This window comes from Methanoregula boonei 6A8 (assembly GCF_000017625.1).
Classification (GTDB): Archaea; Halobacteriota; Methanomicrobia; order Methanomicrobiales; family Methanospirillaceae; genus Methanoregula; species Methanoregula boonei.
Genome location: NC_009712.1, coordinates 110271 through 167941, shown reverse-complemented (window position 1 = coordinate 167941; position 57671 = coordinate 110271). Strand labels below are relative to the sequence as shown.

General features: G+C 55.6%; 51 protein-coding genes and 1 tRNA gene (2 of these 52 cut by a window edge). 27 read left to right on the top strand and 25 right to left on the bottom strand.

Translation table 11 applies throughout. From position 1 onward, the window contains the following. Positions 1-1216, bottom strand: partial view of a phenylacetate--CoA ligase family protein gene (locus MBOO_RS00865; protein ID WP_011991180.1) — the 5' portion only. Its footprint begins 86 nt before the window's first position; 1216 of the gene's 1302 nt are visible here — the first part of the coding sequence; the start codon lies at positions 1214-1216; the stop codon falls past the left edge of the window. Between the two features lie 18 nt (positions 1217-1234). Beyond that, positions 1235-2437, bottom strand: a complete 1203-nt coding sequence (locus MBOO_RS00860; RefSeq protein ID WP_011991179.1) for a pyridoxal phosphate-dependent aminotransferase — start codon at positions 2435-2437, stop codon at positions 1235-1237. 331 nt (positions 2438-2768) lie between these two features. On the opposite strand from MBOO_RS00860, the gene MBOO_RS00855 reads away from it, so the two are divergent. From MBOO_RS00855 to MBOO_RS00835, 5 genes are all read left to right on the top strand, one after another. Beyond that, positions 2769-3872, top strand: a complete 1104-nt coding sequence (locus tag MBOO_RS00855; RefSeq protein ID WP_052291879.1) for an ABC transporter substrate-binding protein — start codon at positions 2769-2771, stop codon at positions 3870-3872. 152 nt (positions 3873-4024) lie between these two features. Further along, positions 4025-5212 carry an ABC transporter permease gene (locus tag MBOO_RS00850; protein ID WP_011991177.1) on the top strand — a complete coding sequence of 396 codons (1188 nt, stop codon included), beginning with the start codon at positions 4025-4027 and terminating at the stop codon, positions 5210-5212. Continuing rightward, positions 5209-5874: an ABC transporter ATP-binding protein gene (locus tag MBOO_RS00845; protein ID WP_011991176.1), complete on the top strand. Its 666-nt coding sequence runs from the start codon at positions 5209-5211 to the stop codon at positions 5872-5874. Before MBOO_RS00850 ends, MBOO_RS00845 begins: the two co-directional genes overlap by 4 nt. A gap of 441 nt (positions 5875-6315) precedes the next feature. Beyond that, positions 6316-7143: an ABC transporter ATP-binding protein gene (locus MBOO_RS00840; RefSeq protein WP_011991175.1), complete on the top strand. Its 828-nt coding sequence runs from the start codon at positions 6316-6318 to the stop codon at positions 7141-7143. Beyond that, positions 7140-8072, top strand: coding sequence for an ABC transporter permease (locus MBOO_RS00835; RefSeq protein ID WP_011991174.1), 933 nt, complete (start codon positions 7140-7142; stop codon positions 8070-8072). Before MBOO_RS00840 ends, MBOO_RS00835 begins: the two co-directional genes overlap by 4 nt. A 25-nt stretch (positions 8073-8097) precedes the next feature. Here the strand turns inward: MBOO_RS00835 and MBOO_RS00830 are convergent, their stop codons facing one another. The 4 genes from MBOO_RS00830 to MBOO_RS00815 form a co-directional block, all read right to left on the bottom strand. Beyond that, positions 8098-9297 carry a M24 family metallopeptidase gene (locus MBOO_RS00830; RefSeq protein ID WP_011991173.1) on the bottom strand — a complete coding sequence of 400 codons (1200 nt, stop codon included), beginning with the start codon at positions 9295-9297 and terminating at the stop codon, positions 8098-8100. A 79-nt stretch (positions 9298-9376) separates the two neighbouring features. Further along, positions 9377-12496 carry a response regulator gene (locus MBOO_RS12870; RefSeq protein ID WP_011991172.1) on the bottom strand — a complete coding sequence of 1040 codons (3120 nt, stop codon included), beginning with the start codon at positions 12494-12496 and terminating at the stop codon, positions 9377-9379. A gap of 161 nt (positions 12497-12657) precedes the next feature. Then, on the bottom strand, positions 12658-13335 hold the full coding sequence (gene ribB / locus MBOO_RS00820; protein ID WP_011991171.1) for a 3,4-dihydroxy-2-butanone-4-phosphate synthase: 678 nt from the start codon (positions 13333-13335) through the stop codon (positions 12658-12660). After that, on the bottom strand, positions 13328-13996 hold the full coding sequence (locus MBOO_RS00815; protein WP_011991170.1) for a DUF120 domain-containing protein: 669 nt from the start codon (positions 13994-13996) through the stop codon (positions 13328-13330). The genes ribB and MBOO_RS00815 overlap by 8 nt, the downstream gene beginning before the upstream one ends. 135 nt (positions 13997-14131) lie before the next feature. On the opposite strand from MBOO_RS00815, the gene MBOO_RS00810 reads away from it, so the two are divergent. From MBOO_RS00810 to MBOO_RS00795, 4 genes are read left to right on the top strand one after another with little or no spacing between them, the layout of a single operon-like run. Then, complete coding sequence (locus MBOO_RS00810; protein WP_011991169.1) at positions 14132-14842, top strand: helix-turn-helix domain-containing protein; 711 nt, start codon at positions 14132-14134, stop codon at positions 14840-14842. Next, entirely contained in the window at positions 14836-15888 is a 1053-nt protein-coding gene (locus MBOO_RS00805; RefSeq protein WP_011991168.1) for a hydroxymethylglutaryl-CoA synthase, read from the top strand. Before MBOO_RS00810 ends, MBOO_RS00805 begins: the two co-directional genes overlap by 7 nt. After that, the gene (locus MBOO_RS00800) at positions 15885-17051 is read left to right on the top strand and encodes a thiolase domain-containing protein (protein ID WP_011991167.1); all 1167 of its coding nucleotides are present in this window, start codon (positions 15885-15887) and stop codon (positions 17049-17051) included. Before MBOO_RS00805 ends, MBOO_RS00800 begins: the two co-directional genes overlap by 4 nt. A 2-nt stretch (positions 17052-17053) precedes the next feature. Next, on the top strand, positions 17054-17446 hold the full coding sequence (locus MBOO_RS00795) for a Zn-ribbon domain-containing OB-fold protein (RefSeq protein ID WP_011991166.1): 393 nt from the start codon (positions 17054-17056) through the stop codon (positions 17444-17446). 40 nt (positions 17447-17486) lie between these two features. Here the strand turns inward: MBOO_RS00795 and MBOO_RS12865 are convergent, their stop codons facing one another. Then, positions 17487-18671, bottom strand: a complete 1185-nt coding sequence (locus MBOO_RS12865) for a restriction endonuclease (protein ID WP_052291878.1) — start codon at positions 18669-18671, stop codon at positions 17487-17489. Positions 18672-19109: 438 nt separating this feature from the next. Here MBOO_RS12865 and MBOO_RS00785 point away from each other — a divergent pair, with 438 nt between their 5' ends. From MBOO_RS00785 to MBOO_RS00770, 4 genes are all read left to right on the top strand, one after another. Then, the gene (locus MBOO_RS00785; protein WP_011991164.1) at positions 19110-19322 is read left to right on the top strand and encodes a type II toxin-antitoxin system HicB family antitoxin; all 213 of its coding nucleotides are present in this window, start codon (positions 19110-19112) and stop codon (positions 19320-19322) included. Continuing rightward, the gene (locus tag MBOO_RS00780) at positions 19309-19539 is read left to right on the top strand and encodes a type II toxin-antitoxin system HicA family toxin (RefSeq protein WP_048068183.1); all 231 of its coding nucleotides are present in this window, start codon (positions 19309-19311) and stop codon (positions 19537-19539) included. The genes MBOO_RS00785 and MBOO_RS00780 overlap by 14 nt, the downstream gene beginning before the upstream one ends. 851 nt (positions 19540-20390) lie before the next feature. Next, on the top strand, positions 20391-22796 hold the full coding sequence (locus tag MBOO_RS00775; protein WP_048068182.1) for a hypothetical protein: 2406 nt from the start codon (positions 20391-20393) through the stop codon (positions 22794-22796). A gap of 298 nt (positions 22797-23094) precedes the next feature. Then, entirely contained in the window at positions 23095-23655 is a 561-nt protein-coding gene (locus MBOO_RS00770; RefSeq protein ID WP_011991161.1) for a hypothetical protein, read from the top strand. 56 nt (positions 23656-23711) lie between these two features. Here the strand turns inward: MBOO_RS00770 and MBOO_RS00765 are convergent, their stop codons facing one another. Then, entirely contained in the window at positions 23712-24512 is an 801-nt protein-coding gene (locus MBOO_RS00765) for an alpha/beta fold hydrolase (protein WP_011991160.1), read from the bottom strand. Between the two features lie 98 nt (positions 24513-24610). Between MBOO_RS00765 and MBOO_RS00760 the strand changes: the two genes are divergently transcribed. After that, positions 24611-25261: a YczE/YyaS/YitT family protein gene (locus tag MBOO_RS00760; RefSeq protein ID WP_011991159.1), complete on the top strand. Its 651-nt coding sequence runs from the start codon at positions 24611-24613 to the stop codon at positions 25259-25261. A gap of 43 nt (positions 25262-25304) precedes the next feature. Here MBOO_RS00760 and MBOO_RS00755 read toward each other — a convergent pair whose 3' ends face one another. The 6 genes from MBOO_RS00755 to MBOO_RS00735 all read right to left on the bottom strand — a co-directional run bounded on the left by MBOO_RS00755 (position 25305) and on the right by MBOO_RS00735 (position 32853). Then, positions 25305-25766, bottom strand: a complete 462-nt coding sequence (locus MBOO_RS00755) for a hypothetical protein (RefSeq protein WP_011991158.1) — start codon at positions 25764-25766, stop codon at positions 25305-25307. Positions 25767-25806: 40 nt separating this feature from the next. Continuing rightward, entirely contained in the window at positions 25807-27231 is a 1425-nt protein-coding gene (locus MBOO_RS00750; RefSeq protein ID WP_011991157.1) for an amino acid permease, read from the bottom strand. Beyond that, the gene (locus MBOO_RS00745; protein WP_011991156.1) at positions 27228-29537 is read right to left on the bottom strand and encodes an Orn/Lys/Arg family decarboxylase; all 2310 of its coding nucleotides are present in this window, start codon (positions 29535-29537) and stop codon (positions 27228-27230) included. Before MBOO_RS00745 ends, MBOO_RS00750 begins: the two co-directional genes overlap by 4 nt. A gap of 215 nt (positions 29538-29752) precedes the next feature. After that, positions 29753-29920 carry a hypothetical protein gene (locus MBOO_RS13700; protein WP_157677547.1) on the bottom strand — a complete coding sequence of 56 codons (168 nt, stop codon included), beginning with the start codon at positions 29918-29920 and terminating at the stop codon, positions 29753-29755. A gap of 74 nt (positions 29921-29994) precedes the next feature. After that, entirely contained in the window at positions 29995-32379 is a 2385-nt protein-coding gene (lon, locus tag MBOO_RS00740; RefSeq protein WP_011991155.1) for an endopeptidase La, read from the bottom strand. A 54-nt stretch (positions 32380-32433) separates the two neighbouring features. Next, positions 32434-32853 carry a MarR family winged helix-turn-helix transcriptional regulator gene (locus tag MBOO_RS00735; RefSeq protein WP_011991154.1) on the bottom strand — a complete coding sequence of 140 codons (420 nt, stop codon included), beginning with the start codon at positions 32851-32853 and terminating at the stop codon, positions 32434-32436. 135 nt (positions 32854-32988) lie between these two features. Between MBOO_RS00735 and MBOO_RS00730 the strand changes: the two genes are divergently transcribed. Continuing rightward, positions 32989-33441, top strand: a complete 453-nt coding sequence (locus MBOO_RS00730) for a phosphate-starvation-inducible PsiE family protein (protein ID WP_048068181.1) — start codon at positions 32989-32991, stop codon at positions 33439-33441. A gap of 285 nt (positions 33442-33726) precedes the next feature. Here MBOO_RS00730 and eif1A read toward each other — a convergent pair whose 3' ends face one another. Further along, positions 33727-34068, bottom strand: coding sequence for a translation initiation factor eIF-1A (gene eif1A, locus MBOO_RS00725; protein ID WP_011991152.1), 342 nt, complete (start codon positions 34066-34068; stop codon positions 33727-33729). Positions 34069-34476: 408 nt separating this feature from the next. Here eif1A and MBOO_RS13695 point away from each other — a divergent pair, with 408 nt between their 5' ends. Together MBOO_RS13695 and MBOO_RS00715 are read left to right on the top strand one after the other, a co-directional pair. After that, on the top strand, positions 34477-34704 hold the full coding sequence (locus MBOO_RS13695) for a hypothetical protein (protein ID WP_157677546.1): 228 nt from the start codon (positions 34477-34479) through the stop codon (positions 34702-34704). Then, positions 34701-34994 (top strand): hypothetical protein, encoded by a 294-nt coding sequence (locus MBOO_RS00715; RefSeq protein ID WP_011991151.1) that lies wholly within the window; start codon positions 34701-34703, stop codon positions 34992-34994. Before MBOO_RS13695 ends, MBOO_RS00715 begins: the two co-directional genes overlap by 4 nt. A 406-nt stretch (positions 34995-35400) precedes the next feature. On the opposite strand, the gene MBOO_RS00710 is transcribed toward MBOO_RS00715, so the two are convergent. Then, a complete protein-coding gene (locus MBOO_RS00710; protein ID WP_011991150.1) occupies positions 35401-36312 on the bottom strand; it encodes a class I SAM-dependent methyltransferase in 912 nt (303 codons plus the stop codon). Between the two features lie 48 nt (positions 36313-36360). Between MBOO_RS00710 and hmgA the strand changes: the two genes are divergently transcribed. Continuing rightward, the gene (gene hmgA, locus MBOO_RS00705) at positions 36361-37641 is read left to right on the top strand and encodes a hydroxymethylglutaryl-CoA reductase (NADPH) (protein WP_011991149.1); all 1281 of its coding nucleotides are present in this window, start codon (positions 36361-36363) and stop codon (positions 37639-37641) included. Between the two features lie 12 nt (positions 37642-37653). Here hmgA and rimI read toward each other — a convergent pair whose 3' ends face one another. Further along, on the bottom strand, positions 37654-38172 hold the full coding sequence (gene rimI, locus MBOO_RS00700; protein ID WP_011991148.1) for a ribosomal protein S18-alanine N-acetyltransferase: 519 nt from the start codon (positions 38170-38172) through the stop codon (positions 37654-37656). Between the two features lie 135 nt (positions 38173-38307). Here rimI and MBOO_RS00695 point away from each other — a divergent pair, with 135 nt between their 5' ends. The 9 genes from MBOO_RS00695 (at position 38308) to MBOO_RS00655 (ending at position 48033) form a co-directional block, all read left to right on the top strand. Next, positions 38308-39573 (top strand): DUF1015 domain-containing protein, encoded by a 1266-nt coding sequence (locus tag MBOO_RS00695; protein WP_048068178.1) that lies wholly within the window; start codon positions 38308-38310, stop codon positions 39571-39573. A 69-nt stretch (positions 39574-39642) separates the two neighbouring features. Further along, positions 39643-40515: an ATP phosphoribosyltransferase gene (hisG, locus tag MBOO_RS00690; protein WP_011991146.1), complete on the top strand. Its 873-nt coding sequence runs from the start codon at positions 39643-39645 to the stop codon at positions 40513-40515. Between the two features lie 105 nt (positions 40516-40620). After that, positions 40621-41205: a hypothetical protein gene (locus MBOO_RS00685; protein WP_157677545.1), complete on the top strand. Its 585-nt coding sequence runs from the start codon at positions 40621-40623 to the stop codon at positions 41203-41205. Further along, positions 41198-42367 carry a hypothetical protein gene (locus tag MBOO_RS00680; RefSeq protein WP_011991144.1) on the top strand — a complete coding sequence of 390 codons (1170 nt, stop codon included), beginning with the start codon at positions 41198-41200 and terminating at the stop codon, positions 42365-42367. Before MBOO_RS00685 ends, MBOO_RS00680 begins: the two co-directional genes overlap by 8 nt. Beyond that, positions 42361-42861 (top strand): DUF7288 family protein, encoded by a 501-nt coding sequence (locus MBOO_RS00675; RefSeq protein ID WP_011991143.1) that lies wholly within the window; start codon positions 42361-42363, stop codon positions 42859-42861. Before MBOO_RS00680 ends, MBOO_RS00675 begins: the two co-directional genes overlap by 7 nt. After that, on the top strand, positions 42849-43238 hold the full coding sequence (locus MBOO_RS00670) for a hypothetical protein (protein WP_011991142.1): 390 nt from the start codon (positions 42849-42851) through the stop codon (positions 43236-43238). Before MBOO_RS00675 ends, MBOO_RS00670 begins: the two co-directional genes overlap by 13 nt. Further along, positions 43216-43671 carry a DUF7266 family protein gene (locus MBOO_RS00665; protein WP_011991141.1) on the top strand — a complete coding sequence of 152 codons (456 nt, stop codon included), beginning with the start codon at positions 43216-43218 and terminating at the stop codon, positions 43669-43671. The genes MBOO_RS00670 and MBOO_RS00665 overlap by 23 nt, the downstream gene beginning before the upstream one ends. Positions 43672-43675: 4 nt before the next feature. After that, positions 43676-44530: a DUF7289 family protein gene (locus MBOO_RS00660; RefSeq protein WP_011991140.1), complete on the top strand. Its 855-nt coding sequence runs from the start codon at positions 43676-43678 to the stop codon at positions 44528-44530. Positions 44531-44787: 257 nt separating this feature from the next. Continuing rightward, entirely contained in the window at positions 44788-48033 is a 3246-nt protein-coding gene (locus MBOO_RS00655; protein ID WP_011991139.1) for a VWA domain-containing protein, read from the top strand. 211 nt (positions 48034-48244) lie between these two features. Here MBOO_RS00655 and MBOO_RS00650 read toward each other — a convergent pair. From MBOO_RS00650 to MBOO_RS00615, 8 genes are all read right to left on the bottom strand, one after another. After that, a tRNA-Leu gene (locus MBOO_RS00650) sits at positions 48245-48327 on the bottom strand. A 242-nt stretch (positions 48328-48569) separates the two neighbouring features. Continuing rightward, positions 48570-52493 (bottom strand): DNA-directed DNA polymerase II large subunit, encoded by a 3924-nt coding sequence (locus tag MBOO_RS00645; RefSeq protein ID WP_011991138.1) that lies wholly within the window; start codon positions 52491-52493, stop codon positions 48570-48572. An 82-nt stretch (positions 52494-52575) separates the two neighbouring features. After that, complete coding sequence (locus MBOO_RS00640) at positions 52576-53112, bottom strand: HEAT repeat domain-containing protein (protein ID WP_011991137.1); 537 nt, start codon at positions 53110-53112, stop codon at positions 52576-52578. A gap of 84 nt (positions 53113-53196) precedes the next feature. Next, a complete protein-coding gene (locus MBOO_RS00635; protein ID WP_011991136.1) occupies positions 53197-54315 on the bottom strand; it encodes a DUF1646 family protein in 1119 nt (372 codons plus the stop codon). A 50-nt stretch (positions 54316-54365) separates the two neighbouring features. Next, positions 54366-55532: an aconitase X gene (locus MBOO_RS00630; protein WP_048068503.1), complete on the bottom strand. Its 1167-nt coding sequence runs from the start codon at positions 55530-55532 to the stop codon at positions 54366-54368. 5 nt (positions 55533-55537) lie between these two features. Beyond that, complete coding sequence (locus MBOO_RS00625) at positions 55538-56779, bottom strand: UbiD family decarboxylase (protein ID WP_011991134.1); 1242 nt, start codon at positions 56777-56779, stop codon at positions 55538-55540. Continuing rightward, entirely contained in the window at positions 56772-57326 is a 555-nt protein-coding gene (locus MBOO_RS00620) for a UbiX family flavin prenyltransferase (protein ID WP_011991133.1), read from the bottom strand. Before MBOO_RS00620 ends, MBOO_RS00625 begins: the two co-directional genes overlap by 8 nt. 101 nt (positions 57327-57427) lie before the next feature. Beyond that, positions 57428-57671: the 3' portion of a hypothetical protein gene (locus MBOO_RS00615; RefSeq protein WP_011991132.1), read on the bottom strand. 209 nt of this gene lie beyond the right edge of the window; the window shows 244 of its 453 coding nt (coding positions 210-453); its start codon lies beyond the right edge, outside the window — the gene reads right to left on this strand; its stop codon occupies positions 57428-57430.

Below are 57671 nucleotides of genomic sequence, written 5' to 3'. Positions count from 1 at the left end.
TATCAGCCTTCACACCGAGCCGGGCCTTAATTGCGGTAGCAAGGATATCCTGGACCTCGGGGATCGTCTTTTTCGTGTTCTCGACTTCGATGGCGAGAGTATCGAGGTGTTTCTCACGGTCAACGATCAGGCGGTACTCGCCGGTCAAAAAGTCCAGGCTCCGGACCACTGCCTCGACGTCGCTGGGGAAGACATTCACACCTTTGATGATGAGCATGTCATCGGTCCTCCCGTGGACACCGGACAGGCGCTTGTGGGTCCGGCCGCAGTTGCATTTCTCGTCAGTGTACGTGACGATATCCCCGGTCCGGAACCGGATGAGCGGGCGGGCGCGCTTCTTTAAGGTGGTGAGCACCATCTCGCCACGCTCCCCTTCCCCGACCGGCTCCCCGGTCTTGAGGTCAAGGACCTCGACTATCATGTGATCCTCTTCGATATGGATCCCGGACTTCTCCGTGCACGACCCGGCGCAGGCCCCAAAGATATCCGAGAGGCCATAATATTCGTACAGGTTTGCGCCCCAGAGCGCCTCGATGTTCTCCCGGGTCTCCTTGATCCCGCCGCCGGGCTCGCCCGAGCAGATGAAATTGCGCAGGCTCAAGTCCTTTGCCGGGTTGAGGTCGGCATTTTTTGCGGTCTCACCCAGGTACCACGCATAGGACGGCGTAGTCCAGGTCCAGTTGGGCTTGAACTGCCTGACAAAGTTGAGCAGGCGTTCCGAGGGGATCGAGCCCGCGTGGATGGCAAGTGCCCCCAGTCTCTGTGCGCCAAGCACGCACGGCCCGCCAATGAAAAGCGAGAAGTTCAGGGCATGGATGTACCGGTCCTTCGGGCGCATCCCGCTTCTCCAGAAGAGCCGGGCCTGGCAGTCGATGAAGTCATCGAAGTCCTGTGCGGTAAACGGCGAAGCGGTCGGGACACCGGTCGAGCCGCTCGATGCAGAGATGTACACGATCTCTTCTTCCGGGACCGCAACCATGTCACCAAAGGGCTCTTTTGCCTGCTGGCGCTCCCGGATGATCTGCTTGGTCACAAACGGGAGTTTTTGGATATCGTCGATCGATTTGAGGGTGATATCCGGGAGGTATTTCTTGTAAAATGCCGATCCCTTGCGGGCAAAGGCAATTTCATTCTTGAGCAGCCTGAGCTGGTATTTCTCCAGCTTGTCACGGGGCATGGTCTCTATTTCCTTGTCCCAGTATTTTTTTTCAGTCATGAGAGCACCATGTTGTTGTTATGCGATCGTTTCGAGGCGCCTGCAGGCCTCCTGCAGGGTCTCGTCTTTTTTCGAGAACGTAAACCGGAGTTTTGTTTCTCCACCGGTGTGGTAGAACGAGCTTCCCGGGACTGCGGCAACCCCGGCAGTCTGCACAAGGTGACGGGCAAACTCCACATCGGTCTTCCCGAATTCGGAGATGTCAGTGAAGATGTAGTACGCCCCCTCAGGGAGCGTGCAGGAGAACCCGGCTTTTTTGAGGCCCGCAAAGAGGATCCGGCGTTTTCTGTCGTAACTTTCGGCAAGCTCCCGGTAATAGGATTCGGGCAGGCGCAGTGCAGCGGCACAGGCCTGCTGGAGCGGTGCCGGGGCGCCCACGGTCAAGAAATCGTGGATCTTGCGGATCCGCCCGGTAAGTTCGGGGTGGGCAAGCGCGTACCCGACCCGCCAGCCGGTCACACTGTAGGTCTTGGAGAAGCTCCCGAGGGTGATCGTCCGGTCCTGCATTTCGGGGAGAGAGCCGATTGAAACGTGTTTTTTCCTGTCGTACAGGATATGCTCGTAGATCTCATCGGTGATCGCGATCGCGTTGTTCTCAACACAGAGGTCGGCAATAAACGAGAGTTCCTTTTTCGAGAAGACTTTCCCCGTCGGGTTGTTGGGCGTGTTGATCACGACTGCGCGGGTCTTTTTGCTGAATGCCTCCTTCCATGCCTCCTCGTCGATCGAGAAATCGTCGCCAAGGGAGACATACCGGGGCACGGCGCCGGAGAGGATCGTGTCGGGGCCGTAGTTCTCGTAGAACGGTTCGGGCACCACCACTTCCTCGCCGGGCCGGATCACCGCCATGAGCGAGGCAAGCATTGCCTCGGTCGAGCCGCAGGTGACCGTGACACCGGTTGCCGGATCAAACTCCATACCGTTGTAGGCTTTCACCCGGCGGGAGAGTTCCTCGCGGAGCTCGGGTGCCCCCCAGGTGATTGCGTACTGGTTGATGTCAGCGTTGATGGCCTGGCACGCAGCGGCTTTGAGTTCATCCGGGCAGGGAAAGTCCGGGAATCCTTGTGCAAGGTTAACCGCACCGTACTGCAGGGAGAGCCGGGTCATCTCGCGGATGACGGACTCAGTAAATCTGTCAGCACGGGAAACAGAAAGCGGCCGCACCGGGGTACGGGAAGTACCCGGTCGGGGAGGGGTTGCTGATGAGATGATCCTTGCCACATCTAAAAAGTCTTCTCAAAATGATATAATCCAAAATATTTGAGAAAGTATTGCCGCGATTTTCCGGTATTTGGATCTCTTCGGCAGGTTTGGCTTCTACATCCGTGTTTTTATTATTTTCCCTCAAAAAACTTGGACGGCTGAAATACCCGGTGTGCGGCCTGTTGCGGGAGTTTTCACCCCTTTAGAAGAGGCTCTTTAGGTAAAAAAAGAGCGCGGGACAAAAGGGGGCGGGACAATATCCGACTTTCGAAAAAAGCATACCACAGGAAGGTGTGTGCCTTTTTCGCACCGCCACCCACCGGGCCGGGGGCCAGAGAGAGTAACTAACATGGTAAAGAAAGAGTACACGTATATCATTGCAGCTGTTGTGATCATCGCCGTTGCGGTGGTGGCATTCTATGCCTTTAGCGGATCGAACACGGCAAACACCCCTGTTGTATCCTCCTCTCCTGCACAGCAACAACTCCAGCCACTCAACGTGGGATACCTGCCCAACAACGGTCACGCGATTATCTTTATTGCTCAGGAAAAGGGGTACTTTGAAAAAGAGGGGCTGAATGTCAATCTCGTCCAGTTCCAGAACAGTGCTGAGGGAACAAATGCCATTATTTCAAAGAAGATCGATGTAGGTGGCTTTGGTCTCGTGCCGCTGATCTATATCTCGAAAGGGTATAACGAGACGATCATCGGGGGTCTTGACGGCGATGCCGCAGGCCTTGTTGTTACATCGGACAAGGCCGACCAGTATCAGAACCTTACAAAGTTCAGCGATCTGACAGTGTTTAAAGGTAAGACCATCGCAACGGTCAGGGCATCAACTGGTGATATTCATTTCCGTGATGCCTTAACCAAGGCGGGTCTCAACTTAACAACGGACGTTACGATCGTAGAACTTGCAAACCCGCAACTCGTTCTTGACGCAGTCAAGTCCGGTAAAGCTGATGCCGGGATGGTCTGGACACCCTACATGGAGCAGTCTGAAACCGAGGGATTCACCGTGGTTCTTTATACCGGGGATTTCTATCCAAATCACCCCTGCTGCCGTATCGCGGTGCTGACAGACAACCTTAATGCCAACCGCGACACGTATGTCAAATTCGAAAGAGCACTCATCGAGTCGTATGAGTGGCTGAAACAAAATCCGAATGCATCCGTTGATATCGTTGGAAAATACGTCCCGGTGAACAGATCGGTTCTGCAGGATGCCATGACCGACAATGAGACCTACAACTCTCCGGATCCCAATCTCCACGCTATTGACAATGTCTACGCGATGATGAAAAACATGAACTACATCAATACGACGGTTAATATTGATGATCACGTCGACACATCGGTATATAAACAGGCACTGGATGAACTCGCCAAAGAAAACCCGTCTGATCCGTTCTATGCACAACAGGAAGCCATATACCAGACTCAGGATGGATAAAACGAAAGAATACTCTTTTTTTTACGGTCGCAGTAAGGTGAACCAAAAATGTGTGGAAGGCAACGATCGAATTGCAGAATATCGGGAGTGTGTTTGGCCTCAATGGCAGCAGCCACGGAGCGCTCAACAGGGTCTTCCCGGGCTGACTCACAATGATACGACTGATTGGAAAGAATATAGCCTACCGCCCCGTGAGGAACGGCGCGCTCTTTGTCTGTTTTGCATTCATCGCCGCAAGCATCTTCCTGGGCCACGTGCTGATGGCGGGGGCTACCGGCAGCATCCACCAGGAACTCTCCCGGCTCGGCGCTGACCTCGTTGTTGTCCCAGCACAGTACACCTCGGAGAGCGAGGATGTCCTCCTGCGCGGGGAGCCCTCCACCTTCTTCTTTGACCGGTCCGTCCTTGACGAGGTCAGTAACGTGAGTGGCGTGGCACAGGCAGCCCCGCAGTCTTATTTCGGCACCAATCCGGATAACCACGATTCCCCGCTTGTCCAGATAATCGCGTTCGATCCTGACCGGGACTTCACGATCACGCCCTGGCTTTCTGAGCATCAGCAAAAGCCGCTTGGACATGGCGAGGTCATCCTCGGGAGCGGTCTTGCCGGGGATATCGGGTCAACGAATTACTACTACGGCCAGCCGTACGTTGTGGCCGGCCGGCTCGAACCGACCGGGACCGGCGTCGATTTCTCTGTCTTTATCCGGGAGGATGACGCACGGATGATGGCACACCTGTCAGAGTTTTACGCAGAGGAGATGTTCGCCCTTCCCGACAACGATATCTCGGTAGTACTCGTAAAGGTGCAGGACCCGTCACAGGCAGCACTGGTGGCTGAAAGGATCACCGAACAGGTTCCCGGTGTCAAAGTACTCACCCCGCAGTCTCTGGTAAGCACGGTTGCCACACAGCTGGACGCGACAGTGAAACTGCTGGATCTCGCGGCGCTGGTTGCCATCCTTGTATCGCTACCCCTGATCGCAATTATCTCGCTGATGGCGGCAAACGAGCGTATGCGGGAGATCGGAATCCTTCGTGCTCTCGGGGCAACAAAAAAGAGGATCTTCTCCCTCATCCTCGGGGAGTCCCTGGTGCTGGCACTTGCCGGGGGGATCACTGGTGTCCTTGCCTCACTGGGGGGGCTCCTGCTCTCTGAACAGTACATCGCATCCTCCCTTGGGATCCCCCTTGCTCTCCCGGCAACCGGGGAATTTGCCACGCTCGCCCTGACAACGATTATCGTGACTGCGGCAATCGGGGTTGCTGCTGCAGTCATCCCGGCGCTCCATGCGGCACGGACAGAACCCTATCTGGCAATGAGGAGTGGTGAATTATGATCGAGGTATCCGGCCTTGTAAAGACCTACCCTGCCGGCCGTAAGGAGTTCCGGCTCTTTGACGGTCTTTCATTTTCCAGCGAGAAGGGAGAATTTGTCCTCATCACCGGCCGTTCGGGTTCAGGGAAGACCACGCTCTTAAACATTCTCGGGGGCCTTACCCGGCCCACTGCCGGGAGCGTGAAGATTAACGGCCGGGAGATCAGCCAGATGGACGATGACGAATCCTCCGCGTTCAGGTCAAAGACAATAGGATTTGTCTTCCAGTTCCCGGGTCTGTTATCTGCGCTGTCGGCTCTTGAGAATGTCACCCTCCCCCAGTCCCTCGCGGGGCACCCGGCCAATGCGGATGCCGCCCGCGCTCTGCTTGACCGGGTGGGCCTTTCCGGGAAAGAGGATGCCTCCCCGGCATACCTCTCGGGAGGGGAGCTCAAACGGGTTGCCATCGCCCGGGCGCTCGTAAACCAGCCGGCGCTGATCCTTGCCGATGAACCCACAGCAGATCTGGATGTTGAAACAGAAAGGGAGATCATGGAACTCTTTGCCGGGATCCATGCGGCCGGGACAACGATTGTGATGGTGACGCATAATCCCGACCTTGCCGCATATGCTTCCAGAGTGTTGCGGATGGAGCGGGGCGGTCTGACAGAAAAGACCCCCTGATACTGTTTTTCCGGCCTGCCAGATCCCTTATGAATAGCAGGGACATTTTGCATGAAGTGCCGGATATCTTAACGCCGTGCTCTGCACAAAGGGGCAAATTTTGCCTCAAATTCCCGGAAAATGAAGAATCGCGCCAAGGATTGCTCAATTATCAGCGTATAAATTTGTTTTTTTGCGATTTATATCTGTAATACAAGCCGGCCGGCAACTGCAGGGACGTGTTTTCGGACCACCTGCCTCCCTCTGCGAAGGGGGGGGGGGAGAAAAACGACCGGAAGACCAGAAGGGAATGACCGGGGAAAATGATATTTCCGGTCCCCAAAAAGACCCGACAAAAACAGGTTACTGTTGTTACGGGAACAGGACTCCGTGTGTACGCCAGTACCTGCATTTCCTAAAAAGAATCGTGTTTTTCCGGGCCAGCGATGCAAAGGAGGTTTTATGGCAACAATCGAACTGCAGGATATCAGCATGGTGTTCGGCCTCAACGGCAGCAACCACGAGGCGCTCAACAAGGTCTGCCTGCACATCCGGGAGGGTGAGTTTATCTCGCTTATCGGGCCCTCGGGCTGTGGCAAGAGCACGATCATCGACGTTGTCTCGGGGCTGCGGGCCCCGACCACCGGCCGAGTCCTCATCGATGACCAGCCGGTGACCGGGCCCGGGACAGACCGGGGAACCGTGTTCCAGGACTACTCGCTCTTTCCCTGGATGACCGCGTTTGAGAACCTCCGGTTTGCCATTGAGCACGCCAACGGGAAAAGGGATCCGGATTCGTTCGATGCCGAGGCAGAGCGGTTCCTGAAACTGGTCGGCCTGGAAAAATTCCGCAACGCGTACCCCAACACCCTGTCCGGCGGGATGAGGCAGCGGATCTCGATCGCGCGGATGTTCTCCTTAGACCCGAAGGTGTTTTTGATGGATGAGCCCTTCGGGGCCCTTGATTCCCTCAACCGGATCTATATGCAGGATCTTTTGCTCCGGCTCTGGACCCGGGGGGAGAAGAGGAAGACCGTGCTCTTTGTCACCCATGACGTGGATGAAGCATTACTCCTCTCGGACCGGATCGCGATCATGTCTCCTTCCCCGGGCAGGATCAAGGAAGTGATCGAGATCCCGTTTGAACGCCCGCGGTGCAGGAAGACACTGGGGGCACAGCCCGAGTACCTTGCGCTCAAGTCCCATCTTCTCTCGGTACTCTACTGCGAGATGCTTGATGACCTCGATCGCCAGCTCGAAGAGCCGGTTGCCGGGGGGACACCGGCATGAGCCTGCCCCTCCGTCTCACACCGACCGGTACAGCAGCGGTCGTGCTGCTTGTCGCAACACTTGCGCTCGCCACCCTCGTCCCCGATGCACCGCAGCAGGCAATCTCCAGCAATATCGTCTTTGTCGGAGTGATTGTTTTCCTGCTCGCTGCCTTTGTCGCGGGACTCTTCGTGTACCCGGAAAAGGCCGTGACTGTGGGCGATCTCTTTCTGGTGGTGAGCACCGGGCTCCTGATCTGGGAAATAGCATTCGGGAAACTCGTGCTGCTCGATCCCCTGCTCTTTCCCGGGCCGGCCAAGGTCTTTGCGGTATTTGGGGCAGATTACTCCCTGATGCTTACAGGGCTTGTAAACTCACTTGCGCTCCTTGGCGCCGGGTACGCCCTTGCCCTAGCAACCGCGATACCGATCGGGCTGTACCTCGGGTGGAAAAAACGGCTCTTTGACGTGGCCTACCCCATCGCAAAGGCGGTCTCGCCCATTCCCCCGACCGCGTACCTCCCGTATACGATCGTGCTCCTCCCCACATTTGCCACATCATCGATCTTCCTTATCTTCATTGGTGCGTTCTGGCCGATCCTTGTGGGCTCGGTCTATGGGGTATTCTCCATTGACCGGAGACTGATAAACTCGGCAAAGACCCTGGGCCTCTCGGAGCGGGATATCCTACGAAAAGTGCTCTTCCCCGGAGCACTGCCCTCGATCTTCTCCGGGGCATTCATTGCACTTATCATGTCGTTTATCACCCTGACCGTGGCAGAGATGATTGCAGCAACCTCCGGCCTGGGGTGGTACATCCAGTACAACCACGACTTTGCCAACTACGACAAGGTGATTGCCGGCATCATCCTTATTGCCGTGGTCGTGATCGTACTGATGTTCTTCTTTGACCGGATCCAAAAATACTGCCTGCGCTGGCAGAGCACGTAATTGTGTGATCGGAGCCCGATCTTTTTTACCCGGTCAAAAATCCGACCGGGATTAATCCGCGGTTGTTGCCGGTCAGGGACCGGCCACCCTGCGGGGTCACAACAAAAGTGTTCTCGATCCCGACCAGGCCAAGGCCGGCAATTCCTTTCTTTGGCTCGATTGCAAAAACCATCCCTTCCTGCAGGGGTTCGTCAAAACCCGGCGCAATGACCGGGCTCTCGTCAATCTCAAGCCCGATGCCGTGGCCAAGGAACTTCACGGTGTTCTGTCCAAATCCCATGAACCCGTCCTTAAATTCCGGGGAGAGGCCGGCCACCACCGTGGCATAGATCTCTGAAGGTACAGCACCCGGTTTCAACATTGACGCCACCTCATCCTGCACCGCAACACACTTCTCGTGAACCTTGATGGCCGCGTCGGGAATCGCCTTCCCGAACATATAGTTCATGGTCTTGTCGGTATGGTAGCCTTCGACCCCGCAGCCGGTATCAACCACCACGAGATCGCCTTTGTTAAGTTTTTTCTCCCGGTTTCCCATCAGCGGGATGGCAGGGTGGAGCCCGGAGATCCCCCCGGGTGTATCCACACACGTGGGCGTGATCGTGCTTACCCCAAAACCAACCTGGCCAAGAAGCATCTCGTTAAACATCCGGAACCGGACAATTCCCTGGTGGCCCTCCTGCATCATGAGCGAATAGAGCCGGGTGCCAAATTCAATCTCATCCATGCCTTCGACCAGGAGATCCGGGATGCAATCCTCAAACACGTGCCGGTGGATCTTCCCGGCCTTTTCCATGAGAGAAAGCTCGTACTGGCTTTTTACTGCCCGGACTGCGGCCACCTGCGCATCAAGCGCGAGCGGGGGGGCGGAAAAGGCAAAATGTTTCTGCATCCGCCCGTACTGTGCGAGCGTAACAGAATCGAGCTCCAGGTACGCCGGCCCTTGTACCGGGCGGGTTGCCGCGGCTGCGTCCCGGTAACTCTTCATGGGCCGGATATCAGGAAAGAGCGATTCGCACTGCGCCCGCTCGAAGCTTTTCCGCACCCAGAACACGGCATCGCCACCCCGGGGAATAAGGAGCAGGCCATCCTGGATGGTGCCGGTAAAATAGTACAGGTTGATCCTTTCGGTGATGGCGGCAAGCGACCAGCCGGGCGAGCGGAGGTCCATCTCTGCCCGGAACCGGGCAAGCCGGGAAGTAAGTTCGCGTGCGGGAACCTGCATAATCTGCCGGATCTATTGGCAGGGACGCTATTTAGTGGTGATGAAAAAAGTGTGGATGGGCGGGATACGCCGTCACCCATCAGGTGCGGGCTGGCAGGTACAAGCCTTCCGGCACCACGATCTCAAACCTGGCGCCGCTGCCGGGTTCGCCGGTCTCCCGGATTTCGATGCCGGTCAGGGCAAGGATCTCCCGGATCAAAAAGAGGCCAAGGCCGGTGTTTGATCCCACGCCCTGCCGGAATATCTGCTCCTTTTTGCCGGCCCTGACACCAACACCATTGTCTTCCCAGGCAATCACCAAAGCCGTACCCTCCGGGTGGCACGTTACCCGGATCTCTGTCACATGTCCCCCGTGCCGGATCGAGTTGTCGAGGAGGTTGGCAAACACTTTCTCGAACATCGCGTCTGCATATACCCGGAATCCCTGTACATCCGGAACCAGGGAGACCATTTCCGGAACCTGGTCCCGGGGTATCACCGCTTCGAGTTCGATCCACCGCGGTTCGTGGGATCCGACATCCTGGTAAATCCGGGTAAACTCCATCTGAGCCCTTAACAGATCTATGGCAGACTCCATCTTTTGCAGGTACGCCTCCTGGCCGGGATCCGTGCACTTCCTCTTGACAATGGCAAGATAACCTAAAAGTACCGTAATCCGGTTGAGGACATCGTGCCGGGTAACGCTGCCAAGGAGGGTGAGCTGGCGGTTTGCACGCCGGAGCGCCTCTTCGGATTTCCAGCGCCGGGTGACATCGGTGGTCACCCCCCGAAATCCGGTTACCTTCCCTTCGCTGTCTTTGACCCGTGATGCACGGATCTCTACCATCATTTCATGCCCGTCGCAGTGGCGGGCAGGAATTTCGAAGGGGACAAGGGGACTGTCGTTAGAAATGTACTTTCCCAGCTCACGGCGGGCAAAATCCCTTCTCTGCTCTGCAACCAGGTCAGAGGTCAGACCGCCTTCGAGTTCCTCCGGTGTATAACCCATGACCCTTTCGACCGTAGGGCTGATGTACCGGATTTTCCCCTGCAGATCGATCTCCCAGACAATATCAGGCAGGGTTTCCACGAGATCCCGGAACCTCTTCTCGCTCTCCCTTCGTGCCTCTTCGGAGTGCTTACGTTCCGTAATATCTTCCGATGTAAAAAGACGGAACGCTTTGTTGTCAATCGTGAGGAGCTGAGAGGTGAACCGGCAGGTCCGTATCTCCCCGGATTTTCCCCGGCACTGCAGATCCATCCCGTAAACAGACTTTCCGGTCTGTAGCACGGAGATCAGATTCTCGCGCTCCCGGGCGTCGGAAAACAGCCTCAGATCCTCTGCAGTTTTCCCGATTACCTCCTCCCGGGTATAACCGGTATCCTTGAGGAATGCATCATTGACATCGAAAAATGTCCCGTCAGTTGCCGAAACGAGCGTGAGCGCAATCGGGCTGCTTTTAAAGACCGTAGCAAATTTCTTTTCAGATTCCAGTACTGCTTTGTCGGCATTCCGGCGTCCGGTGATATCCCGGAAGTACCATATCCGCCCATAGTATTTTTTATTCTCCCCGAATACCGGCGATGAAAAGCGCTCCAGTATCCGTCCGTCACGAAGGGACAATTCCTCGAAACTCTTCTCATCATTATGCTCGTACAGGTACCGGACCCGGGCAAGGAATTTTTCAGGATCGACCAGCTGGCCATTAACCTGCTGAAGCAGCAGTACATCACGACCCTGCTCGATGAGTTCCTGGGGGATCTTCCAGAGCTCAGCAAATTTCCGGTTGTAACTGAGGATCTTCCCGGTTTCATCCACGATCAGGATACCATCGGGAGCAGTCTCCTGTTGGGTGGCAAGCAGGGTATTCTTGAACGCGATGTCCTCATAGGCCTTCCTGCGCTCGGTGGTGTCCTGGATGACACCGATGACCCGCACCGGAATGCCCCGGGCATCCCTTTCGAGCCGGGCAACAGAGTGGATCACTTTCGGGCCCGATCCATCTGCAGGACGGATAGTATATTCGAGATCATAGTCCTTCCCGGAGGCGATCAGGTCCACGAGGGCCTGGTGGACCCGCTCCCGTTCCGGGATGCAGGATTCGATATCTTCTATCGGGAGATCCCGGGCTGTTGCCGGATAGCCGAAGATGCGGAGGCCTTCTGCAGAGCCCCAGATCGTGCCGGTATCTAACCGGTACTCCCAGCTGCCGGTCCGGCCGACAGCCTGTGCCATGGCCAGCCGCTCCTCGTTTACCCGGAGTACCTGTTCGCTATGGGCCAGCTTATTCACCTGGCAGGTGAGTTCCTCCTCCGTGGCCGAGAGCTGTTCGTTGGTCTGCCTGAGCTCCTCGTACTGGGTCCGCAGCTCTTCTTCCGTCAGCGTGACCCGTTCGTATGCTGCCCTGAGGTCCTGCTCGATCTTTTTTAGGGCCGTAATATCCCGTATGACCTCGATAGCACCGGTGACCTCCCCTTTCTGGTTATAGAGGGGGCTTGCCTTTGCCATGATGTCGATCCGTCTGCCTTTTGGAGCTGCGAGACTGGTCTCTGCGCTGATCGCGCCGCCATCATGCACGATATTAGTATAGTATTTCAGGATCTTCTCATCAGGCTCATAGATCATGTCAAGGAGGAAGGGTCGCCGCTCCCCGTACGTTGACAGGGCGTACTCGTAGTCCCCTTTCCCCAGAATCCCGGATGCCGGAACCCCGGTAATATTCTCGTTGGTACGGTTCCACGCAATTACGCGGCCGGTCCGATCAACCGCAAGAATTGCATCAGGAAGGAAATCAATGATATTCGCAAGACGCTGCTCCGATTCGTGCTGCGAGCGTTCGGCCTCTTTCCTGCGCACGGCCTGCCGGATCTTATGCAGGAGCTCGGCAAACTGGGCGGTCGGATCCCCGCCTTTCTGGAGGTAAAAGTCCGCACCATTGTTGATCGCCTCAATCACGATCTCCTCCCGGCCCCGGCCGGTGAAGAGGATGAACGGGAGATCTCCAAACCGCATCCTGACCTCTTTTAAGAATGCGATCCCATCCATACCCGGCATCTGGTAATCGGAGACAACGATATCGCAGGATAGTATCGCGGGAGAGTCCAGCGCTTCCTGTGCAGAAACAAAAGACATGGCGTCGATTTCACCGGAGCGTTCCAGGAAAAGCCGGGCTATTTCTAGGAGATCCGGTTCGTCGTCAACACAGACTACGGAGATCATGTTCGTTTCCCGGATCGGAGGGATAATCTAGTGAAAGAGTACGATGCTACAAAAAGATTCCTATCCTTTAGAGATCCCAGGAGGGGAGTACGTATGCTCACAAAAATTCTCCGCTGGCCGGAGACGAAAAAGAAGAAAAGCCGGAGAAAGGAGAGGGGCGGTTATTTCTGCTTCTTTGCCGATTCCCAGCGGTCGAGCACCTCTCGTCCTTCGACAAAGACAAGGTCGTGCTTCTTTGCATATGCTTTTGCGCGGGTTTTGGGGAGTGCGTAACCGGACTCGTCGTCCAGCATCTCGCAGATGGTAATAGAGGGGGTGACCCCGGCCATCCGGGCGAGGGCTACCGAGAGTTCAGTCTGCCCGTGGCGCTGGTCGAGCAGGTCGTCGGCCGCACGCAGGAGGGCACAGTGACCCGGGGTGCGGAAGTGCTCGGAAAAGTGCGCCCCGCCTCCGTTGAGCGATTTTTTTACCTGCTCGGCCACTGCAGTAATGGTGAGCGCCCGGTCCCGGTCCGTTATCCCGGTAAACGTGTTCTTGTGGTTGACCCAGAGCGAGAACGATGAATGGTTTTTACGGTCGTACGGGATCTCACCTTCCTGTTCGGCGATCTGCGTGTTTTTGAGCGCATCGCTTGCAAACGGCAGACCCAGCCGCTCTGCCGCCACCGGGTCGATCGCGGTACAGATCAGCCCGCCGCCATCTTTTCTCATCCGGAGGATGTCCTTCGGCGTTACCGCATCGGACCGGATCGCAAAATCCGTCTCCCCTTCCCGGTCATCGAAATCGTACAGAAGGATCATCTTTCCTTCACGCAGCGCCGTTATTGCATCGTCAATCATAAGCCACCTCGACATTCACCCGGTCGTTTTCTTTTACTCCAAGAGCATCCCGCAGTCCCACGGGCGCGATCACTTCCACGATATCCTCCGGGTAATGGCTGCGGCCGGGCACCACGATCCCGCAGGGGATATCATTGATCCGGCAGGGCATGCACCGCACCTCCCCGAATGTCCGGCCCTCGGCCGAAAAGCCGTGGATCGGGATCCAGGTCAGGGAATCGATCTTCTTCCTGGTCGGGATGTCGGACCCGGAGAGGCGGAGGTTGAGCGTACCCGGGTACGGCTCAAAGCCGAGATGCCGGAGGAACTGTTTCTTGTACGGCTCCAGGCTCATGTAGTACCTGCCCTCGCCAAGTCCGCTGATCACGATCCCGGGAAGAGTGTAGTGGCCGCCTTCGTGTGCAAAGAGCCGGCAGTACTCCGCGTACTCGCGCCGGAGTCCGTCCTCGCCCTCTTTTGTCACGGTAATGTGCTGGCCGTCCGGGTTTAAGGTCCGGGAGATCAGCCGCTGGCCCTCAAGTGCCTTGAGGCGCCGGGATGCGGTCTGGGGGCTGGTCTCAAGTACCTCGCCGAGTGTCTGCGAGGAGATGAAGACCGGTTCCCGCATCCCGCCCATGAGGGCGAGCGCCTTGAGGCATTCGAGATCTTCGGCAAGCACCATGCTTATCAAAATTGAGATGCATCCTATATATGGATTGCTTTCCTGCGCATTTTTGTGGGTTTAACGCCGAAGATTCGCTTTTTGTCGAACGTTGATTCGTTAGGTATTTAACGGGCAGGGTTGATCTAACTGAGCATGAAATCCGGTCTGCGAAACCAGCTCGCCGAGAAGATGGCGGGCGAGATTACGCTGTCGGACTCACCGGGGCTTGCGCTCAAAAAGTGGCGCCAGAACTTCGAGATACCGCCGGGCGTCCTTTCGGACCGCCTGGGGGTATCACCCTCCGTGATCAGCGATTACGAGAGCGGCAGGAGAAAGAGCCCCGGAACCGCCGTGGTCGGCAAGATTGTCGACACGATCCTCACCATCGATGAGGAATCGGACGGCAGACACATTCACAAATTTTCCTCCATGCTCTTTAGTGGCGTTGCCGATGACGTGATCCTTGACATCCACGAGTATACGAACCCGGTTGCATTGAAAGAATTGACCGATGCGATCGGGTGTTCGCTGCTCTGCGGGTCAATGGACCAGACCATCTTTGGCTATACCGTGGTAAACAGCCTCAATGCGATCCTCCAGCTCTCGGCTGAGGAGTTCAACCGCATCTATGGCTGGAGCACGGAACGGGCGCTCATCTTTACGCACGTCTCGACCGGCAAGTCGCCGATGGTTGCGATCCGGGTCACGGCTTTCAAGCCGCGGTCCGTGATCCTCCAGGGGATCAGTGCCGAAAACGTCCACCCGTTTGTAGCAAAGATGGCGGACCGGGACCACATCACGGTGCTCTGCACAGAGATGGAGATTGACCAAATCGTGAGTACACTGAGGGAGAAAGAATGGTAGGCATCATTACATACGGTGCGTATATTCCGAGATACCGGATCAAGGTTGAGGAGATCACCAAAGTCTGGGGCGCAAATGCCGCAGATATTACCGGGGGACTGGGCGTTTTTGAAAAGTCCGTCCCCGATCTCGATGAGGATGCCGCAACGATTGCGGTCGAGGCAGCACGGAATGCCTTAAAGCGGCGCCACGTTGACCCCGCAAAGATCGGGGCCGTGTACGTGGGCAGCGAGTCTCACCCGTACGCGGTGAAACCCACGGCCTGCACGGTAGGGGAAGCGATCGGTGCAACGCCCGTGATGACGGCAGCCGATTTCGAGTTTGCCTGCAAGGCGGGAACCGCCGGCATCCAGACCTGCATGGGCCTCGTGAAAAGCGGCATGATCCCGTACGGGCTTGCCATCGGCGCCGATGTCTCGCAGGGTGCGCCAAGCGATGCCCTCGAATATACGGCAGCGGCCGGCGGGGCAGCGTATATCATCGGGAACGACAACCCGATCGCAACGCTCAACCACACCTGCTCGTTTACCACGGACACACCGGACTTCTGGCGCCGCGAGGGCCAGGACTACCCCCGGCATGGCGGCCGGTTCACGGGCGACCCGGGCTACTTCAAGCACGTCAAAGGCGCAAGCACGCTCCTCTTTGAGCAGTGCAGCACTTCGCCCAAAGACTACACCTACGCGGTCTTCCACCAGCCAAACGCGAAGTTCCCGCAGAAGGTGGCAAAGGACCTCGGCTTTACCTCAGAACAGATCAAGCCCGGCCTTGTTGTCCCGTGGCTTGGGAACACCTACTCGGGCGCATCGCCCATCGGCCTTGCAGCAACGCTTGATATCGCAAAACCCGGCGACCGGATCTTTGTCTGCTCGTTTGGGTCCGGCGCAGGGAGCGACGCGTTTGATATCACGGTGACTGAGGCAATTGCTTCAAAAGACTTCCACCGCGATGCTGCCCCTGGCGTAATGCAGCTCTTAAAAGACCCCATCTACCTGGACTATGCACGGTATGCAAAACACAAGGGAAAGATCGTGATGCAATCATGAGAGACGTAGCAGTTATCGGGATCGGGTGCACGAAGTTCGGCGAGAAATGGGAGAGTTCCTTCCGTGACATCTTTGTCGAGGCTGGGACGCTCGCCCTTGAAGATGCACAGCTCTCGGGCGAGAAGATCGATGCGATGTACGTTGGTAACATGAGCGCGGGCCGGTTCATCGGGCAGGAGCACATCGGTGCCCTGATTGCCGACTATGCGGGCATGGCAACCCGGCACATCCCTTCGACCCGTGTCGAGGCGGCCTGCGCATCGGGCGGCCTTGCATTCCGGCAGGCAGTCATCGCGGTCGCAAGCGGGATGGAGGATATCGTTGTCGCGGCCGGCGTCGAGAAGATGACCGATGTCGGTTCGGACGAGAGCACCGATACGCTGACCGGCGCTGCCGACCGTGAATGGGAAGGCTTCATGGGCGCAACGTTCCCGGGCCTGTACGCGATGATCGCAAACGACTACATCCACAAGTACGGCATGACCCGCGAGCAGCTGGCGCAGGTTGCAGTGAAGAACCACTACAACGGGGCACGGAATCCCATCGCACAGTTCCCAAACGAGATCACGCTTGACACCGTAATGAAGTCCACGATGGTTGCAGAGCCCCTCCGGCTCTTTGACTGCTCGCCGGTGACGGACGGGGCGGCGGCAGTGATTGTCGCACCGCTCGACCGGGCAAAGGAGTTCACGGATACGCCGATCAAGGTGCTCGCAACCGCACAGGCAAGCGACTCGATCGCGCTGCACGACCGGCGCGACATCTCGACCCTGGACGCGACAGTTGCCGCAGGCCAGCGTGCATTCAAGATGGCGCACCTGACCAACAAGGACATCAACATGGTCGAGGTGCACGACTGCTTCTCGATTGCAGAGATCTGCGCAATCGAGGATCTCGGGTTCTGCAAGAAGGGAACGGCCGGCAAGTTCACCGCTGACGGAGAGACGGCTCTTGGCGGGAAAATCCCGGTGAACACGAGCGGCGGCCTCAAGGCCTGCGGCCACCCGGTTGGTGCAACGGGCATCAAGCAGGTGTACGAGATCGTCCAGCAGCTCCGCGGCGACGCAGGAAAACGCCAGGTCGAGAACGCAAAGATCGGCATGACGCACAACGTGGGCGGGACGGGTGCAACAGTTGCCGTTCACATCCTCGGGAGGGTCTGATTATGACGGTTGCACGGTTCTGGCGGCACCTGCCCCAGCGCTACAACATGGTGGGAACAAAATGCGAGAAGTGCGGCAGGCACTTTTTCCCGCCACGCTCCTTCTGCCCCGACTGCCGCCGGGCAGGAAAGATTGTCGAGCATAAGTTCAAAGGCGAAGGAACGGTTGTCACCTTCACCGTGATCCACACGGCGGCCGAGCAGTATTCGATGCTCACCCCGTACGTGCTCGCGATTGTGAAGCTGGACGAAGGCCCGCAGATCACCACCCAGATTGTGATGGACCCGGCAAAGGCGAAGATCGGCATGAAGGTCAAGAGCGTATTCCGCAGGATCGCCACCGATGGCGAGAGCGGGATTATCCACTATGGGACGAAGTTTGTGCCGGTGGAATGATTTTTACTTCTTTTTTAGGGTTCTAAAAAGTTAGGGAATGCTACCAACAATTATCGTATCTTCTTTCGGATTTTATTTCTTGTTTACATTTTGAGCAATATTTTCTACTCTTCCATTTTTTCCCCCCACACCGAGGACAAATCTTCTTGGCGTCGTCATTTAGCTTTTTTATTTCCCTTTTTGCTGTTTTCTCCTGCTTCCGTTTCTCAAGGAGTAACTTTTTTTCAGCTTTTTTCTCAATTATTGCATTTTTTTCGTGTTCTATTTGCTCTTTTTGCCTCTGTTTATCTTTTTGAATAGCATCAAAAATTTGATCAATATTGCAATTTAAAAGATATTTCCTAACTAAATTATGAAACGTATCTTTATCCCATAATTCAATAGGTGAATTCTGAGATTGAGTTATAGCATTTTTTGTGAAATGGGAAGTTGTTATAAAGATACAATGACTGGCATTGATAAAATGCATACTCCCAAGGAGTTGTTGTATCAACACATTTCCAATAAGATTTTTTTCATTATGTCTTTTGCATTGAACAGCTACAATCTGTTTTCCCTTTTTTGCAATTATATCAATTCCATAATCGCCTGTTTTCTTTGTCACTTCAGTTGTATACCCCATTTCTCGCAATAGCATTGCAACAAAATATTCAAAGTCAAAGGGAGAGATGTTTTCAAAGTTTTTCGCAAGTCCAATTTTTATTTCGCGTAATTTCTGTAGATCTTCAATCGGAACCCAATTATTATCAAATAATTCGAAACCTTTGTTTTTTTGAGTTTGAATTAAGGATATTGCAACTACAATATCAGCAATTTCTTTTGATAGAATTCGAATTTCTTCATCAGTTTCATTTAATTGGATTTGTAATTTTTTTATATCCTTATGGATATTTTCTTTGTTAGGGATTAAATGTAAAATTTCATTTTTGATCTTTTTAGTCTCAAAATAATTACCCACGGATTTTAGAGGTTTTAGCAGGCTCAATTCCTTATCAATCAGTTGGCCATTTTTTGCGTTGATCTCTTGAGATAATATGTCTAAATCAGATTCTCTCCTTTTGATCAATTGTGTTGTCTCAATTTTTATTTTCTCCAAATGAAGAAGGGTCCTATGATGATGAGACTTCTCCATTTCGTATTTATTTAATAAAATGACACTTTCAGAATCCGTTTGCATATTTTTCCAGATTGAATCATTGATGATGAATACGATATAATTATCCATTTATTGTCGAAAGTTGCAGTACCGTCTTCGCACCCTCCCCCCGGCCGCCCATCTCCCCAACACCCTGCCCGACGGGACAATCCCGGCCAGCCCGAGACCCACGGTCCGGCACCCCTAATCCGGGCCCGTATCAGCCCCGGATTACCCCCCACCTGGTGCCAGAGGGGAATTATTGCCCAAAATGAGGGAATAATTCGGCCCAAAAACCGATGTTTCTCGCCGGAGAAAGTGAGGTAATAATTAGCAGCATTTGGACGGCCGATCTCCTCCTCATAGGGCCTCCGGCACGTGGAAATGAAATAAAGGCCTGTTTTGGGGGTCGGGATTATCGCGACAGTGTCGCAACTATTGATATTCTTTCCACGATTCGAACCAAAACCGGTTTGCCCCAACAAAGATTTTAGAACAGGACGACCCAATGAAACATAACGGAAGATCATGTCAACTTATACTGCCGTACTCCACAAGGAAGACGATATGTACGTGGCGGAATGCCCTGAGGTGGGTACGGTCAGCCAGGGAAAAACTTTTGACGAGGCGGTCAGCAATCTTAAAGAAGCGACCGAGTTGTACCTGGAGGAATTCCCCCAGACCAAAAAGAAGCGTGCAATCCTGACCACCTTTGAGGTGTCGTCGGTTGCCACATCATAAGCCGGTCTCCGGTGACGAAGTCATCAGGGTTCTCTGCAATAAATTTGGTTTTACTATTTCAGGAAGATCCGGCAGCCATGTGCGGCTCTCGAAAATAACCGCTGACGGAAAAACCGGGACTGTTGTCCCGCTGCATGATGAAGTAAAGCCGGGAACTCTGCGGGGCGTACTCAAACTGGCAAAAATCGATATCGAGGACTTTTACCGGTGCATCTGATCCATTATGACGCTGCACAGGTTCCTGATCGTCATTGAAAAGGCAGGAAAAAAAATTATTCGGCATATTCCCCGGATCTCCCGGGGCTTGCGTCGCAACGGGAAAGACTCGTGAGGAAACAAAAAGAGCGGATGCATGAAGCAATCGAGATGCACATCCGGGGGCTTCTCGAATACGGCATGCCGGTCCAAAAAATTCCATTCATCCGCAACATTTGTCGCGGTCCAGGCAGAATAAGAACCACCGTCACTATTTTTAGGTCTCCCGAAGAAAAATACCTGTAAATTGAGGTTATTTATCAAAAATACGCAAAAATAAGGCCGTTCTCATTGGCGGGCCATAGAGGCCCTTTCCACCCCGTTTCTCAGGAAAATCGACCATTGGTATGTCAAAATGAAAACTCACCCAGATCTTGGGGGTCTTTTTTGAGGGTTTTAATCGCGTATTTTTGCAATCGGGGCTATTATAACGAATATTTCCGGGTACCTCAAATCCGGGCGTTTTACGGGCGTTTCCGGCCCGGGATCCCAAGAATCGGAGGCCATATAGGGCCCGGATTATTGGGGCAGGGACGAGATTCAGCATCCCAAAACGGGGGTAACCGGCCCTGTCTCACTTCAGTGAAGGCACCATAGTCCCGATAAAAACCGGGCGGTTACTTTCCAGCCAGCCGCTCCTGCTTTCCCGGCGCCGGCCATAATCACCGCAAAAAAAATTTCACTCAACGCCGCGTTTATCCCGAACTTTACAAATAATCACTATTGGTTATCTTGGGTCATCGGCATATATTTTCGAGCATAAGTCTTGCAGTTGCGGTCCTGTTCCTGCTCTCCGTCTCGGTCCACCCGGCTATGGCAGCCGACTCCGTCAATAAAATGACGACCGACTGTGCGGGATGCAGCGCCGGGGATCTCTCGTCTGTCCCCGGCTTTGAAGGGAAAAAAGTCCCGGTCACGGAAATCCGGGAGGTTACGCAGAACCGTGGAACAAATGTTCACCCGGCCACAAACCGTATGAGCTCGGCGGCAGCAGCACCCGCAACCCAGCTCCATCAGATCGGCACTGTCTCGCTCAGTGTCGCAGATCCCCGCACAGAAAATTCCGCTACAGCCCAGGGAAAGCAGAGTGCTACCCTGCAGGCAGCAACAGACGGGGCCGGATCTTCAGGTGACCTGCCGGACGCCATCACAGCCAACCTGAGCAGCGAGGGCTTTGTTTTTACTTCCGAAAGCGAGGTCCACCTGTATGAGACAACGCTCACGTCCGACGATTTCCTCTCCCTCAACAGCTCGCAGAAAGATACACTTGCCGCTGCAGGATTTATTTCCGCCTCCACCGATACGATCCGGTCGTACCGGGACGTGACCTATTACACGTTTGCCAACCAGACCACCGGGAGCGAAATCTACGTGATGGCGATCCAGCAATTGGACGCCGACGGAAATGCAATCGGCGACCGGCATTACTCGGTCAGCCCAGAATTCCCCCTGCAGTCTGGCGCTTCCCACGCCGGGACTGCCCGGACGGCGGCCGCATCGACCATTGACCGGAACGGTTCCTGCTTCTGGAACTGGGTGTCCGTTTCCCTGCTCATCGTAGTCCTCATCATTGATCTCGCCGTCCTTATCTCATCGGGTACCTTGGCCGATGGAGACACGTTTTACTTCGGAGAGTACAGGGTGATAATGGATATGGAATATGACTTAGGGATCAATATTTATAGACACGGAAAGACGGGTTCAGGACTGATTAGAGTGAAGGATTATGAGATTGATAGGGATGTATTTTATGCCGCAGGCATCCTGACCGGCCTTGTCATCCTGATCCTGCTTGCGTACGAGATCTACAAGCTGGGTGTTTGTATGAAATGGTGGGATGAGATCAGCTGGGACTCGGTAGCATGGACATACCAGGAGCGGGCCGGCTATGCCGAAAATGGGAAGACCCTGCCAGTGGCCCTGCACGACCGGATCGCTATTGCGCTTCCGGCCAACACCAGCGCTGACAAAAATGCAGCATGGGTGCCGGACCTCACCGGTGCCGGCGGCCTGGTCATCAAAGATACAAAAAACGAAACGCTTGGCAACAGCACGATCCAGACCTGGCTCTTTGAGGCAGATAAAGAAGGCCCGCAGCAGCTGACCGTCCGGTACACGACAACAGCTCCCATCCCACCCGATATCCCCACAACAACATTTACTCTCCTGCTCCCGGTCCTGCCCGGGAACTGGAAGATTGCATTCGTGGACAACTCCAGCAGCCGGTACGGTACCGGCCTGTACACCTCCCTTGCCTTTGACCCGGCCGGGACACCGCACATCAGCTCGTACGATGCCGGGAACGGACGGATCCGCTATTCTTCCTGGAATGGTACCGGCTGGGAATCCGGGACCGTCGCAAATTCGGCAGGAACGTATTCGACCTCCCTTGCCTTTGACAAAACCGGGAACCCCGCGATCAGTTTCGGCGACGGCTACCATTTCGGGAACCTGATGTTTGCAACAAAGAACGGCATGAACTGGGAGACAGATACGGTCGCGTGGGGATTGGCCGGCGATGCAGGACAGGACTCGTCCCTTGCCTTTGACAAAAATGGTGTCCCGCATATCACCTATAATGACGGCCAGTCGTACGCAACCCTGAAATACGCAACCCGGAGCGGCACGAACTGGGAGACCTTTGAAATTGACATCGGAGGCTTTCTCGGGGACACCGGGTATGGCTCATCCCTGAAGTTCGACGACGGCGGCTTCCCTCATGTGGCCTACACTAACGGAAAATCATATGCCAGCCTGAGGTACGCAGAAAATACCGGCACCGGCTGGGACGTAACAACAGTGAATAACGGCGGCGGCTTGCTGGAATCCACCGGGTTCACACCTTCGCTTGCTTTTGACTCAAAGGGATTCCCGCATGTCAGTTACTATGATGCTTCAAAAAAAGACCATATGTACTCATCGTGGTGGAATGGCATCGGCTGGGTGACGGAGACCGTGGACCACGTCAACGATGTCGGCGAGTTCTCATCGCTTGCAATCGATGCAAATAACAATCCCCACATCAGTTACTACGACGCATCCAACCACGAACTCCGGTACGCCACAAAGATCGGGGACACTTGGATCAAGCGGACGATCGACAATGACGGAAAGGTGGGACAGTTCTCATCGCTTGCCCTCGACCCTGCCGGCCACCCCTGTATCGCATACTTCGATGATACCCACCATGCGCTGAAATATGCCGGATGGGCAGCCTGAACTGGACATCCTTATTTTTTATCAGATCTGCGGCGGGAGTACAACCCGGTCCCAGCCTCAGCTTTACCGCAAAAAAATTTCACTTAACGCCGTGTCTATCCACTTTTTAAAAGATATAAAAAGAGCAGTCAGGTTACGCCCATGAAAAATTTCACTGCGTTTTTTATTATCGCCGCCGTTGCCCTGCTCTGCCTGCCCGTATCGGGCCCGGATTTGGGGGGCAGGATTGCAGGAATACCCCGGTAACTATATCATATGCCAGACGGTATTCATTGTTAAAATCCAAGGGTGGGTGGAGATGACATTACGGGTTATATCCAGTGCAGAGATCGATGCACAAAACAAACTGATCGCGGCACTCAATGCCGACACCGAACTCAGAAGTTTAGCCACACCGGTAACTCAGACAACTGATTCGGACAAAAAAGACGACCTGATGAATGCACTCCTGAAGTACATTCCCGTCACAATCGTTGTCGGATACACATTCCTTGATTCGGTGTTCCGTGCGGTCACGCCGGTTCCGGAAACGGTCTGGATGGCAAGTTTTGTCGCGCTGCTGATCCTGGCATTCATCCTGACCTACCAGATAACCGCCGGCTCCGAGATTCCTATTGCCGCAATGCTGGAAGGAAAAGAGAGTGTAAAAAAAGCGATTGCGGACTGGCAGGCCATTATCCGGAACCAGAGGATCAAACAATCGGTTATTGCGGTGATCGCATTTGCCGGATATGTGATGTGCCTTGGAGGACCGTTTACCTCGCTGTCATGGTGGCAGGCCTATTATGGTTCGGTTGCGCTTGTTTTTGCCACGGTTCTCATCGCCATCATCGCAGCAAAGGACCTGCTGGCATCGTAATCCTTCTTTTTGTCTCTACCGCTAATTGTCAGCGCCGTCCAAAAAAACCGGATGCCTCAATATAGGAAATCAAGCACGGTCTCACCAAACCGGTCCGGGCATTGGTACATCAGCCCGTGACCGGCGCCCGGAAACTCCACAAGTTTTGCACCCGGGATTTTTCCGGCAAGCAGACGCGAGTTTTCGCACGGAACCACCGCATCTGCATCCCCGGTGATCACGAGCGTCCGCGACCGGATGTTTTCGAGCCGCGAAAACGTACCGGGCCATGACAGGAATGCTGCAAGCTGCCGTGCAGCGTTTTCATCGCTTGTGATCTCCTCCACGGCCGGGCAGTACCGGAACGGATCGTGGGTGGCGAGCCAAAAAGACGGGAAGAGAAGAGGGAGCATGCGGTTCACAACATCGTCAATTGTCCCGCTCCGGTCAATGAGCCGGGCAAAAACGTCCGGGTCAGTCCGCACCGCTTCGGTCCCCCCGCAGTCCCCGGAAACCAGTACGAGCCGATCCACTTTTTCCGGGAACGCGAGTTCCAGTTCCTGCGCAATGCACGTCCCCATGGAAAAGCCAAGCACATGGGCCCGGGTGATCCCCAGGTGTTCCATCAGACCGGCCGTGTCCCGGCTAAAGAGCGGGATCGAAAACGATTCCGCAGAAGCGCCCGAGTACCCCGTGCCCCGGTGGTCAAACACGATCACCCGGAAGTGCCGGGCCAGGGCATCGAGAACCGGCGGGTTCCAGGTGTCCATCGCGGAGGCAAGGCCGTTGATGAGAACAAGCGGAAAACCGGTCCCGTACGTGCGGTACGCAAGTGTCACATCGCCAATTGTGCAGGTCTCCGGAGGGGGCAGGGCCATTGAACGATCTTTGCTACCGGAGATAATAGAGCATTCCTGCACCGGCCTTTTTGGCCACTACCCTTAATGGGGATCGGATGAAAAATATCTGAGCTGCAATGTCATCTGCCGGACTCGCAAAGCGCTGCATTATCCTTCTTTGCGGCCTTTTTCTCATGGGCCTTGGAATAAGCCTTGTCGTCCGCTCGACCCTTGGGACCTCTCCCATCTCAAGCGTCCCCTACGTGCTCAGCCTTGCCTTCCCGCTCACGTTTGGCGAGTTCACCTTCCTTATCACCCTGATCTTCTTTATCGCCGAGATCGCAATCATAGGAAAGGATTTTCCCCGGCCCCAGTACTTCCAGATCCTCATAGCCCTGCTCCTTGGCACTTTTGTCGATGTGGGTATGTTCCTTTCTGCCGGCGTCCAGCCGGGGATCTACCCGGAACAGATCGCCATCGTATTCCTAGGTTCCGCCGTCCTTGCCCTTGGGATTTTTTTGCAGATCACGGCAAATGTCATTTTGAACCCGGGCGAAGGCCTCGTGCGGGCCATTGCGGAAAAGACGCACAAACGTTTTGGGATCATCAAGGTTATGTTCGACACCTCTCTTGTGGCAGGCGCCGCCGTCATCTCGTTTGCAGCGTTTGGGACCATCGAGGGTTTAAGGGAAGGGACCGTCATCTCAGCAGTCCTTGTCGGGTACATCATCCTCGGCTTTGCCCTCTGTTATACCCGGTACGATCTCGGGAGATTCCTCAGCGATTAACCGGGCCGGGGCCGGCAAAAAAAAAGAGATCCTGCCGGGCACACTAGAGCTGCACACCCGCAGCTTTTGCCGCCTGCTGGAGTGCCGGGGCAAGTTTTGCAAAGATCGGGCTGTTGGCCGGTGTTGCATACACAACGTACTGGCCGACCACGATCAGGCTGCCCACAGTTCTCCCCTTGCCCGGTGCATGGGCATAGTAGAGCCGGACCGCGGCATCGCGGGAATCTGCGCTGTCGAAAGCCTGCGTTGCGATGATCGCGGTATCACCCTCGGGATCGGTGAGGGTATAGGACTTCCCGCCAAGGGCACCGGTCATGTTCCAGAGCGTACCTTGGACGCTCACGATCGAGATACCCGCGGCATCGGCTGCTTCTTTTACCGGTTCTCCGGTTACCGTGAAGTACGGGGCTTCGCTGTAGAGCAGGCCTAGGAATGCGAAGGGCAGAATAAACACCACCACAAGGAATACCGCAAGGGCGATCTCGCCGTTTTTGCTCAGGGTCATACGCATCCTCCTGATACAGCCTTTCCTTTCACACGTGAAGTCATGGGTTTGAACCTCCCTGGGTTTTTTTGGACCAGCCCGGATGCTTGAATTTTAAAAAGACAAGCGGGGGCACGGCTAAGAGGAACGTTCCCAGCAGCACCGCGGAGACATAGGTGACCCAGCTGGTGAAAAATGACGGTGGCATGAGCCCGACAATAAAGGCAAAGGTCGTGCCAAACAGCCCCAGTCCCCCGACAATCCAGATGCCGGTCTTCCCGCCCGGGATCTTAAAGGGCCGGGGCGTATCCGGCTGGCTGTACCGCAGCTTGATGAGCGCGGCAAAGACGAGGATGTACACGATACAGAGCAGTTCGACCGTCATTGCCGAAAGGATCCAGTACGCCTGGTTGACCGAAGGCAAAAAGACATAGAGAAGCGAGACCACCGAGCCGATCAGCGCCTGGATGACGAGCACCGCAACCGGTGCGCCGTACTTGTTGGTCCGGTCAAAGATCGGGGGCATGTTGCCCTCTTCTGCAACGATCCCAAGACCCTTTGCCGGGCCAATAAGCCAGGAAGCAAGATTCACGACACCGCCCAGCGTGATCAGAAGCGCCATGGGGCCGACAAGCCATGCGATCCCGGACGCGTCAAAGAAGTACTGGATCGCCTGCATGACCCCGGAGGCGAGGTTGAGCTGGCTTGCCGGAATAACAATCGCAATGGCAAGCGTTGCAAGGACCGTGCAAATCACAATGATCACGGCCGAGAGCGCCATGGCCTTGGGGTAGTCCCGCTGGGGATTTCTTGTCTCAAGCGCATGGAACCCGGCCATCTCCATGCCGGCAAAGAGGAGAACGACTGTGGCAAAGAACGGAAGCGTGGAGAGATTGATCGTCGGTACGACCTGGCCAAATGAAAAGTGCGGCAGGACAATAGCCTGGCCCGAACCCAGCCACCAGAGGCCAAGGATGATGATGAGGAGCGAAGGGACGATGCTCCCCAGGATCACACCCACGTTGGAGAATTTTGCGGATGCCTCCTCACCGAAGTACGCAATGGCCGTGGTGCCCCAGAACACGATCATCATAACGGAAAACATGAACCAGGGGTTGCTCGCCAGGTTCGGGGTGAGTGCAAACGCGAGCGTGGATGCGGTAAACGAGAGCACGGTCGGGAACCAGACAAGGTTGTTGGACCATTCGCAGAAAAGGGCGGTAAATCCCCCTTTCTCGCCGAATGCCTGCTTGACCCACGCGTACACACCGCCGCCTTCGGGCCAGCCGGTTGCCAGTTCTGCCCCCGCAAGGGAGATGGGGATCAAAAACAGGATAGTCCCAAGGATGTACCAGCCGATACACGACCACCCGTAGATTGCCATGGACGGGAAATTCCTGATGCTCAGCACGGCCGCCACGTTGATCATGGCAAGCGCAAAAACGCCGAGCACCTTTTTGTTTACTACCGGTGCGTCGTCGCTCATCGTTTCTTCTCCTTTACACAGATCATCCTGTATTCACCTTTGATGCTCTCGATCCCGTGGGTGTCGTGCTCAAAGCCGGGGAAGCGCCGGTCAAAATCCTGCAGCGAGAGCAGGTACTGGAGCACCGGGCCGGTCTTTGGCCCGGTCTTCTCGCCAGGTGCAAGCAGCGGGATGCCCGGCGGGTAGGGCACGATACCTGTTGCCACGATGCGGTTTGCCGCCTGCGCAACCGGTATCTGCTCTACCTCGTCCCGCACGAGTCTCTTGTAGGATTCCGCGTACGTGATCACCGGCTCCGGAAGGGCCGAGAACGCTTTCTGGAGCAATCCACACATGTTGTGGTCGCGCTTGAACGCGTGCATCTGGGCCGCAAGCTCCGGCAGGGTCATGCCGCCGTACCGATCCGGCCACTGTGCCACAAGGTCAGGGAAGACCTCGTCAAGCGGGGCGTTCTCATCGTAACGGCGTTTGAACTCGAAGAGCTCGGTAATAAGGGTACCCCACTTGCCTTTCGTGATCCCCATCGAGAAGAGGAAGAGGATCGAGTAATCCCCGGACTTCTCATTGATGATGCCCCGGGTGTCCAAAAACTTGACAACAATGGCTGCCGGGATGCCCCATGCAGCAAGCGATCCATCCTCTTTGACGCCGGGCGTGAGCACGGTCACCTTGATGGGATCGAGCATGCAGTAGTTGTCGGGCAGGTCCTCAAAGCCATGCCATGCATCCTTCGGGTGCAGCACCCAGCACGAGGGGTTATCCCGCAGGGTCTCCAGGGGTGCCGTGGCAAACGCGATCTTCTTTTTGGTTTTCGGATCCGTGACGGTGTCCGGCTGCCACATGGGGAACCACCAGTCGGTCCTGGTCTTGCCGGTCCCGATCTCCTTTTCGATTCTTGCCATCGTGCGGCGGAACCGGATTGCTTCCTCGATTGACTCGGTCGTGAGCAGCCTTCCTGATGCCCCGTCCATCATCTTGGTGGACACGTCCAGCGATGCGATGATCGTGTAGAGCGGGGACGTGGAGCTGTGCATCATGAACCCCTCGTTGAACCGGGCATGCTCGATCGGGACACGGCCGTTTCTTACATGGACCATGGACGCCTGCGAGAGCGCGGCGAGCAGTTTGTGGGTTGACTGGGTGGCAAAGACGGTCGGGCCTTTCTTGTCCTTTGCCCCGTCCCGCATGGCAAACCGGTCGCGGTAGAGCGGGTTGAACCGGGCATAGCCGTACCATGCCTCATCGAAATGGATGCTGTCAACGCTTTTTCCCAGTTCCTTTTCCACTTCCACCGCATGGTAGCAGAGGCCGTCATAGGTCGAGTTGGTGACAATCGCGTGGACCGGGGTTTTGTCGGGAAGGTTTTTTGCTAAGGGGCAGGCAGCGATCTTTTTCCTGATAGCTGCCGGTGTCATATCGGAGGGCGGGATCGGGCCGATGATCCCGTACCGGTTCCTGGTCGGGACCATGTACACGGCGACAGAGTGAGTCATGGTGAGCGCATGCTCGGCCGATTTGTGGCAGTTCCGGTCCACAAGGACAACATCGTTCTCGGTAACCCGGCCAAAAAAGACGATCTTGTTTGCCGTTGAAGTACCGTTTGTCACAAAATAGGACATGTCGGCCCCGAAGACCTTTGCGGCGTACCGTTCGGCTTCGCCCACCGGCCCGGAGTGGTCGAGAAGCGAGCCAAGCTCCCCGACCGAGATGGAGAGATCGGACCGGAAGAGCTGTTCGCCGAAGAATTCGAAAAACCGCCGCCCGGCGGGCGTCTTGCGGAACGCTGTCCCACCGGCATGGCCCGGCGTGTGCCAGGAATACTCGAAATCCTTGGAGAACTTCACGAGTTCCCCGAAAAACGGCGGCAGCAGCCGGTCCTGGTACCGCTTTGCTGCAGCCGAGATACGCCCGGCGATAAACTCGGAGGTGTCCTCCATCACGTAGAGGTACTCGTTAATCTCCTTGAGTACATCCACCGTGATCCCGATCGGTGGCTCGCTTGTGGGCTCTGCCATGAGGAAGATCGGGAGATCTTCGTTGATGCAGCGGATCTGCCGGATCAGTTTGAGCGTGTCCTGCTGTGCCTCCTTCTCCCGGTTACCCAGGTTCCAGTCGATGAGGATGCAGTTGACCGAGGGGAGGTTGGAATACGCGGTTCGTGCATCCTCAGGCGAGGCAATATCGGCAACAAAAATCTCATATTTTTCAAGGTCGCGGATAATCCGTTTGATCGCCCTGCCATGAGGGGTATCCTTATGGATCTCGTCATCTATGACCGCAACAACAAGCCGCTCTGGGGAACTCATCGTGTACTCCTCTGCAGTCTCAAAAACTGCAGCAGTCTCTTCGGATAATCCGGTTTCCTGCGCATATTTGCTTCCTTTGATATCCTCCCATTTAAATAATTTGGATGAATTCCGGGAAAAAACATGCAATTGTACCGTGCAGCGGTTCTGCCGGAAGAAAAGGAAAGGGAAGGGAAAAAAGCCAAAACAGCTGAAGTGCCGGCCCGGAATACTTTTTAGAAAATATCGGAGAGCGACCCGTCAGGGTTCATGACAAAGGTCGAGCCGCAGCCATCGGGACCTGCGCACATGCAGAAATGGCCGTCAGAGCCCAGATCCTCATGGACAACAACGGTATCCTCCCGCTGGCAGACGGGACAGGCAGGGAGTATATGGTGAACCATGCTTCCCAATGTATGGGACCCGGCAAAAATAGAGATTGTGGTAGGGACAATTATTGCCGGTCTCCCCTACCCGATCAGGCGTTCTGGACCGGTACAAGGCCGGTCCCGGCCGGCACGGCAACAATGCGGGGAAGCTCGATCCCAAGTGCCTCTTTGAGAACCTCCTCCACATTCCCGACCGGCACAAAGGCCAGTTCGGCCCGGACATCTTCAGGGACATCGGGCAGATCGCGCTCGTTCTCCTTGGGCAGGAGGATCTTTTTGATCCCTGCCCGGTGGGCTGCAAGCACCTTCTCCTTGATCCCGCCCACCGGCAGCACCGCTCCGGAGAGTGTGATCTCGCCGGTCATCGCAAGCTCCGGGTCCACGGTCTTTCCCGTGATAAGCGAGGCAAGAGCCGTAAAGATGGTGATACCGGCAGACGGGCCGTCCTTGGGGGTCGCCCCCGAGGGCACATGGATGTGGATGTCGCTTGCGATAAAGTTGAAACCCTTCCCACTGCCCGCAAGCCGGGATCGGATCAGGCTGGATGAGATCGTAGCCGACTCCTTCATCACGTCGCCGAGCTGTCCCGTGAGGGTGAGCTTGCCGGTCCCGGGCATGAACGTCCCCTCGATAAAGAGGATCTCCCCCCCCACCGGAGTCCAGGCTAGGCCCGTCACCACGCCGGGCACCGGCTCTTTTTTGGCCACCTCCTGGCGGATCTGTTCTTTCCCGAGAATCGAAAAGACCTTATCCGGCGTGACCACAAACGGCAGCTCTGCAGTGCCGGAGACTATCTTCTCAGAGACATGCCGGGCGATCATAGCAAGCTGCTTCTTGAGCCACCGGACCCCGGCCTCCCGGGTGTACTTCTCGATTACCTCCCGCAGGGCGGCATCCTCGATCCGGAGCTTATCCGTGTCAAGGCCGTGCTCTTTTAAGATCTCCGGAATCAGGTGGTCCTTTGCAATGGCAAACTTCTCGTTTTTCGTATAACCTGATATCTCGATGAGTTCCATCCGGTCGAGCAGGGGTGCCGGAATCGTGGCAAGGGAGTTTGCCGTTGCAATGAAGAGTACATCCGAGAGATCATAGGGCACCTCAAGGTAGTGGTCCGAGAACGAGCTGTTCTGCTCCGGGTCCAGAACCTCGAGAAGTGCGCTTGCCGGGTCGCCCGCATAGGAGGTGGCAAGCTTGTCGATCTCGTCCAGGATAAAGACCGGGTTTTTCGTCCCTGCCCTCTTGATGCCCTGGATGATCCGCCCGGGCAGCGCCCCGACATATGTCCTGCGGTGCCCGCGGATCTCGGCCTCGTCGCGGACGCCGCCAAGGCTCACCCGGACGTACTTTCGCCCGAGCGCTTCTGCAATACTTTTGCCCAGGCTTGTTTTCCCTGTGCCGGGCGGGCCGGCAAAGAGGAGGATCGAGCCCTGTTTCTCCTGCCGGAGTTTCATGACTGCAAGGTGCTGGACGATCCGTTCCTTTACCTTCTCAAGCCCGTTGTGGTGGCTGTCGAGCACGCGCCGGGCCTCCGCGATATCGATGTTCTTTTTCTCCTCGGTCACCCAGGGAAGGTCGAGCAGGAGGTCGAGGTAGTTCCGGATCACGGTGCTCTCGTGGTTCTGGGGCCCGCCGGCCTCGAGTTTGTGCACCTCAGCAAGGGCTTTTTTCCGGATATCCTCCGGCATCTTTGAGGCCTCGACACGCCCGCGGTACCCGGCATCGCCGGCCCCTTCCCCGCCTTCTCCCAGCTCCTCCTGGATCACCTTAAGCTGCTCGCGGAGCATGGCCTCGCGGTTGGATTTTCCCACGCGCTCGGAGACCTTCTCGGCCATCTCCATCCGGATCCGGATAGTCTCGCGGGTCCTGATAAGGAGATCGAGAAAACCGATGTACCGTTCCTTCTTCGACGAGATCTCAAGGAGCGCCTGCTTCTCGGCAAGGTTTGCCGGCAGAAACGGCATCACAAATCCCATGATCCGGTCTACCGATTCCATCCGTTCGATGGGCCGGGTGAACTGCCCGGAGCCGGAGAAGCGGTGGCTGATCTCGAAGATCGTGCTCTTGATATCGGAAAGTATCCTCTCCTGCAGGTCGGCTGTGAGGTCCTCCGCATCCGGCACGGTTTCGCACCGGGCGGTAAAGTGGCCGTCCTTCCCGGCAAGGGCAACTGCCTTTACCCGGTGTTCGGCTTCGGCGCTGACCAGGTAGCCATGGTCTGCCGGTTCGACGTGAGTGATCTGGAGAAGGTTCCCGATCCCGTAGAACGAGTCGGGGGTGAGATCCGCCAGGCGGATTCCGCTTTTTACCGTGAGGCCGATGGCAAACACTTCGTTTCCCTGTGCAAGGGAGGCGACAAGGTACCCTCCGGTCACCGGGTCCACCGGGAATTTTGTCCGGCTCCCGGGGTACGTCACGATCTCAAAGAGGGGTATAACCAGTTTTTCTGCGGTGTCTTCGTTGCTTTCCTGCTGCATTGTTGCTCCGTTATTTAGTTTGATTTTACCTAACTAATTGCCCGGCGAAAAAAATTACCGGACTTTCCTTAAGATCTCCACCAGGAGATCCAGTTCATCCTGGTCAAGCGTCTCGACCATCCGTTCGATCAGCCGGCGCAGGGCGGCTTTTTCTGCCCTTGCGATTTGTTTTCCTTTCTCGGTCAGGTGGATGTAGCTGATCCTCCCGTCATCGGGACATGGCGCCCGGCACGCGCACTCCATCCGGACAAACCGGTTGACCATCTCGGTGACCGTGGGCTTGGAGGTGTTGGTGATCTCTGCAAGGCGCGTGAAGGTCACATCCCCCTGCTCATCGATCGTCCTGAGGTAGGCGATCTGCCTAACGGTTATTTCCGAAAGCCCGCACTCGGAGAAGATGCTGCAGGAGCATTCATCCCGCATCCGGGAGAGCTTTGCAAGCTCTTCGAAGAGCTGCTCCTGCAGGTCCACCATAGATCGATCCTAATTAGTTAGGGGATGCCTAATTATAAAGGTACGGATCGGGTCAACGGCCGGGTAGACAATATCGCTAATACCCCGGGAATTTTTCCCGGAGATTATTTATCCACGGCTCGGACACATTTTGCTATGGACGCGACCACAATCTTAAAAAAATTTGAGACCATCGTGTACTACATCCTCATCACACTCTTTGCGATCATTGTTGCCTGCTCGCTTGGAGAATTAATCTACATTGTGTACGAGGCGCTCTTTGTCAATTCCCCGCTGCTCCTGGAAAACAGCGAGCTTTTAGGCATCTTTGGGTACTTCCTTCTGGTACTGATCGGTGTCGAGCTGCTGGCAACGGTCGTGGCATATATCAACGAGAAGGTGATCCACGTTGAGGTGGTAATCATGATCGCCATCATCGCAATTGCAAGAAGTGTAATCCTTCTCGACACCGTGAACACGGATCCCATGGATATGTTCGGGATCGCTGCGATCATCATTGCACTCTGCGCCGGGTACTTTCTCCTCAGGAAAGGGGGACTCAGGCAACAGAGAGAATATAACCCGCCAAACGCTCGGGTACCGGAGTAAACCATTCAGTCCCGCCCGGCCGCAATATCATACAAAACGTGCCACTTCCCCGGCAAGTACGATCGCACCCCGGTCCCGATGTACCTTGAGGGGTTCTGTTCCGGGGCATGCGGCTCCCCTCAGTACAGATCGGTTGAGGAAACGGCCTTCCTTCCCGACCTGAACTTTAAGGAAGTGTAATCGTTTGCCCGAGGTCCTGACCCGCACCATCATGCACCGTCATGTATCCACCTGTCCGGCAAAGCTCCCGGACCCCAAGGAAACAGACAAAAAAGAAATAACAGGTTAAATGTACCGGTTCTTCCTCAGCCAATCGGTCTGAGGCTTGAGATACCGGTAAATAATATCGCACTTGTCATCCTGAAAACTCCAGGGCACGATAAGGATGGTGTCGCCTTCCCGGATCCACTGCCGTTTTTTCATTTTTCCCTTAATCCTGCCCATGCGGGAGACCCCGTCCATGCACTGGACACGGATATGGTTTGCCCCCTGCATTGTTTCAGCACGGGCAAACTGTTCGTTGTTCCATTTTTTGGGCAGGCGAACGCGGCAGACCGGAGTACCATCCGGGTTTAATGCATTCGGATCTGCTGCACCTGTATCATCTTTCCTGTGAAAACCAACCATTCAACCAACTACGTTCTACACGTGATGGCTGACATGTTGAAGGTATGTATTGAACGCCGATACCGGAAGGATTCCGGGCTGCTTGTGGTGAGGGAAGCCCCGGCACGGGCAGCCTGCCATATGTCCCCCGACCGGGATCCGCCGCCGGACCCTGACAGATATCTCTATGAGCTCACAGACCAATTACCCCTCATCACAGCAGAGCGATGAATGCATAACGGATCAGCTGTCACCAGCTGGTGGCGCCCCGCGACCGATCATGAAAGGGCGGCATCATTCCGTATATCCTACTTTTCTGTCATGATCGAAACGATCCAGGTGCGGCCCCTGTAATAACCGGCACAGGCCGGGCCGGTTTCCATAATTGAGTGGAGACCGGCGGGGAAATTAAAAAAAACGAGGAAGAAAATGTCACAGCTTGGCATGAAGCCAATTATTATCTTAAAACAGGAAATACCAGGGAACCGGGGCAGGGATACCCTGAGCAGCAGCATTACCCCCACAAAAACCGTGGGAACAGCGGTCCGTTCTACCCCTGGGCCAAAGGGCATGGGCTGCATGCCAAAGGGAATGAGGGACGATTTAAGCATGCAGCATACAGGAAATGGAGACCGGGCCGGCTGGGGATCCATATGAGCGTACTGGTAAAATTCAGGCATGTCGGGGTGTTTCACACCGGCGACTCCTTATCAATAGATCTCAGCAAAATTTCTGAATTTAAAATTACCCGGCAGCGCAATTCGTGCGAACTCCTTGCCATCACCCCGGAAAATCACCAGCCGGACAAACCGTATTCGATTGCAACGCGGGACCGGGAGTACCAGTTACAGGAAATAATGACCGATCTCAGGCAGTTAAAAAAGGAAAAGCGGGATATCACCTACGAGATAACCGATACCGGCGTACAGCGTACAATACGTGCATAATTTTTTTCAGGTGCATTTTTTTCGGGTATTTTCCCGGTACCGGCCCATTTTATTGCATAATGCAATTTTTTTTAGTAACACGGGCCAGCCCCCGGGCGTCCGGGATGCCAGACTTCCATAAAAAAACCGGATATCTTCCCTATGCAGCCCGGAAAAACCAGACAATAAAAATGCATGCGGCCACAATAACGCCCCAGAACCACCAGGTCTTCCATACCGGGTGAGACTCGGTAAAATCATACGAACCCCGGTCCTCCCTGTTTCTTCCCCTGAACCATTCTAAAAGAGCGCTGGTCATGCTGCGTCCCGCCAAGTCGTACTCCTCATTGGGCCATCAGGAGATAGAGATATGTATTGTAGGCAGGTGGTTAAAAACGAGAATAGTTCACGGAAGAGATGCCAGCCATTACCGTGCCGCGATATCGTACACCGCGTGCCATTTCTCCGCAGAATACGACCGCACTACCCGTTCGGTCACCTCAGCGCCGCCCAGCTCGCGGATCCGGTCGAGGTGCTCTTTTTCGCACGAGACAAGGGAATAGAAATGGATCGTGCCCCCGGGCCGGATGAGCCGGAACGCTTCCGGTAAAAATTCCGTGCCGGCAAGCGGGAGGTTCATGATGATCCGATCGAATTTCCACGGCAGGATCGCATCCAGCCGCCGGGCATCGAAGAGAAGGGGGAGGACGTTGGTGGCCCGGCTGTTCCGTATATTTTCCATGAGGAGCGCGACCGCCCGGGGATTGAGATCCGCCGCCACCACGAGCGCGGCATGGGGGGCAAGCGTGATTGCAAACGGGCCGACCCCGGCAAACATATCGAGCACGAGCTCGTTCCTCCCCATCTTTTCTGCAATGCGCTGGCGCTCGGTCGAGAGCCGGGCGGAGAAGTAGGCCCCGGCAAGATCAACGGCGAAACAATGCCCGTGCTCCACCACCTCGGTCCGGGTCGTATCATTCCCGGCGAGCACCGCGTACGTGCGGGTCCGGAACTCACCGGTAACCTCACTGGTGGGAAAGAGAACGGTATGAAGAGATGGCCGGGCAGAAAGGATCCGGGCGGCACCGGCAGGATCGTTCTCCTGCAATATCGCGATCCCGCCTACGAGCTCGTGCCGGGGAAGCTCTTCCCGCCCCGGCTGCTCCTCGAACGTAAACCTTCCTGTGTCTTCCCGCTCTGCGTTCACCGGGAAAATTAGATCGCCGCCATCGCGGAGCACCTTAAGCGTACAGTCGAGCGCCCCTTCGCGGAGGAGGGCCTGCCGTGTCCCCTCACCGGATTTTACCGGAACCCGCACACCCCACTGCTCAGCCGTCATCGCGCGCCACCACTGCACTTGATAATAGGTTAGGTGCAACAGGTATTCATGGCTGGTGATGAGGGTCACCGCGATCCGGCCCGGGCAGGGGACGGCCCGGATCACGGAAAGGAAGCGGAGATAAAGAATAAGCTGAGGGACGGCTCGGTCCGGCTCTACGAACTCGAAAAGCAGCTCCCCCCGGTTGATGCTGTCAGGGTGCGCCGGGAGTTCATTGAGGAGGAGACCGGAACCACACTCGAAAACATCGGGATCTTCTCGATCGATGTGGACCGGGCATCCACCCGGAACTGTGAGAACATGATCGGCACCGTGCAGGTACCTGTCGGCGTTGCCGGGCCTCTGGCCATTAACGGCGAGTACGCGAAAGGTCTGTTCTGGCTGCCCCTTGCGACCACCGAGGGAGCACTCATCGCCTCGGTGAACCGCGGGGCAGGAGCGATCACAAAAGCCGGCGGCGCCGAGGTGCGCATCCTGCACGATGGCATGACCCGGGCGCCGGTCTTTGCGGCAAAGAGTGTCGGGCACGCAAAGGAGATCGCAGACTGGGCAGAAGCCCACTTCGATGATCTCGCCGCGATTGCCGCGACGACCACCAACCACGGGAAAATGACCGGCCTTGTCACCTTTGTCACGGGCACGAGCGTATTTATCCGGCTCGAATTTGACACCAAGGACGCGATGGGCATGAACATGGTCACCATCGCAGGCGCAAAAATTGCCGATGAAATAGCGCAGGCCACAGGCGCCCGGCTGATTGCACTCTCGGGGAACATGTGCTCCGACAAGAAGCCGGCCGCAATCAACGGGATCATGGGCCGGGGACGCAGCGTTGTCGCGGGAGTTGCCCTTTCCCATGAGCAGATAGCAAAGATCCTCAAGACCGATGCGGCCACGATGGTCGAGGTAAATTACCGCAAAAACCTCGTCGGCTCGGCACGGGCGGGCGCAATGGGATTCAATGCCCACGCAGCCAATGTTGTTGCCGCGATGTTTATTGCCTGCGGGCAGGACGCGGCCCATGCCATTGACGGCAGCACCTGCATGACCACGATCGATGCCACGGAATCCGGGGTGTACGTTGCAGTCACGCTCCCCTCGCTCCCGGTCGGTACTGTCGGTGGCGGGACGAGTGTGGATACACAGCAGGAGTGCCTGAAGATCTTAGGAGTGGCCGGCGGCGGATCGCCCGCGGGAGCCAATGCAAGGAAACTGGCGGAGATCATCGCAGCCGGTGTTCTTGCCGGGGAACTCTCCCTGATTGGGGCTTTGGCTGCCCAGCACCTCGCCCGTGCCCACCAGGAACTGGGCCGGGGCGTAAAGCGCTAAAAAACTTTTTTTTTAAAACCGGAACCACTTCATCATTACAAAGGCGTCTTCGCCGTTTGCGTAATAGCCGCCCACGTAGAAGACATGCTGGTACCCGAGCCGGCGGTAGAACCGCTGGGCCGGGGCATTGGACTCCCGGACCTCCAGTTGTGCCCCGGTGGCACGTTCCAGCGCAAACTGGTTCTCGAGCCGGAGCACAAGCTGCCGGCCGATCCCCCGGCTCCGGAAAGGAGCGGCAACTGCAAAATTACAGATGTGGCCGTAGATATTTTCCCCGGTATCCTCTAATGCCCCGACAATGAATCCGGCTACTGTCCCTTCCACTTCAGCAACAAGATAGGTCGTGGGATAATAGGAAAGGGCCTCGGTAAAGATCTCTGCATCCCACGGGTCGGCAAACGCATCTTTTTCGATGGCAACAATTGTCGGGACATCGGCCGGGGTGGCCGGCCGGATAAGCGGGGTCGTGGGGGAAAACGCGCCGGGAAGGGATCGGATCATGGGCACCGGGTCCTGTTCGTGTGATATCATCAGTTACCCCGCGCTCCGATAAGCATTGCGCACGCGGTAAGGCACATACACGGGGACAGTGTCCCCGGTTATATATGGGACTGCACCCAAATGTACCAGAAAAGGCGCCTATTTTTGCAGGCGCCGGTTGGTACCATGGTCAGCGTCTATCGTTTTGCCGGGGTGCGTCCCGCACCGGGCGAGGCACAGTCTATTGCAGCCGTCCCGTACGATGTCGTAACCGCAGACGAGGCGCGGGCGATCATTGCACAAAACCCGAAGAGCTTTCTTACCGTGAGCCGGTCCGATGCAGAGCTTCCCGGCCTTTCACCTCACGATGATCAGGTGTACGAACGGGCTCGGGAGAATTTCTCTGCCCTTCTTTCAAACGGCCGACTGGTAAAGGACAGACAGCCCGCAATGTACGTGTATCGGATCCGGCAGGACAACGACACCTTCGTGGGCATCTTCTGCGCCCTGGATACCGAGGACTACCGCGCCAACCGGATCCGGCGCCACGAGCTGACCCGGTACGACAAGGAAGAGGACCGGACCCGGCATATCGAGGCCGTCCAGGCTCATGACGGCCCGGTGGTGCTCCTGTACCGCGATCCCGGAACGCTTTTTTCGTTCATCGAATCGCTGGTTGCCACAAGAAAAAATCCGGATGCAGAGGCCCACACTCCGCAGGGTGGCATCCACCAGATCTATGCGGTCACCGATCCGGAGGCACTCGATGAGATCGAACGCCGGTTCCGGGACATCCCCTCCCTGTACATTGCTGACGGCCACCACCGTGCCAAGGCTGCAGTCAACCTTGCCGACCGGCTGCGGGCGGCAGGAAAGCCGGCTGATGGCGAGGTCGGGCGGTTCATGGGCGTGCTCTTCTCGTACGAGCGGGTGAAGATCCACGGGTACAGCCGGCTCCTGACCGATCTCGGTTCCTATACCACGGAGACGTTCCTTGCGGGCCTTGGGAAACTGTACAAGGTCGCCCCGTACGGCACCGTGGACGGGAGCGGGTTCAACATCCCGCCGCATATCACCCACCCGGAAAAATTCCACGTCATGCACCTGTACCTTGACGGGAAATGGTACGAGTGCGCCCGGCCCATTGATCCAAACGCCGGCCCGCTCGATATTCTCGATGTAGCGGTGCTCCAGAAGCTCGTACTTGAAGGAATGCTCGGCATCACCGATCCCCGGGGCGATGCCCGGCTCCAGTACCTCGGCGGTGCCCGGCCAGTAGCCGATCTCGAAAAACTTGTGGATGCCGGTACCTACCGGCTCGCGCTTGCCATGCAGCCGGTCCGGGTTGCAACCGTGCTCTCCATAGCCGATGCCAGCGGTGTCATGCCCCCCAAGTCCACATGGTTTGAACCAAAACTCCTTTCGGGTCTTGTTATCCACTCGTTTGCGTGAAAATACGCGCATGTGGGCAGGGGCAGACCTGAAACATTTATTGTTTTTGCAGGCTCAAGGGTGTAGGTAATGATCACCCTCGCACTTCCCAAGGGCAGCCTTGAAGAGCAGACTCTCCAGCTCTTCAAGGAGGCCGACCTTGAAGTCAGGCGCACTGACCGCGACTACAACCCGGCAATTGCCGACCACCGGATAGGTAAGATAAAGATCCTGCGCCCGCAGGAGATCCCAACCTACGTGGACAAGGGTTATTTCGACCTGGGCATCTCCGGCCTTGACTGGGTCCGGGAAACCGGCGCTGATGTCGTGGAGGTCGCCGCCCTCACGTACAGCAAGACCGGCGAAGGGAACGTGAAGATCGTGATCGCCGTCCACCGCGACGAGCCCATAGAGAATGCCGCACAGATTCGGCCCGGCAGCCGGGTGACCACCGAGTACCCGGAGCTCACAAAACAGTACTTCGAGGAAAAGAAGATCCCGGTCCAGCTCTTCCACTCGTACGGGGCATCAGAGGCAAAGGTGCCTGACCTTATGGATGTGGTCGTGGACCTGACCGAGACAGGCACAACACTCCGGAAAAACGGGCTCAAGATCATCGGGCAGATCATGGAGTCGCACACGGTGATCATAGCCAACCGGGCAGCGTGGGCGGATCCCGAAAAAAGGCGCGAGATCGAAGAGATCAAAACCCTGCTCTTTGGCGTGCTCGATGCCCGGCACCGGGTGCTCCTCTCCATGAACGTGCCGACCGCAGCGCTCGAGAAGATTGTTACCGCACTCCCGGCCATGAAAAAACCGACCATCAGCCGGCTCCATGGCATCGACTACTATAGCGTCCAGACGGTCGTGCAGAAAAATGCGGTCAATGGCCTGATCCCGAAGCTCAAGGCCTGCGGGGCTGAAGACATCCTGGAGATCCCGATTGCAAAGATCGTGCCGTAACAGGAGAGAGGATCCTCCCCGTATTTCCGCAATTAAGGCATTCTCTATTCAGAAGGGACGAATAAAAACAATATTTATATCCGTTCAACCGACTATAGCCCTTTAGTGAAAATGATGCGTATTCCCTTCCTTTCCGGCACCGCTGCCGGACTGCTTGTTCTGCTCCTCTTCTGTGCTGCATGTACTTCGGGGCAGTCCAACCAGACCCCGGCAACAGAAAACGCTACCGTGGCAACGGGGGGCTTTTCAGCGGTGGCAATTGCCAACGGCAGCCAGGTAGAACGGTTCACCCTTGAAGAGGCAGAGTCCGCTGCGCTCCAGGCAAACCAGTCGTTTTTTTATCTTCGGGGAGAACACGTTGACAGTTCAGGGAAAGCGGAACGCTGGATCTTCGGGGTGCATGAAGGGAATACTTCATCGATGCAGGTCTATGATAAAAACGGAGTTTCCACCGTAGCTATGCCGCCCGGTTTGCCGATCCAGGGAGACGTACCTGTCGGGGGTCTGTCCCTGACAGATGCTCTTAAAATCGCTGATTCCTCATCGGGAGCCGGAGCCGTGGATTTAACCGACGGGATGGCGACATTACAGCTGATGAACGGGGAATATACGATCACCGGACCCTCATCATCCAGCCTAGGAATTACCATCAATGCGACAACAGGAGAGTTGAGTTCCACCCATGGCTGATGATGCCGGAAACCTTTCCATCGATTTCCTGGCCGGTTTCACTATCTTTATGATCACGTTCATCTACGTGGCAACCCTGATCCCGGGCCTTTTTATCGGACTCCAGAGCAGTTCCATTGATTACGATGCAGTTGCGTACCGGACCGGTGTCGTCCTTACCGAAGACCCCGGCATGCCCTACAATCCCTCATGGGAATCTCCGAGCGTTGCCGACAGCCAGATCCTAAGGTTCGGGCTTGCACTTTCAAAAGACACTCCGAATATTCTTTCGTATGAAAAAATAAACCGGTTTTTCTGTACCACAGAATTTGTTTATCCACAGGATTACCAGTCCCGGGCAGTCTTCGGGGACTATCCATACCTGTTCAATATCTCGCTTCAGATGGCAGGATCGAATGTGACGCAGTCTGTGGGAGATGTCCTTCCCGAAGATTATGGCTACAGCCGCCGGGTGATCAAGGTAAAAGAACATAGTAACGCCACACTCGATTTCTCGAACTGTAATTTATTATCATGTCCATCTCCTCTGGCACAATACGCGCTAACCGGGAGTCAGGCGGGAAATGCTACCATCCAGGCATTCTCGCTGTATTTCAATTACGCAGATCTCCTCGATAATGGTCCTGCAAACAACAACCCGGCATACCAGATCAACCCGCTCTCCCCATCAGGTACAGGCCAGATCACGGGAGGTGAAGGGGTGCTTGTCAACCTCACGGGTTTGGGAAGTCTTCCGCAGGATAATAATACAAGGGTGAATCTGTCGAGCATCTCTGTGTATAGATCGGTCTCTTTAGCTCCACTGGGTACCGGCCAGTCACCATTTGAAGGCCCGGTCCTGAATGCAACAAATCCCAGCCAGTTCGAACTGTTCATTGATGGCACACCTGTTACCACATTGCCCCAGCCGGTAACTAACAATGCCACTCTCTTTATCCCGCCGGGCCTGCTCAGCTTCCTGGGACAGGGCGATTCAAGCACCCTGCTGAATGTCACAATGCAATTTTCTTTGACGAACGTCACAACAGGAAATCCCCAGCCGGACCGGTACCTCAACACAACGCAGGTCGCACCCTACGGTGCATTCCAGTACAATTACACAAATCCCAACATCACCCAGCCCTACCTGCAGAATGGGGTCATGGAGGTGGCAGTATGGTAAATGATCGGGGTCAGCTCTACACGATCGAAGGGATCGCTGCCGGTATGATTATGCTCTTTACGACCTATCTTGTCCTGGGGGCAACATCTGTGTACACCCCGGGGGACAGCCATATCAGCGATATGCAGCTCGAACAGACCGGGACTGATGCCCTGCAGATGATGAACACCCCGGCAAACGGGACCTCGGAAAGCCAGCTCCAGCAGATAGTGGAGAATAACGAGGGGAACACGTTTAACACGGTGTTTTTGGATTATGTAAATAACAAGACAGGATCGAAGGCGGACAACCTCCATTATACTGCGTCAGTCACCTATTATGATATCCTCAATAAAACCACCGTAACCCTCCCTCCCTTTGCGTTCAACAGGAACCTGAGCGGAGTCGAACACCCGGTCCGGGTGACCGAATTGGTGATTGCCAATAAGCAGTTCCCGGGGGGGAGCGGTACACCCCGGGCGGTGCTTGTGGAGGTGCTTTTATGGCGGGACTAAAGGATGATGCGCAGTGGATCGTAATGATGGGATTTGTTGTGAGCTTCAGCCTGTTCTTCCTTGCCATGGTACTCAACCAGTCCACCGTGGTCGGACAGACAACTGCCGAGAGCGTGCTCGACTTCCCGAAAAATGATATCCGTGACGTAAGGAGCGTCATCATTGATGCAGCAATTCTGAACTCAACCGGCAACATATCTGCGAGCCAGACTGCGGTGATCCTGAACGATACCAGGGTAATAGAACTAAGCAGGAAGGAGGCGGTGATCTCCTATCAGATTACACCGCCCAATCCTCCTGCTGATTCGCACACTTATGTAAACATCCACTACAACAACGGAGTGACTGCATACAATGAAACCTGGGTGTCATCGTAACAACCAGACAGAGGCCGGCGTAAGTGCCCTCATCGAGTACGTTATGATCACCACGATTGTGGTGATCCTTTTTGTCGTGGTGCTTCTTTCGGTGAATGCCAATTTCATGCAGGGACCGGAGGAAACCCTGCAGTACAATGCATTTACGGATATCGGCAACGGGGTATCTACCCGTATAGTCGATTTGTATGCTATTGCACCCGATACCGGGAACATCACCAGTTCGTTTAACCTGCCAGACGATGTGGGAGGACAAAACTATTTCGTGGAGATCTATACAGGATCCACACCTGCGGATCAATTTGTTCTTGTTTCACAGGGCACGATCTCCAGCAACATCAGTCTTGCCGGAATCAGCTCCACACGGAATGTGAGCGGGAACACAACGGGCAATGGAATAAACCAGATAAGTTATGATTCAGAGGGGTTCTAGAACGATGCAGCAGAAAAGGAAACGAACGCACGACTCGAATCGTGCAGTATCTGAAGCGATCGGGTTTATCATTGTTTTTGGCATTATCATTGCCGGGATCGGGATGGTGACGATGTACGGGTACCCGATGCTCGTCCAGCAGCAGGTCAGTTCGGACGAACAGATCATGGAAAAGAATATGATCGTCCTGCAAAACGATCTCAAGAGCATTGCGTACAAAACGGTACCATACACGGAAACCTCACTGAAGGTGGGGAGCGGTGCGCTGACGGTATACAACATGACCTATGATAATGCCACGGAATCGAACTTCTCAGTTTACAGCGATGATACGGATATTAACACCTGTATCAAAAATTCTTTGGGGAATTGTGCTGTAGCGGGGGCACCGTTACTATTCCCCTCCGGGGATCTCCGATATGAATCGACCAGTGCCCAGTCCGGCATTTCACTGGAGAATGGTGCAGTGATCAAAAGAATGGTTGCCGAAAGCGGGTCGGCCATGCTTGCACCCCCCCGGTGGTACTATGACAGCCAGACCAATACGGCGGTGATCTATCTTATCGGGTTTACCACCCCTACCACAGATATTGCATCGCAGGCGGGTGTCGGTACTGTGAGAATGGTCCTGGGGCTGACCAATTACACCTCGTATAATCTCCCGGCCGGAAATATGCTCTATGTAAAGTATCTGCCAAACAACAATGCGGATTATTCCGCAGCGTGGGAAAATTACTTTACCGGTACTCTGAATCTGGCGTCTACGGCAACACCCTTTGAGTACAAATGGCCCCTGGATTCAACCCGGCCAACTAACGTTGTGATTTACCAGTACCAGGTCTCTGTAGAATCCGTGTAACGAACCGGTAACTTCAGGGAAAAACCTCTCAATTTTCCGGACAGCAGCCGGGTAATCCACTTTTGGAAGATTCAAAAGCTCGGGAGCGCAAAAAAAGAGCGCCAGCGGGATATAAAACCAGTACATATTCACAAGTCGGTTTTGCGGAAAACGGCCTGTTTTCGCTTTAGTTTCCTTATGCAGCCCCGATTTTGGGGGAGATACAAATAATAATTTTTATATAATGATCACGTCAATACCTATTACACGTGAGGGGCATGCAGATTTATCGTTTCATGATCCTGATTATCGGACTGTTCCTGCTTGCAGGGGCGGGCAGTGCCGCAGCGATACCGGATCAAAATTCAACAATTACCAGCAGTACCAGTTGGGTGGTGGTGAATCACCAGGCAACCATCACCATTACGGCACTCAATACAACATCATCCATTCCGGTCCCGGGCGCCTCCGTAACGGCGACGCTTAACTCGACAACTCTGGGATCGCTGACGGTAAGCAGCGGGACAACGGATACCACCGGCCAGGTAAACTTTCCTTTTTTGGCAGGAACAAAAACCGGAGCAGTCAATATCACGGCCACGATAACCTACAATGATAATGGAAACCTCGTTTCGGTGACCAAAGTCTATACCCAGAATATCGATCACGATGTTGCACAGAATGCAGTGTTCGATTTCCAGAATGAAGTGACCGTGGGAACAGAAACACCCTTCAACATCAGCTTTACCGACCAGTACGGTAACCCGATTGATAACAGGAATCCCTATAATCCCCCCATCATATCATTGTGGATATCGGCATCCTCGGACAACATGGCGGCTTTCAATATCAGCGGAAGCCATGTCCAGTATACATCGCAGGAGCTTGATGCCAACGGGAATATTTCTGTCAGCGTTGTGACTGACACTGCCCCGGGAGAAAACGAGATCCTGCTCTCTCACTTCGGCAATGTCGGTATCCCATGGGGGTTACCGCAGTTTATCTATGGCATAAATAACGGTGTACCCTATTCGATAGATGAATCTGTTTTACCGTCCTCTCTGACCCAGCCGGCAGATAATGGAGTGGACCACGTTTTTACCATCAACAATACGGTATACGATAAGTACGGTAACCCTACGGAAAATCAAGGGATCCTGGTGCAATCGAACTGGGCAGGAGATCCTTCCGCAACTATGCTGTCAAACCCCTATGGTCAGATCATGTATACGTATGGTCCTCACAGCGCATCCGGCTACGTTGTCTTAACAGCTACCTCAGTAGCGAATTCATCGGTCAGTATCTCCAAGACCGTCCAATTCTATAACACCGCACCGGTAAACATGCTCTTCTCGGCAACACCTCAGGTCATGCCAAGTCTTGATGCAAAATCCGGGCAGACTGCACAGCTTGTCGCAAAAGTGGTAGATACCATGGGTAACCCGGTGGCTAACCAGACGGTTACATTCAGTCTGGGAACGCCCACATACACCTACGCGAACAGTTCGCTTGCCGGACCACAGCTCCTCAATACGACAGCGGTCACCAATATAAACGGAACGGCCACAGTCCTTTTTGTTCCCGGAAGATTTGATACGAACAAGGAGAACGTCAGTTATGATGCAACAGATTCCGGATACGTTACGGCAACGGCAACCTGGAGTTCGATCAGCCAACCGCTCCAGCTGAGCTGGAAGAACTATCCCTACCTGAGCGAACTGACCACAATATCATCCCAGAATGTTAACGTCAACGGAAAATTCTATGTTACGGTCAGCCTCACCGCTGACGGATGGAACCTGACCGGAACACCGGCAGATGTCGTGATAGTATCTGATCTCGCGGCAGGTATCGGAGGAGCGACCAGGCTGACCCACACAAAAGCTGCAGAGGTCGGCTTTATTAAAAATGCCACTGACAACACCTATGTCGCCCTTGCTTCCTTTGGAAGCGCTCCCAATGCAGGATCTACACCCTATGACTCCTCAGATACCCAGAACCTCTGGAACCTCCAGCTCTCCAAATCCAATACTACGTATACATACAGACCCTTCAACCCCTATGGCAATGTCTGGGATTACAATCTGGTCAATCCCGCTAACTGGAACAGTATCTCAAGTTCGACTGCATATTGTTTTAATTCAAGTTCGCAGAAAAATCCGTCCAGTCAAAGCTTGGGTCTGAGGGCCTGTGTGAATGCCACAAGCCCCTATGGGTACACCTACCTCAACCCCTGGTCTGATTCAAAAATAGATGCTGATCTGATGAACGCCGGACCCACCTATAAGACCACCAACCAGAACGCTCTTGTCAATACAGTCAATGCATATACAGCGTACGGAGGGACGGATTATGCAGCAGGAATTAATGCTGCCCTCCAGGAGCTCCAGAGCAAAGGCAATCCCTCCCATAACCAGACCATCATTATTATGGGAGATGGTGTCAACATGATGGCCCCGATCGCACCGGGATCCTTTGAATCATACTGGCCATCGGACTGGAACCCCCGGAACGGGACCGGTATCTCTGAAGGCCCCAACCTTTGGTATTTGGACGAAAGCGACGTTGGAAAAGCAGCAGCATTGAATGCATCAACGACGGCAAAAAACCTGGGTATCACCATCTATGGGATCCAGTTCCCGACACCAGACAATTACGGCCATAACATCAACGATACTGCATTCTTCCAGCAAATGGTGTCATCACCGACAAGCACATGGTACTATGCGCCGGATCCGACAACGATGACCGGGATATTCCAGCAGATTGAGGGGCAAATTCAGAATACCGCAGGAGTAAATACAACGATGGCATTTAACCTGCAGAGTGTTGCCGTCAATTACAACAACGTTTCCACTACTTATCCGGGAAATGAGGTATTCTCATACGTATATGATGCAAATGATACTCCTTCGTCAACCCAAGTCATCGATCAAAATGGAATTACCACGGTGATCAACCAGACGGATCAGTGGAACAATAACCAGACCCTGATATTCAATATAGGCAAGATGACCGTAGGGCAAACCTGGAGTACGACATTTGAGTTGCAACTGCTGAAACCGGGTACAGTAAATGTTCCAGGAAACCTTTCAACAATATGTTTTAATACCGGAGAATGCATGTCGCCAAATCAGGGGACTATTAACGGAGTATATAACTATTCCAATACCGGTTTTTCCATGCCAACGATCAGCATCACTGATCTCCAGGCATTCGAAGAGAGTCAGTCTACAAATATTGTACCCTTACAATGGAATATCAGTTACCCGGGCAGCCAGTATGCCACGGAAACCCTGTATTATAACTCCCAGGCCGATCCGACATGGAGATATATCTACCAGCAGCCGGTCAATCCGGGGAACTGGACACAAGCCTATGACTGGAACGTAGGAGGTCTCCCGGCGGGAACCTATTCCGTTGAATTGATCGCATATGCCCATGATGCAAACAGCGGCAAAGAGATCATCCCAACCGGAATTCAACTCGGGCTCTCCCCGAAAGCGTTTATCAGACTCCAGTAATTTTTTTTGCGATAAACAGCTGTCACCTTTAAAGGGGGACCCGGTATTACTGGTTTAGGATTTTTTTATCGGAAAATCGGTTGCAACCGGGAAAAATACAATATCCCCGTTCAAATATGAGCCTTAGCCGGAACGTTGCGGGCAGCGGCTCCGCCACAGCCACTCAATACCTGTTGGTGGGTATAGTTTGATGCAAGAAAAACAATCTTGATGCGAGAAGCAGGAGTCGAACCTGCGAACCCCTTCGGGAACGGATCTTGAGTCCGCCTCTGTTGGCCACTTAGATATTCTCGCGCACTAAGTGTATTGGCCTGAAGGATAGTAAAAGGCTTTGACGGGAAAGTATCTTCACGCCAGAGCAGGGCCCCCTCTCCCGACACATGCCCCAGTACTTCTGTACCGCATCAGACATCCTTGGAAAAAGCGCATTCGTGCGACCGGAGATCCACAGAAAATCCGTACTAGTGGACAAATTGCAAATCTGTTTTTCGATTTGTCATTGGTTATACGAATACTCAGGTTGCAAAAAAACAGGATCACATGAAATCCGCTAAGCCCAGCTGCTCCTGTTTCTCCTCGCCAAAGGTCGACTCGATGGCAAGGTCGAGCACCTCGACCCGCTGCCGGCAGTATTCCGACACCTTGTATTTTTTGACCATTGCACGGGAGACTTCAAGGTATTTCTTGACCGATCCCTCGTGCACAGTCGGGATAATGTTGCCGTTGCAGATCCCCTTGCCCTTAAACTTCGTGCACTTGCCGGCAAGCGGCATCCGCCGGTAGCTCGTGTTGCACTTGGTGCACCGGAACTTCTGCTTGGAGAACGCGGAGAGGTTGCCCATCAGGTCGCGGATAAAATGCGTGTTAAGTACGCGCTCGGCCACATCATCGGCATCCACCGCTCGGATCTTTTCGGCAAGGTCGAGCTCGGCCTCGAGTTTCTCAGCCATGGTCTTGAGCTGGGTGTAGGTGGATTCCAGGGGCCCGGCCGAGATGTCCGAGGTATCGTGGGTGAAGAAGAACCCTTCGAGCTGCCGCGGCGTCCCAAGCCTCCGCTCCACCCGGTCAATGAGCGGCTCGACATCTTTTGCTTTGGCATACACAAGGCCCGCCTCATACAATTCCTTCGGGTAACTTTTCCCAACGTCCACGTTCAGGGACTCCTTGTCGATCTCCGCCGGGTCGATACGGCTCGTGAGCACAAGCGGCGCATCCATCGTGCCGCCCCGGTTCTGGGGCAGGAACGAGCGGGAGAAATTTAACAGGCCGTCCATGAGGAGCATGATGCAGTCCTCATCGCCATCGCACTGGCCGGTGAAGACGCCGTTTGCAACAAGTGTATGGTCCTCGGCCACGGTCAGGCAGTACACCCGGTCCTCAAGGGAGGCAACCGTCTCGGCCGTAACGATCCGGTCCGCAATTACCACCCCGCCTTCAAGAATGGGCACCGCATCGCCTGCCTTGATCTCCAGCGCTTTTATCTTCCGCAGGTACCCGGTATCCCAGACCACCATCGCGTGATCCGGGGTGACCGTCAGTTCGCGGTTCCGGGCCGTGACAAACCGGATCATGCTCGCCGGCGAACGGTGGATGGAAACCGAGGTAATCCGGCGCAGATGCATGCCGCCATTTGTGTCCACGGTCCGCGTGTAGTACGGGCGCACCGGATCGGAGTAGTACGTGCCCAGCCGGTCAAGGCCGGGCCGGCTGACATCGAAGTTCTCCATCACAAATTTCCGGATAGGGAAGGTTGCCCACGATCTCCCATCGAAAATTTCGATCTTTGTCTCGCCGTAGAAGCAGTTCCGGCGCTTGGCCGCATGGAAAAACGGGTGGGCGTACCCGACATTTGCCCGGGTAAAACCAACGATTCGGGCAAGCACCCCGGCGCTCGTATGGGGGGCAAGGCCGATCACCAGGTGGCCGACCAGATCATCCCGGGTTTTTACATTATAAAAGGTCGGGAGACCATAGAGCCGGGTGAGTTCGTCATCGATGAACTGCGTGACCTTGATCATGTAGTCGGCGCACGAATCGGAGAGGAGGATATCCTGCGCGTGCAGCTCGATCACCTGCTTCCCGTTCTGGAGATCGTAGCCGTTGATGTCTTGGACATACCCGAGCTCACGCATCTTTTCAACCGGGACCCGGACCTCGTCCGGCCGGATGTGGGTGAGCGGGAGGTCGATCATGTCAAAGCGCGTTGTGCCATCCTTGAAGACGTAGATGTCCTGCTGGGCGCGGAGAATGCCTTTCTCCATGGCCTCGACCGTCTTCTCCCGAGAGATAACGCCTTTGACTCCCTTGACAAGCGCGATGCTCTCTTTTTTGATCCCGAGGCGCTCCATGGCCTGCGCATACTCCGCTTTCACGTTTAAGGTGATCCGCTGGCTGCAGGTGGCCGGGACATCGCAGTTGGGGCAGCGCTCCCCGGGCACCTCGTGGCCGCATTTGGGGCAGGTATTGATCGGCGTGGTGTGCGTCCCGCACTTCTGGCACCGGTTCAGGTACGTAATCTCACCGCATCCGGGGCAGCGCCGGCGCCCCACTTCGATCTCGATGATGCCCCCTTCTTTCTCGAAATCGATCTCCGTGGCATGAGCATCCGACTCCTCGGTATGGATCGACGCTTCCTGGAACGACCGCCGGGCACCCCCGGACTCCCCGAGCGGGAAGAGCCCGTGAGGCGGCGGGCTCATCTTGCGCGGCTTGGACTTGCCGGGCCTGCCCATCCTTCCCCCGATCCGGAGCCCCGAGCGGGAGCGGAGCAAGAGACCGCTCAGGTGCATGACAAGAGCAAGAGGCTGGGCATCGGCCGGTGCCGTCTTCCACGTTTCGCATTTCTTTAAATTCCCGTCAAGGCCCAGGCCGGCGATAAATGCCCGGAATGTTTTGATCCGGATCATTCCGCCGTTTACCTTATGGGGGATGAGCAGGAGCTCAAGCGCCTCTTTTGCCGTGGAATCGAGTGGAAAAACGAGTGTTTCCTCTTCGATCGCACCGGTGCCGGAAACCGCATCGGCAAGGAGCCGGATCTGGTCAACGGAGATGTCATCCCAGAACCACGTATAGGCCGGGTACAGGTATGCCCCCTTCTTTGCCTGGACAAGTGCCTCGGATTCATCCTGCGGCGGCTTTGTGCCCGGGGGCACTTCGAGCAGCCACCATTCCTCGCAGTAACCGGCGGGCACAAGCGGGTGGTTGTTCTCCAAAAATTCCCCGTACGCGATCAGGATCTCCCCGACATCGAGAATCCGCTCTACCTTTGAAGCAACTGCAAGGGCGGTCTTCTCGTCATCCACCCGGATGACCTCGCCCCCGGTAAGGCGCACGGTCGGACCCTCGATGGTGTCGACCGGGACAACCCCGCATGCCTTGCCCGGCCGTTCCAGTTTCATCTGGGTGCCGACCGCGAGAAATCCCCCGAGGATGTGGAGCGTTGCCGGGTTAAACCCCGCCGTTGCAAAGCCGGTGTTCCGCGAACGCCCGTACCGGAGCCGGAAGCCACCTTTCCTCATCGGGTACGAAAATACCGGGCGGCCGCCAATAAGATCCCGGAGGTACTTGTCCAGCGGCTTGACACCGGGGGCATGGCTTTCATCATCGGCGCTCGGTTTTCCCGCGCCGGCGATGAGCTTGTCCAGCCAGTCCCAGCCGGCCATGTTCATCTTCTCGACTTTGCTCTTGAGCTTGCGGGCTTTTCCCGCAATCCCTTCTGCAAGCACAAGCGCCATGCCGCCCCGCACCGCGTTTGTCTCCACGCGTTCGAGGTTACGGTGTCCCGAGACCTCCTCTTTTTCCGTTGCCTCGCCGTCAATGCAGACCGGGCAGTTCTCCACGATCAGCCGGATCTCCGCTTCGCTGGGGAGATACTGGAGGCTCATGATGGTGTTGTACTGCCGGATCTCCTCGATGTACCGCTCGACTTCGACCGGGCGGGGGCGGTAACGCCCGATCCCCAGTTTGGCCCGCACATAGTCCCCGACAAGCACCGAGAGCGCCTGTGCCGTCCCGCCGGCGCTCCGGATCGGGCCGGCATAATAGATCATCAGGTACTGGCTGCCATCGTCGTTCTTGCCAAGCCCTACTTTTGCGATACCTTCGGTTGGCGCCGAGACCACGCCTTCGGTGAGGAGAGCCATCGCGGTGCGGATAGAATGGTCAAGAATTTCGTTATTGTTCTTCTCCCCGAACATTTTTGCGACAAAGTCATCGCCGATCTTGAGTGCCGCCTCCTCACGGGACATCTGCGACTCAAGTTCCCGGATCCTGGCCGCCACTCCCTTGATCCCGACCAGTACTTCGACCCTGTCGGCAAGATCGCTTGCGATCGGGATCTCGACCTCCATGCTTGGGTCAAGGCCCCGCGCCCGCGCCTCTTTTGCAAGTGCGATGGCACGGTTAAGGCCGTCCATCAGGCCGTTCCCGTACTGCTCCATCTCGGGGGAGATCTTCAGCATCGTGGTATAATCCGGTGGCCGGGAATTTATACTGTAGGATCCGGTACCCGGCCGCCGGGAAAAGAGAGGGATAACCGGGGGATCAGTCCGGTTTTTCCTTGTGGATCTGATCAATTACAGAAGGCAGGCCGGTCTCGCCCATCTGCCAGAGAGTGAGCGTGGCGCAGGAGCGTATGATCTCGTCCGCATCCGAGAGGCGCCGCGTGAGCGGGGCTACCGCAGGCTTCCCGATCCGGCACAGCGCCTTGGAGAGAAAACCCCGCAGTTCCTTATCATCGCTTCCCATGGCGTCAATGAGTGGTTCCACCGCCGGTTCTCCGAGCTCGCCGAGCGCGGATGCAGCGTAACGCCGGAACTCAAAACCGGTATTGCCCTTCATGGCTGCAATAACCGGGGCGATCGCAGGCACGCCGATCCGGGCAAGCGCGACTGCCCGGTACCAGCGGCTATCGTCGCTGTCTGCGTCGGCAAGGGATTGGATCAGGGGCCCTATGGCAGCCTCCCCGGCCTCTGCCAGTACAAGGATCGCATGGTGGCGGTTGTCGATGGAAGGATCATCGAGCTGGCCAATCTGGAAGGCGATATTGTCGCTGCCATCCGCAGGTGTATCAGGAGTCATGGGATCACCGGTATATCAAAAGAATTTGTATGCCGCAGTTCATTTGTGTTGCGACTTCGATCTCTTCACGCCCGGGACCGGCCGTCAGGCAAGGCCGGCAAACGCCGGGACAAAGAGGATACAGAAGAACACCGCCATAAGGCCAAGGCCAAGCGGGATCCCCCGTCGCGCCCATTCCCGGCTTGTGATCCCGGTCTTTCCTGCAGCAATGATATTGGGGATGTTTCCCGGGATCAGCATACCGCCCGAGATGAGGAGTGCGAGGAGTGCGCTTGTGATCTGGGAGAGCGAAAGCGCCGGGCTGATCTCGGCAGCCGCTAGCGTTGCATTATCGAGCACCGCAGAGACCATGTTGATCCAGTAAAGCCCCCAGGAAGGAATGAGGACCACATAGTTGAGGATCAGGGGCTTAAATCCGTCTCCAAGGAAGACCAGCGCCATGATAAAGAGATAGACCTTGCCGGCACGGATGACAACGTTGCGTATCTCTTCGCGTTCAACCACGCATTTCAGGTTTGTCTCATCGGTCTGCCGTTTCTTGAGGGCAAGAAGCCCAAGAATCCCCAAAAAGATAACCGCAGGGACGATATAGATCGCCAGCTTGTCTGCCAGGAACAGGAAATCCGCGTGATAAGGATCCCCGGAGAGCTTGGAAATGACAATGGTTGTGAGTGGCTCTCCAAGCGGAGTGAGACCGGCGCCGATTCCGATGGCAAAGCAGGCAATGACCGTGATCTCGATTCTGGCTTCTTTTACCAGGGGAAGGGCATTGACAATCTCGACCAGGATAATTGCCGCAATGATGGCTGAAATGATACTGGATACCAGCCCAAGGATGATGATCAGCAGCGGCACGATCAGCTTCAGGGAGAAGGATTCAACCATCCTGTTAATCCCCCGCTCCACATGATGGTGGAAAAAATAGATGAGAAGACCGACCACAAGGACGATCTGGACAATCCCGATCGGGATCCCGCCTATCGAGGCGATATCCAGGGGACTGGTCAGGGCCTCGGTGACAATTGAGAGGCTCCAGCCGGTCTCTTCCCCGGGGAGCAGGGCAAAACCGGAGAGCGTAAGCGCAAGAACCCCGCAGCAGAAGAGGAAGATCTCAAGGTTCTCCTCGATCTTTTTGACCGTGAAGGGGAGGATAAGCACTGCGCAGAAGATCGCAAACAGGCCAAGGGTCACCACTCCATCCATGGATATTCACCTTAAAGACTGGCGAGAGGAATCCCCGATCGGGTATGAGGTCACCATTCCGTTGCAACCCGGATACAGTCTGCAATCGTCCCGATCCGGGCCTGCCCCCCGCACATGTTGGGCACGTAGGCAAGGGCTTTTCCGGAGTTTACCATGATCGAACGGTACTGTTCCATGGCCGGCGAGACCACCATGCAGGTGTCGGCAAAGACCCGGGCCCCACTCTTCTCGATCGAATCAACCACCCTCGCGTTTTGCTCGATCACACCTTGTGCCGCAAAGACATAGAGGGGTTTTGTCACCACTTTGCCGGTGAGAAGCCGGGCGATCTCGGCAAGTTCCGCCGGGGAGCAGTGGGGGCAGCCGACTGCAACCGCATCCACCGGGATCTCCGAGAACACGGAGGCGATCTCGGCCTGTTCAACAGGAACGGTATCAAGACCGGAAAGATCGTACCCGATCTTCTGCGCCTCGGGGGTTACTCCCTCAACATGGTAGAGCGCGACGGCGCCGGTTGCCGCCATTGCAGCACCGATAGCCTTGAGCTGGTCGGGTTCAGGCCGGATCCCGCGGAAGTACGGGATCCGGTTACCCGCGAGTTTACCTGCATGAAACCCGAGGGCGCCGTACTCGGCAATCCCCCAGCCGGCAGTATCGGCATGGACATCGATCACCATCTGCGGCACGCGGTTTTTGTCCAGATGCAGGCCATAGCAGGGAGTCTTTCCCACGAGCGCTGCAGCAAGGGCACTCGGGCCTCCCTCCCGGTTGGTCCGGGCCCCGAGCACAGAGTTTGCATAGCTGACAGCAGATGACTCCGACCAGGCCAGGTGATCGCCGTACCGGGTCTCGTACAGGTAGTAAGGAGTACAGGTGCAGTCAAGCCGGATACCGAGGCGCTCGTACGCGGCGACAACAGCCTGCTGCTTTTCTGCAAAGTCCGGGTCGATCCCCATCTCTTCCCACCGCCCCCGGGGCATTCCGATCGGGTTGAGTACAGCCGGGACTACCGCCTTTGCATCAAGGCTTGAGAGCCATTCCAGGCCATACTTCCCGATCGTCTTGTAAGATGCCCCGCTCACCTGTGCACTTTTGATGGGGACGAGCCGTTCGGCCCCGAATACCTTCCCGAGTGCAACAAGCAGCTCGAGCATTTTCTGCCGGGTCTCCCCCTGCTCGCCGGCAAGGATCTGCTCGTCCTCCTGGTCAAGGTGCATACCGGCTACCATGTTGCACGCCGGAACTCGTCTTCGTGGCCCATCACCATGGTCGCGTCTACACCGATCTTCACGTTGGTGCCATCCTCTTTCTGGCAGGGATCGAGCGATGACCCCCGGACGCCCGTGACCACCATCACGTCCCGGTCGCCGCTCACTCTAGTTGCAATCGCGTACTCGACCTCGCTCGGATCGCTCGGGTCAATATCCTCATCCACGACGACTACGTGTTTGAGCGAAGTATGGGCGGCAAAGGCTGCCATGATTGCGTTCTTGCCATCGCCCTGCGTGCTCTTTTTTACCTGGATCACTGCATGGAGGTACCCGCAGCCACCCTTGGTGAGTACGACATTTCTGACCTCGGTTACACCGGCAACGGCCCGGTAGATCTTAGGCTCGTAGGGGCATCCCATCAGGATCTTGTGCTCGTCGCCCCCGGGCAGGATGCTGTGGTAGATGAAGTCCGGTTTTACATGCATCCCGGTGAACTCGATCACCGGCTGGCGCCGGACCGGGTCGTAGGTGCCCGTGATATCGACAAACGGGCCCTCATCGGTGACATCTGGACCGATGAACCCTTCGAGTACTATCTCCGCGTCGGCAGGAACGAGCACGCCATTGCTGCATTCCTTTACATGGATCGTCCCGCCCATGAGTTCTGCCGCATACGCCAGTTCCTTCCCGGCCGGGACCCGGGTACAGCTGGCAAACGTCACGGCCGGATGCACCCCGACCACCACCGCGATCGGCAGGCGCTCGCCGCAGGCAAGGGCCTTTTTGTGCATTACATGAGTATGCCGGCCTTCCACGAGCCGGGCAGCAACTCTGGTGTCGTCGAGCACAAGCATACGGTGGATGGACGCATTCTCTACGCCATCCCATTTCGAGAAGACAATGCCGGCGGTAAAGTACCGGCCGGCGTCTTTGGGGAAAAAGTGCATGACCGGGATGAGGGAAAGATCCGGTTTTTTCATCGACAGTTTCCCGTCATGGACGATCTTCCCGTCGAACGCTGCATCCGCGAGCTTTTTTACCATCTCCTTTTCGTCCATGCCAAGGGCAAGCGCAAGTGCCTGCCGGTCCGCGGTCACATTCATCACTGCCCGCGCCCCGCCCACGTTATGGAAAAAGAGCAGCTTATCCGTCCCGGCCGCATGCTGTGCCGCTTTCATATCATCGGGGGAAGACGGCTCGGTTATATCGATAACAAGCCCTTTTCTACGCATCCGTTCGATAAACTCACGCATCGTAACCACTCCAGCGTTCCGAGAGCGTATGGGCAACCCCGAGGTGATCGAGCACCCGGGCCACCACCATGTCCACGAGATCGTCGATCTTTTGCGGGTGATGGTAAAACCCGGGGCTTGCCGGCATAATCGTTGCGCCGGCATCATGGGCGGTAAGCATATTCTGCAAATGGATCCGCGAGAGCGGCATCTCCCGGGTGACAAGGATGCACTTCCGGCGCTCCTTGAGGCAGACATCGGCAGTCCGGGTGATCAGGTTATCCGCATAGCCGGTGGCAATCGCCGAGAGCGTCTTTGCGCTGCAGGGGATGATCACCATCCCGTTGTGCGGGTGGGACCCGCTCGCAATATCGGCGCTGATGGCATCGGCATCGTGATAGATCGCATCAAACCCTGTCAGGTCTATTCTCTCATGGCGGGAGATCTCCCGGGCAACATCAGAGATGATCAGGTGCACCTGTGCGTTTTGGCACAGCACTTCGAGCAGGCGCCGGGCATAGCAGATCCCGCTTGCGCCGGTCACACCGACCACGTATTCCTTTTTCATACCAACCCTCGCGCTCTCCTGTGGTACCAATGTCGGGGCCGCAAGGTAAAAAGGGTTTATGCAAAATTTGTCCGCAAAAAAGAGAGAACAGCAAAGAGGTATTATTTCCGGACCGGGCCAAAGAACCGGTACCTTACCTTGGATTCCTCGATATTGCGGGCATGGGACGGGTTGAGATCCCGGCGGGCCTCAATTACGAGGGTATTGAGGATATTGTGGAGCCTGAGGGTATCGAAGTCTTTTTCCTTGTGTTCGTTTAAGAAATCGAGCAGGTCACTCACGCTTTTGAGGACACCCGAGCTTGCGATCAGGTTGAGGCGGTTGAGGGTGAGCGCCAGGTTCCGT

Coding starts and splice junctions, on each gene's coding strand:
- hisG (WP_011991146.1), top strand. CDS start 39,643: ATGATCACCCTCGCACTTCCCAAGGGCAGCCTTGAAGAGCAGACTCTC.
- MBOO_RS00845 (WP_011991176.1), top strand. CDS start 5,209: ATGATCGAGGTATCCGGCCTTGTAAAGACCTACCCTGCCGGCCGTAAG.
- MBOO_RS13700 (WP_157677547.1), bottom strand. CDS start 29,920: ATGGTTCACCATATACTCCCTGCCTGTCCCGTCTGCCAGCGGGAGGAT.
- MBOO_RS00710 (WP_011991150.1), bottom strand. CDS start 36,312: ATGACGGCTGAGCAGTGGGGTGTGCGGGTTCCGGTAAAATCCGGTGAG.
- lon (WP_011991155.1), bottom strand. CDS start 32,379: ATGCAGCAGGAAAGCAACGAAGACACCGCAGAAAAACTGGTTATACCC.
- MBOO_RS00675 (WP_011991143.1), top strand. CDS start 42,361: ATGGTAAATGATCGGGGTCAGCTCTACACGATCGAAGGGATCGCTGCC.
- MBOO_RS00715 (WP_011991151.1), top strand. CDS start 34,701: ATGAGCGTACTGGTAAAATTCAGGCATGTCGGGGTGTTTCACACCGGC.
- MBOO_RS00755 (WP_011991158.1), bottom strand. CDS start 25,766: ATGACCCTGAGCAAAAACGGCGAGATCGCCCTTGCGGTATTCCTTGTG.
- MBOO_RS00770 (WP_011991161.1), top strand. CDS start 23,095: ATGACATTACGGGTTATATCCAGTGCAGAGATCGATGCACAAAACAAA.
- MBOO_RS00800 (WP_011991167.1), top strand. CDS start 15,885: ATGAGAGACGTAGCAGTTATCGGGATCGGGTGCACGAAGTTCGGCGAG.
- MBOO_RS00805 (WP_011991168.1), top strand. CDS start 14,836: ATGGTAGGCATCATTACATACGGTGCGTATATTCCGAGATACCGGATC.
- MBOO_RS00695 (WP_048068178.1), top strand. CDS start 38,308: ATGGTCAGCGTCTATCGTTTTGCCGGGGTGCGTCCCGCACCGGGCGAG.
- MBOO_RS00735 (WP_011991154.1), bottom strand. CDS start 32,853: ATGGTGGACCTGCAGGAGCAGCTCTTCGAAGAGCTTGCAAAGCTCTCC.
- hmgA (WP_011991149.1), top strand. CDS start 36,361: ATGGCTGGTGATGAGGGTCACCGCGATCCGGCCCGGGCAGGGGACGGC.
- MBOO_RS00660 (WP_011991140.1), top strand. CDS start 43,676: ATGCAGCAGAAAAGGAAACGAACGCACGACTCGAATCGTGCAGTATCT.
- MBOO_RS00795 (WP_011991166.1), top strand. CDS start 17,054: ATGACGGTTGCACGGTTCTGGCGGCACCTGCCCCAGCGCTACAACATG.
- MBOO_RS12870 (WP_011991172.1), bottom strand. CDS start 12,496: ATGATCTCCGTAGTCTGTGTTGACGACGAACCGGATCTCCTAGAAATA.
- MBOO_RS00645 (WP_011991138.1), bottom strand. CDS start 52,493: ATGCTGAAGATCTCCCCCGAGATGGAGCAGTACGGGAACGGCCTGATG.
- MBOO_RS00830 (WP_011991173.1), bottom strand. CDS start 9,297: ATGCAGGTTCCCGCACGCGAACTTACTTCCCGGCTTGCCCGGTTCCGG.
- MBOO_RS00750 (WP_011991157.1), bottom strand. CDS start 27,231: ATGAGCGACGACGCACCGGTAGTAAACAAAAAGGTGCTCGGCGTTTTT.
- MBOO_RS00680 (WP_011991144.1), top strand. CDS start 41,198: ATGGCTGATGATGCCGGAAACCTTTCCATCGATTTCCTGGCCGGTTTC.
- MBOO_RS00625 (WP_011991134.1), bottom strand. CDS start 56,779: ATGCGTGAGTTTATCGAACGGATGCGTAGAAAAGGGCTTGTTATCGAT.
- MBOO_RS00760 (WP_011991159.1), top strand. CDS start 24,611: ATGTCATCTGCCGGACTCGCAAAGCGCTGCATTATCCTTCTTTGCGGC.
- MBOO_RS00745 (WP_011991156.1), bottom strand. CDS start 29,537: ATGAGTTCCCCAGAGCGGCTTGTTGTTGCGGTCATAGATGACGAGATC.
- ribB (WP_011991171.1), bottom strand. CDS start 13,335: ATGATTGACGATGCAATAACGGCGCTGCGTGAAGGAAAGATGATCCTT.
- MBOO_RS00665 (WP_011991141.1), top strand. CDS start 43,216: ATGAAACCTGGGTGTCATCGTAACAACCAGACAGAGGCCGGCGTAAGT.
- MBOO_RS00640 (WP_011991137.1), bottom strand. CDS start 53,112: ATGACTCCTGATACACCTGCGGATGGCAGCGACAATATCGCCTTCCAG.
- MBOO_RS00620 (WP_011991133.1), bottom strand. CDS start 57,326: ATGAAAAAGGAATACGTGGTCGGTGTGACCGGCGCAAGCGGGATCTGC.
- MBOO_RS00810 (WP_011991169.1), top strand. CDS start 14,132: ATGAAATCCGGTCTGCGAAACCAGCTCGCCGAGAAGATGGCGGGCGAG.
- MBOO_RS00835 (WP_011991174.1), top strand. CDS start 7,140: ATGAGCCTGCCCCTCCGTCTCACACCGACCGGTACAGCAGCGGTCGTG.
- MBOO_RS00670 (WP_011991142.1), top strand. CDS start 42,849: ATGGCGGGACTAAAGGATGATGCGCAGTGGATCGTAATGATGGGATTT.
- MBOO_RS00785 (WP_011991164.1), top strand. CDS start 19,110: ATGTCAACTTATACTGCCGTACTCCACAAGGAAGACGATATGTACGTG.
- rimI (WP_011991148.1), bottom strand. CDS start 38,172: ATGATATCACACGAACAGGACCCGGTGCCCATGATCCGATCCCTTCCC.
- MBOO_RS00775 (WP_048068182.1), top strand. CDS start 20,391: ATGGCAGCCGACTCCGTCAATAAAATGACGACCGACTGTGCGGGATGC.
- MBOO_RS00635 (WP_011991136.1), bottom strand. CDS start 54,315: ATGGATGGAGTGGTGACCCTTGGCCTGTTTGCGATCTTCTGCGCAGTG.
- MBOO_RS00840 (WP_011991175.1), top strand. CDS start 6,316: ATGGCAACAATCGAACTGCAGGATATCAGCATGGTGTTCGGCCTCAAC.
- MBOO_RS00765 (WP_011991160.1), bottom strand. CDS start 24,512: ATGGCCCTGCCCCCTCCGGAGACCTGCACAATTGGCGATGTGACACTT.
- MBOO_RS00630 (WP_048068503.1), bottom strand. CDS start 55,532: ATGCACCTTGACCAGGAGGACGAGCAGATCCTTGCCGGCGAGCAGGGG.
- MBOO_RS13695 (WP_157677546.1), top strand. CDS start 34,477: ATGTCACAGCTTGGCATGAAGCCAATTATTATCTTAAAACAGGAAATA.
- MBOO_RS00815 (WP_011991170.1), bottom strand. CDS start 13,996: ATGGTGCTTGCCGAAGATCTCGAATGCCTCAAGGCGCTCGCCCTCATG.
- MBOO_RS00655 (WP_011991139.1), top strand. CDS start 44,788: ATGCAGATTTATCGTTTCATGATCCTGATTATCGGACTGTTCCTGCTT.
- MBOO_RS00850 (WP_011991177.1), top strand. CDS start 4,025: ATGATACGACTGATTGGAAAGAATATAGCCTACCGCCCCGTGAGGAAC.
- MBOO_RS00855 (WP_052291879.1), top strand. CDS start 2,769: ATGGTAAAGAAAGAGTACACGTATATCATTGCAGCTGTTGTGATCATC.
- MBOO_RS12865 (WP_052291878.1), bottom strand. CDS start 18,671: ATGGATAATTATATCGTATTCATCATCAATGATTCAATCTGGAAAAAT.
- MBOO_RS00730 (WP_048068181.1), top strand. CDS start 32,989: ATGGACGCGACCACAATCTTAAAAAAATTTGAGACCATCGTGTACTAC.
- eif1A (WP_011991152.1), bottom strand. CDS start 34,068: ATGGTTGGTTTTCACAGGAAAGATGATACAGGTGCAGCAGATCCGAAT.